This is a genomic window from Candidatus Hinthialibacter antarcticus (assembly GCA_030765645.1).
In the GTDB taxonomy this organism is placed as follows: domain Bacteria; phylum Hinthialibacterota; class Hinthialibacteria; order Hinthialibacterales; family Hinthialibacteraceae; genus Hinthialibacter; species Hinthialibacter antarcticus.
On sequence record JAVCCE010000054.1, the window covers coordinates 1 to 57,671 of the forward strand.

Below are 57,671 nucleotides of genomic sequence, written 5' to 3' on the forward strand. Positions count from 1 at the left end.
TGCACAGGCGCTCCCAGAGTTGCATCCATGCCTGATTTGGTTTGTCAATTTGTGAAATGCCGGAGCCCGTTTCTGAATCTCAAAAATGGCCATCCATCACGGTAGGTACTCACTTACCGGATGAACCTTATTTGAATGGTTCTACGCCAAGATCTTTGCATATCTTCTTGGCTAAAATATCTTTGATTTCTGAATGCCTTGGAATCGCGGAGCGTTTATTCAGGGCGGAGTTGTGCCACCATGAATGCTTGCCGCCTTCCCTCAGGAGATCGCATCCTTGGCTACGTAGATAACGTAGTAACTCACTCCTCTTCATATAGCGATAATTTCTTTTTTAAATCCGCTACCCACGGCGGTTAACGCATCTTGGCGGTTGAATTCGAGTGCTTCCTTTAGCGTTAACTCTAATGTTTCCTTTAAATCATCATACGTTTTTTCTTGACAATTAACGCCAGGAATTTCTTCGATCCATCCTATCCACCAATCGCCATCCTGTTTTATAACGGCGGTATATTCATTTTTCATGGACATTGTCTCCATATATCTTTGGATATCATTTTCTCGATATAGGTTAAGAACGAATTATCAAAACACATTTTTGCGAACGATGCGCTTTCAATCTATAGTCACTATTGTAGCGCCTTTTTGAGGGTCAAACGCAATGTCTCTACCTGCCTTTGCCATCATAATACATCTCGAATTTCAAACTCTGTATTGTGAACGATTTAGACGTAGCCCAAGGTATTAGAGCACTGCTCAAAAGGTTGAAATGATTATTGCAGGAAGGCAGGGGGATTTAATGTTTCATACAGAGCAAATAAGTCTTTCAATTCCGTCCAAACTTGTTCATTATAGAGGACCAAGAGATAAAACAGAAAAAGCGATTCTCTGTTGGGAGATCAACTAGAATTAATTTAAGCAATCAAAAAAGGGGAAAAGTTATGAGAAGTTGTCTCGTTTTTACAGCAATTTTTGTTGCGAGCCTCGCGTATAACGTGCAATCTGGATTCGCTCAAGAGAAAGCCTCTTGGAGATTAACCGGTGCGGCCAAGCATGATGTGAAGATTCCCGATATTTTAGGGTATCAAACGTTGCTTTGCGATCCACATATGCACACAGTTTTTTCTGATGGGGCGGTTTGGCCGACGGTTCGAGTTGATGAAGCCTATCGGGAAGATCTCGATTTCATGGCCATTTCAGACCATATTGAATATCAACCTCACAAAGAAGATATACCCACCAACCACAGTCGCGCCTACGATCTAACGATCGGGCCAGCCAAAATGTTGAATCTGTTGATGCCGCGAGCCTCCGAGATTACCCGTAGTACGCCTCCGGGGCATTTTAATGCGATCTTTTTGAAAGATTCAAACGCTCTGGATACCGATGATTTTCTAACTCAAATAGAAATTGCCAACAAACAAGGCGCCTTTGTGTTTTGGAACCATCAAGCGTGGAAAGGCGAAGAACTCGGTTCGTGGCGCGATGTTCATACGACCATTTTCGAAAAAAAATGGCTGCATGGAATGGAAGTCGCGAACGGTGGTACATATTATCCATCCGCTCATCAATGGTGTCTCGAAAAAGGAATGACCATGCTGGGAAGCAGCGATGTTCACCAGCCGTTTTTACGCACAAAAACTTCACCCGACGAACACCGGTCGATGACGTTCGTCTTCGTGAAAGAGCGTACCTTAGAAGGTGTAAAAGAAGCGCTGTTTGCAGGACGCACAGCAGCATGGAATAAAAATGAAGTGATCGGATTGGAAAAGTATCTAAAAGAGATTTTCGCCCAATCAATCAAAATTGGGGATCCTTTCGTTAAAGAGGACGACGTGATGTACGTCGAAATTTCTAATTCGTCTGACATCCATTTCGATTTAAAACGGACCGGTGGAGAAGGGCCGGCGTCGTTCCAGATTCCTGCGCGTAGTTCCGTTCAGATTCGCCGTCAAGCGAAGGGGCAATCTGGAGCAGCTCATTTGAAATATGAAGTAACGAACTTGTTGGTCGCGCCGGGAAAAGGCTTGCCGGTTGAACTGACGTTTTTCGCTGAATAGTTCGCGTTGCGCTCTATTCAAACCAAGCGGAACCACGATGAAAATAGATGGATTCCGTTGGATATTCGGTGTGGTTCTTGCGTAAATTGGATGCTTTTTTTATTTCGCTGCATGTGGCATGGGTACAACTCTGCTTTCTTCAGTGCGGGCTTTCAGGCCCTGATGCACAGGCGTTCCCAGAGTCGCGCCCATGCCTGAATTGGATTGTCTATTTATGACATGCCGGAATACGTTTTTAGAATCAAAATCATGGCAATCCATCCGGTAAGTATTCAATTCCCGGATGAACATTTTTTTATACTGTGAGTTTGCGTAATTTATATGATTCTCATCGTCAATGTTGCTGAATGGGGTGAAGCCCACCTCAAACAAAACTTTCCGTGTGATTGTGGACAGTGGTTTGTAAGCGCATTCGGTGGAAACCAGGAAAAGTATACGACTTGGCGTCCCCGAATTGGAGACGCGATTCCACAACAAAATTTTGATGGAATTGTCATTAGCGGTTCTGCCGCATCTGTTTATGATGATGAAGAATGGATAACTCAACTTTCCAACTGTATTCTCGAATGGAATCGACAGAAACTCCCAATATTGGGAGTCTGTTTTGGCCACCAGTTGATTGCACAAATATTTGGCGGGAAGGTAGAGAAAAACAAGCGTGGTTGGGAAGTCGGCAGTTGTGATCTAGACCTGACTGAGACCGGAAAGAGTGATCTTTTATTTCATTCGGTTCCACCCGGGTTCAAGGTGATGCAATCCCATCAAGATATTGTCACTCAATTGCCTCCTGGTGCAGAGTGTTTGGCTTCTAGCGCGATTTGTGAATTTCAATCATTTAAAATTGGCAACCGCATCCGAACGGTGCAATTTCATCCTGAATACACGGTCGATCAGATGAAATTCATCATGGCCCCTCGCCGTGAAAAACTGGAATCTTCGGGAATTAATTTCGAGAATGCCCTCGTAGAACTTGCTCCAACATTAAAAAGCAGGACAATTTTAGCAAACTTTGAACAATTCTTTGTTCAACACAGGAATGAAATGTAAGGAGATCAATGCTGGTGAGCGAATTAACAACGTTCTCATTTCCAACCTCAATTGTTTATGGACCGGGTTCGCGCAATCAGTTAGGAGAGATTCTAAAAGAACAGCGCATTCAAAAGCCCTTGTTGGTTACAGACCCCGGATTGGTGAAAACGGAAGCCTATACTCTCATTGAACAAACTCTGCAACGCCAAAATATTGATTTTGTTCTGGCGACGGATGTACACCCAAATCCAATAGAAGAAGACATCGAAACATGCGGAGAAATTTTCAAACAAAACAAATGTGACGGCATCATTGGATTGGGCGGCGGCAGCGCGATGGACGCCGCCAAAGTGATCGCTGTTCGAGTGTCGCATGAGGGAGACATAAAAGAGTATGAGGCGCAGGTTGGCGGATATGCAAAAATCAAAGGCCCTTTAGCGCCGATCATAACAATTCCGACTACGGCGGGCACCGGAAGCGAAGTGGGCAGGGCGGGTGTTATCACTTCCCATGCGTTGGGAAGAAAGGTAATTATATTCAGCCCCTTATTGATGCCGAAAAAAGCCGTCATCGACCCCGAATTGACGGTGAGTTTGCCCCCTCATCTTACCGCTGCGACTGGTATGGATGCATTCACCCACAACTTGGAATCACTCACGTCGCCTGAATTCCATCCCTTATGTGATGCGATTGCGGTGGGGGGCTTGGAATTGTGTATTCGTTTTCTTGAGCGGGCCGTCTGTGATGGAAGCGACCTGGAAGCCAGAGGCAATATGATGATTGCCGCTATAATGGGGGCTGTGGCGTTTCAAAAAGACTTGGGGGCCGCGCATTCATTAGCGCACCCTCTTTCAACAGAATTTGATGTACATCATGGATTAGCCAACGCGATTTGTTTGCCTGCAACCATGCGATTCAACCGCGAAGCGGCAACCGCGCATTACGCGCGCGTCGCAAGCCTGTTTGGAAGGCCTGTTCATGCGATGACCGGGTTAGAGGCGGCGGATGCCGCAGTGGAAGAAGTAGAAGCCCTGATAAAGCGAATAGGGATTACTCAACGGTTACGGGATTTTTCGGTTCCAGAAGAATCTCTTGAGATGCTATCTCATAAAGCGTTTGATGATTCGTGCCACAAGACCAATGCCCGGGCCTGTACTCAACAGGACCTATTACAACTGTATAAGGAAGTTTGGTAAAATGAAAACATATCAATTACTCATAAACGGTGAGTGGGTATCAGCCAATTCGGGCAAAACATTCACAACCTATAATCCAACCATTACCGAACCCATCGCTGAAATCGCCCAAGCGGATGAATCCGATGTCCAAAAAGCCGTTCATGCAGCCCGGCAAGCGTTTGAAGAGGGTAAATGGAGCGGTATGCCAGCGTCTCAGAGAGGGAAGTATTTAAGAAAACTTTCCGAACTGATTTATGAAAACCTTGAAGAAATAGCCCAGCTCGAAACCCAGGATGTCGGTAAACCCATTCGCGATTCCCGGGATGAAGTCGCAGCGGCTGCCTATTGTTTTGAGTATTACGCAGGAGCCGCCACGCGCTTTTTTGGTGAAACCATTCCCGTCAGCAAAAGAGGTCTTGATTTTACCTTACGCGAACCGTGCGGCGTTTGTGCGGTTATTGTTCCCTGGAACTTTCCATTCCCAATGGCCGCATGGAAATGCGCGCCTGCGTTAGCGTCTGGCAATACGGTCATACTGAAACCGGCAAGTTACACTCCTTTAACTGCCTTGTATTTGGGGAAGCTGGCATTGGAAGCAGGCATCCCCAAAGGAGTGTTTAACATCATAACCGGGCCAGGAAGCACCGCCGGGGGAGCGTTGGTCGCTCACCCTGAAGTCGACAAGATTTCGTTCACGGGAGAAACTTCAACCGGAGTCGGAATCATGAAGTCGGCGGCGGATTGCATCAAACGGGTTTCGCTTGAGTTGGGCGGAAAATCTCCCAATGTTGTATTTGCAGACGCGGATGTTGAAAAAGCGGCGCGGTCTTCAGTGTTGGCTGTATTTGGAAATTGCGGCCAGGATTGTTGCGCCCGCAGCAGAGCGTTTGTAGAACAAAGCGTTTATGACCAGTTTGTGGAAGCGTTTATAGATCAAACTCAAAAAACCAAGATCGGCAATCCGATGGATGATCAAACTGAAATCGGTCCTATGGTTTCGATGAAGCAAAGAGAGACTGTATGCAATTATATGAAAGCCGGTTTAGATGAAGGCGCTAAACTCGCTTTTGGTGGAGCGCTTTTAGAAGATGGAGAGTATGCCAAAGGTTCATTCTTGCAGCCAGCCGTTTTCACTGGCGCTTCCAATTCCATGAAAATTGCAAGAGAAGAAATCTTCGGCCCGGTTCTTACCGTAATTCCTTTTACGGATGAGCATGAAATGGTCCGTCAGGTGAATGACTCGCCTTATGGTTTGTCAGGCTCGGTTTGGACCAATAATATAAGTAAAGCGTTGCGCACCGTAAAGAAAATCCGATCTGGAGTGCTAAGCATAAACTGCAACAGCAGCGTTCATACCGAAGCTCCATTCGGCGGTTATAAACAAAGCGGTACTGGAAGAGACTTGGGAATGTATGGGCTGCAAAACTTTACCGAAGTGAAGAATGTATTCATCGATATTGGAGAGTAAGTATGACAAAGTCGTCAAGTCTGAAAGAGATCAAATCAATCATTCAAAAAAATGATATTGATACGGTTAATGTTGTGATGCCCGACCATTACGGACGCTTGATCGGCAAACGCGTAACCGCCCGTTATTTTATAGATCACCTCTTTCATGCGGGGATGCATGCTTGCGAATATCTCTTAACTGTGGATATGGATATGGTCCCATTAAACGGGTTTGACATGACCTCGTGGGATGCCGGCTATGGAGATTTTCACGGGGTTGTTGATGAGAATACATTCCGGCTGATCCCTTGGTTGGATGGAACCGCTTTGGTCATGGTGGATTTGGAATGGGAGAATGGGAGCGAAGTGAAAGAATCGCCCCGCAATATTTTGAGAAATCAAATCAAACGGGCGAACCAAGAAGGAATGTATCCTCTTAGCGCTTCTGAATTGGAGTTCTATTTATTCAACGAAACGGTTGGTGAATTGGCGAAGCGGGGTTTCCAAAATCCCACCCCCACTTCAGATTATATTATGGACTATCACATGCTTGCGACGACCCGCGATGAAGATGTGATTCGCAGTATTCGCAATTTGATGACGGAAGCGGGAATTCCAATTGAATTCAGCAAGGGGGAATGGGGACTTGGACAACACGAAATCAACTTGGAATATTCGGATTCGTTAGAAATGGCGGACCGTCATGTGATTTACAAACAAGGCGTCAAAGAAATCGCATGGCAAAAAGGATATTCCGCCTGTTTTATGGCAAAATATGATACGGTGCAAGCCGGGTCCAGTTGCCATATTCATACCAGCATTATGGACAAAGATAAAAAGAAAAACTTGCTGTGGGACAGCAAAAAGAAAAAAGAATCCAAACTGTTCCGCCAGTTTTTGGGCGGATTGCTGAAATATTCACGCGAACTGTTTTTACTGTATTCATTTACGGTCAATTCCTATAAACGATATCAAGCCGGGTCATTCGCGCCGACGCGCATTGCTTGTAGTCACGACAACCGCACGACAGGTTTTCGAGTCATCGGGCATGATGCTTCATTTCGTATCGAAAACCGTATGCCTGGCGCTGACGCCAATCCGTATTTGGCATTTGCTGCCATTCTGGCTGCCGGACTCGCGGGTATTGATGAAAAATTAGATTGTGGAGATATGTTTTCTGGTGATGCGTATAAAAGCGAAAAATTACCAAGCGTTCCCGGCACTTTATCAGAAGCAGTCGAATTGTTTGAAAACAGTGAAATGGCAAAAAAGGCATTTGGTGAAAACATAGTGAAACATTATGCCTTACATGCGAGATATGAATTGAAATCGTGGAACTCCGCCGTGACGGATTGGGAGCGGGTTCGCTATTTTGACCGCATATAACTTCTGTGAGTTTTAGCGGATATGCAAATGATATATAAAAAATAGAAGAGGCGGCTTAAGCCGCCTCTCTGTTGTGAGATAAGCATAGAACACGCAACCGTGTCTCATTCATTGAATGATCAAAATGAATTGATCCGAATCTCAATTTGATTGACCCCCGGATATAACCTTACATTTCCAAAAGAAAGATTTACCGTTTCTCCATTCAGGGTTATCACGTCTTCGGGCGACGTGGATAAAGCAAACTCCGCCGCCATATTAGCCGGGAGTTCAATCCTGTATTTTTGCAAGCGGTTATTCACTCGCTGATATTCGCCTTTGATTTGACCACGCACCGTCGGAAAGACGATTGAACTGTTGGCTAGGTCTCCCATTTGTGGATGTATGCTCGTGATTTTAAAGCCTGGCGTCTTGGGTTGAATTCCCCAAAGGAAGCGGGGAATGATATTTCCCGGAACGGCGCCCCAAGCATGGTTCCAATCCGAGTTGGGTTTATATTTCATGTCCCATGCTTCCATGGTAATTGTCGAGCCGACTTTAATCATGTTCCACCAGCTGCGGTCGTGTTTGGCCCGCATTAAATCGAGCGCATATTTTTCTTCGCCGGCATTGTATAAACCCTCCATCAGATATTGGGCGCCATACACGCTACATGCCATCCCCCGCGATTTCACAAACGCGGCAACCGGCGCAACATATTTTTCCGGCGTAATACCAAACGCCAATGGCATCATGTTGGCGTGTAATGAAGCGTGTGTTGAACCTTCGCCATCGACATAGACGCCGCGCGTTGCGTCAAATAATTTTGTATTAATGGCTTGTTTTACTTTCGCCGCCATTGCGTTAAAATGGTCGGCCTCTTCTGGCTTGTCCAACACGGCGGCGAATTCCGCCATGATGACCATGTTCTGATAAAAGAAACAATTGACCACGGTGTTGATGGGGACCCTATCATAGCCGTCGCGTTCTCCTGGAGGCCAATCGACAAGATCTTCAAGCGGTCTTGATCCCTCAGGAAAGCCCAGTTTTTTCATATAGGCGTCGGTTACTTTCTCTAATTCTGAACTGATCAAACCATCTTCTCTGGCCAGGTCCATCAGTGATTTTTCTTTCAGGCGTTCATAATAGGCGGTCAGCAATTCCGTATCGCCCGTGTAGTAATAATCTTGATAGACCAGCATGGCGGTGTGAAGCAGCCACTCGGTGGGCCATGTCGAATGGTCCATAAAATACTCGATGGTCTGCTTGCTGATTGCGTATTCACGGTCGACGCAATAGTGGCTGAGCAGGTTAATATATGCGTCTCCCTCATAGGGAATCCGCTCGCGATCTCCATCAACGTATAGCCCGGCGAATGACGTCGCCTTCATGCTGTACTTACAGAGTTCCCAGATTTGGTCCAAGGTGGAATCAGAGCTGGTAAACGAACTCTCATCGTTTTTGAAATAATGGAATAGCGCTTTTTGCCGGACATCGTCAACCGACAAACCCTGCTTAGCATTTTCAATCTCGCAATAGCGGAAGGGCGTCACCACGCCAAGCGACTCAGGAAGCGCAACGGCGATCTGGTTGGTGTTTCGCTTGTCCGGGGGGAGTTGCAACACATAGTGATTTTGTTCAGGGGCAACCTGTAATTCAACTTCTTGATAACGAATGGTCCCGCCTGGCTTCTGATCTATTTTTCCGTCTTTGAGTTTTTCGCCCAATCGAATGATGAGCGTCTCTGGCTTGTTGGCTTTGTAGTTTAATTCCAACGTCCCGAAAGCGTCTTTTCCAAAATCAACAAAATAGCCGCCATCGGATGTTTTTTTGAATTCTGTTGGCGGGATATGTTCAATCTGAAAACGATTTTTTGTTGAAACCGTTTTGCCAAATGTTCCGGTTTTGAATGTTTGCACTTCTGAATAATCGGTTAGCCGATTGTCTTTATCCCAGATACGCACCTTCCAATAATAGGTCGTCTCCGGCTGTAACGGACCGCCCGCATGTTCAACATTGATGGATTGGCTGCTACGCGCTTGGGCGCTGTTCCAAACATCGCCGATGTTGTGATTGCTTTTTTCAAGGCTGGATGAGACCAGTATTTGATAGGCTTTCTGCAACACCGCCTGTTTGGGAACAATCCAACTATATTCTGGTAAAGAGTCGGCGATTGCCGCTTGGTCTGGCTCACGGATAAATTCTACTGTCATGCCTTCTGGAACACCAGCGTCAGCCCCTTTGTGCTGTTCAATCAACTCTTCGCATTGATTTCTCAAAGCGACAAGCGTGTCATGATATTGGCTATCTCGCGCCAGGTTTTTTGTTTCTTGTGGATCATCAACCAGGTTGTAGAGCGCTTCAATCGACTTGTCATTCACATAGCGAAAATATTTCCATTGCGCCGTGCGTACGCCTTCGCTGGGTGGAATATTCTCAAATTCCCACAGGTGTTCGACGAGAACCGCGTCGCGTTGCAACGAACTTTTTTGTCCGGCAACGATTGGAACAAGGCTTTTACCTTGGTAACTCTCGGGGCTTTTGGCCCCGGCATACTCAAGAATGGTCGATGGAATATCGACATTCAACGCCATCGCTTCGATGTCCTGGTGTTTGTCAACGCGCGGGTCAAAGATGATGAGCGGCACACGGATCGAATTGTCATACATCAACCATTTGCCAGCCATTTGGCGTTCGCCAAGAAAATAGCCATTGTCTCCCATGACAATAATTACGGTATTATCATCGACACCTTTTTCTTCGAGTTTCTTTCTGAGTTTCGCGATTTCCAGATCAATGCCGCCGATCATACGGTAATAGCCTTTGACGCTGTGCTGGTATTTTTCGGGGGTATCATAACGCCAGCGCCAGCGCGTCCGGTTGAACCCTTCACGCACCATAAGCGGTAATTCGTTGAAGTATTCGTCACCCGCCAGATTGGGGCCGGGCATGGTCATGTCCTGGTATAAGTGGTTCGTTTCTTTTTGCCAGAAATACTGATCGTCGGCATTATCGTGAGCGTGTGGAGCGCTGAAACTTAACGATAGGCAAAAGGGCTGGTCGGCAGGCGATTCGTCAATAAAATCAAGCGCCTTTTCACCAGTGTAGCGCGTCAAATGGACCACTTCGCCGTCTAGTTTTTTGTAGAAATAACCGCGCTGGTCAGGGTAGCGGCCATTTCGGTCATACGATTCATACACGTCAAAGAGGTTTGCATCATCGTTATAATTCACGCCAAACTTGCCAAAGAAACCCGTGTGGTAACCCGAATCTCTCAGCAATTTCGGATAAGAGGTCTGCATGTACTCATCTTGGATCGGCCCTGTTTGAAAGGTGTAACGATGACACCGTTCATATAAGCCCGTAAAAAGGCTGGCGCGGCTGGCGCAGCAAATAGGCGTTGTGACTATCGTGTGTTTGAAAAAAGTACCCTGCCGGGCGAGTTTGTCCATTTCGGGGGTCTGGATAATCGCATTGCCCGCATAACCAAGAGCGTCCCAGCGCTGGTCATCAGTAAGAATAAAGATAATGTTGGGTTTCTTCGCAGACGCCGCCGCAAGAGAAGTGGAGCATGTGATGGTGATGATAAAAATAACAGCAAAGATATATTGCAAGAAGACAGACTTCGGGTCTGCATTATTCATACGTAGCTCTTGTCGGCGTGTAATCATCTGATTTCCCATCATACATAAGAATTAAACTGGCCCAATCGCGATGCTGGGGCGATCAAGAAGGCGCACCGCTTTTATGAAACGCGATGCGCCTATTGATTGCATACTTATTTTTTCTTGGCTGCGGCTAATTTCGCTTTCGCATCATTAAGCAAACCCGAATCCATTGAGGCTTCGATGTATAACTCATGGATCGACCAATAGAGGCCGTCAACTTTTCCGGTCTGTATGATTTTGATAAAACGTGCAGTGCGGTTTGGAATGTCTAACGCAACAACCGGCGTTTCACCTTTTCCTTCAACAACAGGGCCAGACCACGAAATGCCATCGCTGGATAACAACACTTGATAACCGCGCGGGTAGTCGCCGCCTGAATTTTTAGAATCTAAGACGATTTTTTGGATACTGCGCTGCGAGCCAATATCAACCTGGAGCCACATGCCCGGCACTTGCGTTGCAGCGGTGTCCCAGCGCGATCCTTCGTTTCCATCAATGGCATTTTTTACGGCGCCATTGTTGTGTGAGGCGGACAGCTTCCAATCCGACCGATCAAGTTCCGACGCGCTTAGTTTGTTGATTAACGCTTCACAGGCTGAAATCGCCTCGGCTTTCACTTCTTTATCTGACAAATAAGACTCTATCTGCGTTAACGAATTCATATCGACCGTCTTCGCAAGCGCGCCGATCATCATCTTCTTCTCATTGGCGGTTTTGGCTTTCGCCTTCGCCTTGCCAAACCAGGGGCTATCCGGCGGCGTTAATCCGAGCGAATGAATAACCGCTTTGAAAGCAAGCCCTCGCTGTTCTTCCTCTTTGAACTGCGACATGCGGGAGAGTAATAATTCGATAGGCGTATTGTCTTTCCAACTCCCAAGCGCATACAACGCGGCGTTTTGGACAGAGCGGTTTTTGTCTTGAAGCGAATTCGAGACCAGATTGAACGCCTCCGGCCCGCTATATTCAGTCAAGAGGCGAATGTATGACTGCTTGACTTTTGGCGAGGAGTCGGCGAACAGTGATGCAATTTTATCGGTCGCCGCGCTCTTGTCAGCCAATTGTGACGATAACGATTTCGCGACTTCTTCTAAGCCTCGGATATCTCCTTCGTCATCTTTGCCCTGAATTAATTGAAGTACGGTCGGAACATCATTCGCGCCGCCGAGCGTCATCAATGCGTTATAAGCGGCTTGGCGGATACCGGGGCTTTTGTCGCCAGTCAATTTCACGATTGATGAAAAAGCATCCCGCGCATTGCGGTCGGCCAGCGCGTTAATTGCCGACAAGCGCTTTGCTTCATTGGAGTCGCCAAGAAACGCAATCAGCGCACCGTTGACGCGGTCGCCTTTGAGTCGCGCCAGACTGTTTTGCGCTGCTTGCCCCAGTTGTCCGCCCTTGAGCGCGAACGTAATCAAAGGCGCCGCAACACGCGCATTGCCAATCGCCCCCAACGTTTGAACCGCTGCAATTTGGACGGACGCGTTCGAACTCTTCGCCGCATCCAAGACCTCAGCAATTACATTCCCGTGGCCGCGCCTTGCGAGCGCATTCAACACCACCACTTGTGATTCTTCGGGCAATTGCTTCAACTCTTGCGCCAATGACTTCGACGCATCCTCGCCGGGAAGCATCTTTAAAAATGGGCCGCAAGCCGCTTGTTGCAGTTTGGGCTCATTCTCTTTCAGCAATGAAATAACAAGAGGCAGCGATGAATCAGAATCAATATTGATCAAGCCGCCGTAGGCCGCAACGCGAACCTGTGCGGGGTATTCTGGAGACGATAGTTGCGTGTAAACATTTTTCGATAATGCGGCTGATTTGGTTTGCGCGAGCGAGTCGGCGCATAAAAGCAACGCATCGAGTTTATAGGGTTCGAGATCATCGCTTGCGACGAAGTCGCTCAGTATTTTCAACGCGGCCTTGCCGCCAATTCGACCGAGCGCCCGGGTGGTCACTTGTTGCAAGTACGGATCATCGCTTTTCAGAAATTTCGCCAGTGATTTCGCCGCTTTTGGATTGCGGCGTTCTGCGATGGAGCCAATCACGCCAATGAGTTTGTCGCCAGTCAGCGAGTTTAAAGATTTTTTGAATAACGCATCGACTTTTGGAGATTGGATGCCTTGCAAAGCCAAACGCGCCGGATCATTTAACCGGTCGTCTTGCAAAAACTTCCCTAAGGTTTTAACCGACTTCACTGTGCCGATTCGGCGAAGCATTTGACAGACAAACGCGCAGCCGTCAAACGTCGCGCCTTCTGCGTTTAAAACAGAGAGCATCTGGGCTTCAATTTCGCGCAACTGTTTCGGCGTCGCGATGCGAATATTGGCCTCGACGGCTGCGAGCGTTGTTCGGCTTTGCCCATAGGTATAGTTGGCGATTTCATCAATGTTGACCGGTTCCAGCCAAAGGCTAACCCGATCTTCCGTTGGGAAATTTTCAGGGATTTTGTTTAAAGTGACTTTGCCCGTCGCGGCCCATTCGGTCCCACGTTGAAGCGTAAACGCAAAACCAATGCAACGCATCGCATAAACGTCGTGTCCTAATGCGGTGTGGAAAATTCGCCCTTTGCCATATTCGATGGTGAACAAAAGAGGCTCATTTTCATTGGTGAGTTTTGATTTTCCGTAACCCAACAGGTCTTCGATATTGGCGGGGCCGCGCATTTTTGCATAGAGTTCGTCTTTGGCGTGCAACCAAACTTTAGGCAGCCCTTTTGAGATCGGGTGTTTCAAATCATGCATAACAACGGGGTAATCGCGCCGTGGGCCATGAGCGCCGCCTCTTCCGGGCGAATGATCCAAGACGATTTTACCATCGCGGACGCGAACCATCGGGCCAGACTTTTCGTTGCGACCGCCCCAACCGCCCAACGCGATCATTTTGTTGAACTCCAGCCATTCAGGGAACGCATTATCCGCAGCATGGTACGACACAAGCCCGCCGCCGTTTTTGATGTAGTTCTCAAAATCAGTTTGTGTTTCTTTCGACCACAAGTTGCCGTTGTAATTTGATACGACCACGTCGTATTTAGAAAACTCAGGCCGAAAGTTTTTCAAAGAACTGTCTTGGGGCGGCGACGTGGCAACGTCTACTTCAAACCGTCCACAGTCTTCTAGCATATATTTCAAGACGGGAGTGGTCGCCTTCCAGTCATGATTGTTTTGCCCGTCAATAATTAAGGCTTTCAACGGCGCCGCTGAACTGTCAGCAATGAAAGTCAATCCAACGATAAAAAGCGCGACGAATGTATATCGAAACAAGTTCATGTTTTTTTCCTTTATAATTAAGCTAAGGTCCAGGGCTTGCGATAGGCGCGGCCTAAGAGCGCGTTTGCTTCAGGGTCGTCGATGATGGTTTCCGTATCGGGGTTCCAGCGAATTTTTCGATTGAGCAGCATTGTGATTTCGCCTAAATGCCCGACGCTGATGGAACGGCAGCCGGTTTCGGCGGGGCAGATGGTTTCCTGGCGGCTTTTTACGCAGTCCAGAAAATTCTGGAAATGGTCGCGGCTTTGATACAGGCGCGTATCGTTTGGCCCGATGCAGTCTTTTTTTAACAAGTTTTCGTCTGATGCTTCGATGGCGCCTCGATTGACCCAAACCCAGCCATTCTCGCCGATCCACTTTGTTCCGCCCCGGTTTGAACTCGAGATGTTAATGGTGACGCCGGTTTTATATTTGCAGACAAAACTGTAACTCGTAGCGGTGTCATACAAACCTTCGCGGGGATACTCGGCGCTGCCGCTAATTTCAACCGGCCCGGTTTGGTCGTAGCCCATGCCCCAGTGGGCAATGTCGATATGGTGGCCCGCCCAGTCTGTGAGTTGGCCTCCTGAATAATCCATAATCCAGCGCCAGTCCCAGTGGCAGCGGTCTCTACCAAAGTCACAGTATTCACGCCAGGGCGCAGGGCCGAGCCAGCGGTCCCAATCTAAATCTTCAGGCGCGGGCTTCGTTGGTTTGAGGTCCGTTGAACCACCGCCGGGCAAGCCCACTTCGACTGTGTGGATCGCCCCGATTTTCTCATTGCGCACCAGTTCGCACGCATGTTGAAAATTTCCTTCAGAGCGCTGTTGGCTGCCGGTTTGCCATACCCGTCCGTATCGGCGAACCGCGTCACAAATGGCGCGGCTTTCGCGGATGGAGCGCGACAGCGGCTTTTCGCCATAGACATCAAGGCCTCTTTTCGCCGCAGCGATTGCGGGCAGCGCATGCCAATGGTCGGGGACGGCGATCAAGACCGCGTCGAGGTCGTCGCGCTCAAGCAGTTCGCGAAAATCCACGTAAGCGGCGCAGTCGCTATTATCATTAAATTCGTCCACGCTTTGTTTCGCCCGTTTGCGATGCGAGCCGTCAACGTCGCAAACAGCCCGAATATATGCTTCGTCGCGGCGCATAAAATTGCGCATGTCGCCGGTGCCTTGCGAACCGACGCCGATGCAACCCATCACGATCCGGTTGCTAGGCGCGACGTTTCCAAATGTACCCATGGCGGAAGCCGAAATAAACATCGGCGCCGCGAATGTGGATTTCAAAAAGTTTCTGCGAGAAAAATTTGATTGATTCGGCATGAGGCGTTCTCCCTATATTGACTGAAAATGGCTTGACGAGTTGAAAACAACAGTATTTCTATTTCACAAGTCATTATTCTATTATTACTCACCCAAAACCGTACTTAAGGTTCCAGAGCGTTTATCAATGAATTTATCAGAAGCGCTATAAAACTTCAATTGAAGTCCACCGTTTTACGGACTGTCGTTTTTAAAAAATTAGACATCATGCAAGCGAGAATAGGTGGAGAATCCTAAAATACGCAAAAATGGGGTTCTTCCGTAAATTGGATACTTTATCACAAATTGAACTGCGTTTTTTTTACGCTTTTTCGTAAATCCTTGATCCTTCGCTGCATCAGGCATGGGTACAACTCTGCTCGCTTCAGTGCGGGCTTTCAAGCCCTTATGCACAGGCGCTCCCAGAATTTTGCCCATGCCTGATTGGTTTGTCAGTTTTTGAAATCCCGGGGCCTGTTTCTGAATAAAAATCATGGCCATCCATCAATGTAGGTACTCACTTACCGGATGAACCAAAAATGAAAAGGCAAAAACCACGTTTTCTTGTGATCTTTGCCTTTTATATCTAAAACCGAAACGAACTCTACATCTTAAAAGGTCTGCCTAAAGATTCTCGCAGAATGGTTGTTATTGGCCCGTCGCGTCTCCGAGCATTTCATCATTTGATTTTCTTGGATAGAAATAGAAATGGCCATCTTCTCCGCCGACGAGTAAATCTTGAATCCCATCACCATTCCAATCGACGTTCGTGGGAGATGTTGTGTGTCCTTCCAGGCGATTGGGCGTGATATCGCCCCGGTAACGAAAAGCAAATGTATGCGCTTTTTCGCTCGTGTTTTCGTAATAGGAAATATTTCGCGTTTTCTCTGGAGAAGAGCGCGGGCTATTGATTAAGATATCAAAATCGTTATCTCCATCCCAGTCGACCAAGTTAATTTTTCTGCGACCGCTTTTGCCGGCAATCCCATTATTTAAGTTTAACGCATCTCCGTTTTCATCTAAGAAGATTCTCTTACCGGGCAGGGTGATTAACTGGTTCTCTTGTCTGCTTCTCTCAAAGAAACTGAGATAGCCTTCGTGATCGATCAAGATCAAATCATTCAGTCCGTCATCATTCAGGTCTAACACATTGGGGCGCGTTCGCCATTGGACGACGAGTTCTTTTTCATTCGGGTTCCACCAATTCCAGGCTGGCTTGGGAGGCGCATTTTGCCATTCCACTTCAATTGGTCGGGCCGCAGCCAGTGCAGGATTTGAGCGAGTTCCAATATTGCGGTACCAAATCATTTTCCCCACAATCGTATTCATCACGATGTCAGGCAGGCCGTCCATGTCCCAATCCGCCGCATAAGGAACCGAGTAGCCCCATTTGGCTTCTGCAGGCCCTTGGATCGATAGGTTCTCGCCCGCCAGAATGCGGATCTCTTCGCCATTTACGCTCAGCCGTTTCGGCTCCGCCCATTTTGGATGCGGGTCTCCTCCCAGATTCTCGATCCACTCGATGAATCCCGCAGAGTTGCCGCAGATCAAATCTTCATCGCCGTCGCCATCCCAATCAATGCTGCATGGGGTTGCCAACGCGCCGCATTTGACGTTCTCCGCCTGCTGTTGAAAGAACACCGGAGGCCGGAGTTGGGGCGCGCCGGTGTTGTCCTTGCCGGCATTTTCGATCCAAGCGACCCGCCCGTCTTCCTGGCCGACGACAATATCCATATCAGAATCTTGGTCCCAATCAAAAACGACAACTTGAAGCATTTGTAATTCCATCTTGATCTCTTTGCCATTGGCTTTTAGACGCTGTCCCGCCGAATAAACAGGGGTTTGTCTCGTTCCGGTATTTTCAAAAAAACGGATACCGTCTAAAAATTCGCCACAAATTAAATCCATATCGCCGTCGTTGTCCCAATCGACTAAATTGGGCGAAGGGCAGCCGTAGACTTCTAATGGTTTGTCGCCGATTTGAATTTGGGTTGCCGCGCCATACTTGGGGGCGTCATTCGTCCCATTATTTTTCACCCAATACACATGTCCATGGATGGCGCCATGCGTCCAGTTGCCTTTTGCGTCGTATGCGTTGTCCCAGCCATAGTCACGCCAGTCGCTGGTTCCAATCAGAAGGTCGGTGATTTTGTCGCCGTCATAATCGGCGAATTTCCATTGATTTGCTCTGCCTGAATAGAACTCTTTTTCAAATGGAATTGGTTTGGGGTTTGAAAAAAGATTGTTGCGGAAGTCGTCGTGCATTTTTCCAGGTTCACAAATCACCTCTTTGTTATTGATATATGAAATTGTGAGGTTGTGTTTAGCGGAACCCAATCGCTTTCCAGGCAAAAAAACATCGGAACCGTTATTTTCAAAAAGATAGATTCCCTTGTAAGGAACATCGGCTGTAGACGCGAGCAAGTCATTATCACCATCGTTGTCCCAATCTATCGGAAACGGGACCGCCCACAGCCCGACCCCCAAGTCAACAACTAAGCCAGGGTGGTTGTATGCCATGCGGTTTTGCTCAAGAGGGATTTCTGCTTGAGAAAAAGCGGTCGCTTGTATGCTTAAAACGAAGGCCAGCGCAAAAATATGTATCTTCATTTTATACCTTGTCCTTTTGTTTATATTCAACATCTTCATTTAAGATATAGGTTCGTGTGAACATCCGCAATGTTTAAAACCTCTAACCAGAAAGGCAGCGGTATTGAGGGCAGTGAGTTTTTTCGTCATGCTTTTATCCTTGTTGAATATATGAGGCTAACCGGTTTTGGGTTTTAGATTTGTAATCCAACTAAATAGGTAGGTGATTGAGAACGCAGAAATGATTCCAACCGCTGCATAGGTTTGGGTATGCCAGACGAATTCATATTTGATGATCGCGATGATGGCGGTGCTCAACACTAAGCCTGCGACGACGCCAACCTGATTCGCGGTTTTGGTAAACCGTCCGACGCAGAATATTCCGGTCAAGACGCCGCCCAATAGCCCCTGGACGGCGATAAATAGGTCCCAGGCGCCTTTCTGTTCTGGATTGTTTAATAAACTTTGCGCGACCCCGATGGCTAACCCTGTGGCGAACACCCCGACAACAATTGTAATGACGCGGGCCAATCGGAGCCGCTGTTGATCGCTGCTTTGGGGGTTGCGAAAGCGATAATAGAAGTCCGTCACGCAAACCGTCGCGATAGAATTTAAACTGGAATCCAAACTGGACATAGACCCCGCAAAAATTGCAGCGATTAACAGGCCGGATATCCCAACCGGAATTTCATTGACGATGAAGAACGGAAAAATTCGATCATATTGAATTCCCGTTTCAAGCAACCCCGGATGGGTGGTATAAAACGCAAACAGGGCCGTTCCCAAAAAGAAAAACAGGAGCGATGCGGGCGCCGCCACCAACACGCTGAGCCACAGGCAGTTTCTCGCTTCGCGGTCTGTCTTGACGGTGAAATAGCGCTGGACGACCGTTTGGTCGGAAGCGTAAGGGACGAGGTTCGTAAAAAAAGCCCCCAGCAAAATAAACCAGATTAAATCTTTCGAGACGCTCGCGTCGGTGTGTACCATTGCGAATTTATGGTTGGCCTGGCCGATTTCAATGATGCCGAAAAAACCGCCGTCGACTTTCATGCAAACAATCACGATTGCCATGATTGCGCCCAACACCAAAACAAACGCCTGGACTACGTCCGTCCAAATAACGACTTCGATCCCGCCCATGACGGTATATGCCGTTGCGAGAATCCCCATCAAAATAATCATCCAGTAGACGGAAAAGCCCGTGACTTCTGATAACGCTAGCGCGGGAAGGTATAACACAATTGCAACCCGCCCGACTTGCATGAGGATGTAAGCGAGCGCGCCATACGCGCGCGTCTCCGGCCCAAAGCGCTCTTCTAAAATTTGATAAATGGAGGTGTAGTGTTTTTGGCGATAGACCGGCAGAAAATAATAAATCACAAAGACGCCAACGATGGGGATGCCGAGGTTATACAACAACCAGGCCCAATCATTTTCAAACGCCATGCCGGGGATCGAAATATACGTAATGGCGCTGAGCTGGGTGGCGAAAATCGAAATACCGACAGCCCACCAGGCGATGTTTCGGTTTCCGACAAAAAAACGCTCGGTTGAGCCTTCTTTGCGCGAAAAGTAAAAACCAATCCCCACCATGGCTGCGAGGTATACAATCAATACCAGATAATCTATAAAATGAAATTCATTCGTCATTGTTATTGTTCAATCAAAGCGTGACTTCTTTATAGTTATTAAAGACTCCGCTTGAGACGAAGTCGTTCCTATAGAATGATGTACAATTTACCATAATTTCTGACGTTTTTATGGGGAGACATAATGATACATAGCGCGATTCAAATCATTGCATTGATTTCACTGGTTTGTTTTTGTCACTTGCCTTCCGCTGCGGTGGAAGAAGCCGTCGCGAATGGCAAGGCGGTCACACAGAACGCTGTCGAGCCAAACTCATCTCACACCCAACCCAAGGGCTACAGCCTGCCAGTGATTGATCTCTCATCACAGACAGAACGGCAGGTGATAATCGACCAGGAAGCCGGGCAGTATCTGGGGCACCCGACCACCGTATTGTTAGAAGACAAAAAAACCATGATCGCGGTTTACCCCAAGGGACACGGGCGCGGCGCGATCATCATGAAACGCAGTTTGGACGGCGGATTGACCTGGTCAGAACGGCTGCCGGTTCCAGAGAACTGGGCGACGTCGCTTGAAACGCCGACCATTCATCGCGTGATTGATGCGAAAGAAAATCGCCGCCTGGTTCTCTTTTCTGGATTGCATCCCATTCGCCTATCGGTTTCTGAAGATGACGGGCTGAACTGGACGCCGTTGAAGCCGATTGGAGATTTTGGCGGCATCGTCGCAATGTCAGACCTGATTCAAACCAGCGGCGGGCAATATCAAGCGTATTTTCATGATGACGGACGCTTTCTCCACAACGAAGGAAAACGGGGCGCATTCATTGTATACAAGACGCGCTCCGATGACGGCGGTTTGACGTGGAGCGCACAGGAAGAAGTCGTCAGCCATCCCGTTGCGCATTTATGCGAACCGGGGTTGGTGAAATCGCCGGACGGCTCGCAATGGTTGATGTTGCTGCGTGAAAACAGCCGCCAGTTCAATTCGTTTTATTGCGTCTCGAATGACGAAGGCGAAACGTGGTCAGCGCCGAAACAACTGCCGGGCGCGTTGACTGGAGACCGCCATGTAATCCGCTATGCGCCTGACGGCAGACTGGTGATTACGTTTCGCGACATGGCGCATACCACGTCAACCCATGGTGATTTTGTCGCCTGGGTCGGAACCTATGACGACATTATCAATGACAGAGAAGGCCAATACCGCGTCCGGCTGCTGGACAATAAAGACGGCGCCGATACGGGATACGCAGGATTGGAATTGCTCTCTGATGGCGCCTTTGTTTCGACAACCTATTGCCATTTGTATGAAGGCAAAGAGCCGCTTGTTGTTAGCGTACGTTTTCAGTTAAGCGAATTAGACGCCATCGCCCCTTGATGAAGCCGCGCGCGGCCGGTCGCCCGAAATAAAACACGAATTATGTTCTTCTGTTCATTCTTTTTGATTGGAGTTTGTTATGTTGATCCATCACCTGTTGTCATTCATGGCTGTATGCGCAATTTCAAATCCGATTGAGGTATACGACCTCACGTATGCCTTGCGGTTTGATGCGAACAACCGCGAGCAAGTCGAAGACGCCTGGGACCATTGCCACGCCGTCTCAACGCTTCAGGGAATCGTAAACCGGGACCAACCCCGCTTGTATATTCGTTTTGTTGAAAACCATGGAATGAATATTGACGACTATTGGCTCGACCAAAACTCCAAGCCGGGAGAATGGCTTGAAGACAGGCCGAGAAAAAACATCCCTGACATTCAAGCATTGATTGAGACGTATCGCTCAGATATCAACGGCGTTGTTGTTTATGACCCCGCCGTCCCCGCGACAAGCAACCTCGCTTCCAGCATCGCCGGCGCGGAAGATTTGATCGCGATTCGATATGACGCGAGCCCCAACTCGCTTTATTCGCAAATCGTTTTGCAGGGGCCTCAACTTCCGGTCAAGGCGCGGCTCATCAATGAAGACGGCTCATCTCTGTTTACGGGGAAGGACAAAATCCCCGGGACGGACGCGCCATCAACTGGCAGCGCGAAATGCGACGCCTACCTCTGGCTCAAACACCATTATATGGATACCGGAAAACTCAATTGCGAGTATGCGGGCTTCTATCTCGACGCGTATTGGATAGAGAATCCACGAGCGGCGAACCCCAACCACCACACGCTGACCAACCATGATTATTTTGTTTCAAAACGCGCCTTCTTTTTTGACCTTGGCGTGTGGGAAGACGAAACGCCCGTCGATGACCCGACGCAGAAGTTGGGTGAAGACTTAAAGACGCTGAAGGCGTTATTGTTGAACGCATATCATCACGGCGGCAGGGAGAAGATGCTCCACATCGGCGGGTTTACTCCCTGGGCGAATAAATATACCGATCACGGAAACGCAGGCGGCAAACACGGCGGCGTCCCAACGGAATGGGAATTCAGCCGAATCGTCAGCGCCTACAACGGGTACGTTGATGCGGACGCGATAGGGATGGGAGCGATGGCGAACGCTTCGTTCTGGCAGCATTATCCGCTTGATGAACAATACCCCCAGCCCTGGGTGACGCATGATGATTTAGTGAAACGCGGATATCTGAACCGCGACGGTTCAATCAATTTTGATGGACGCGAATTCATCATTTTTTATGTAGGCGATTATGATTCCGCCGCGTGGCTGTATCAGATGGCGCCCAAGTTTTGGGATGATCCGGCCCGTGGAGAGGTCCCGATGATGTGGTCGATCAGCCCGGTGTTGGAGCGCCGGGCGGGAATGGTGATGGCCCGCATGAGAAAGACGGCGACGCCCAATGATTATTTCGTCGCGGCTGATAATGGGGCGGGATATTTGAATCCGGGCATGTTACAAGAGCCGCGCCCGATTTCGGGGCTTCCATCAGGGCTGGACGCATGGGCAGCGCATTGCCTGCCGATTTATCAACGCTGGGGAATGTCGATTACCGGGTTCGTCATTGATGGATATGCGCCCGGGTTAAACGAAGACGGTTTGAGTTGCTATGAGACGTTTAGTCCGAACGGAATCGTCCCGCAGAAGATTCCACCGTTTATGCTTCATCATCAAATGCCAGTGTTACGCGCCGATCATGACGTCAACGAAGGCAACATTAACGCGGCGGCCAATCATATTCTTGCGCGGGTAAAGGACCGCGATTTACCGTTCCATTGGTTCCGCAACATTCTCAAATCACCGCAATGGTATGCAGATGTAGTAACGGCGCTCAAAGAGAAAAACCCGGCGATCGAACTGCTCGACGCTCCGACATTTTTTGAACTACTGCGAATTTATGGAACGGCGCAGGAGAACAAACCCGAGTAATGCACCGCACATGCCTCACACCAGAATAGGCGATTTTCTCGCCTATTCTGGTTGTCTAACGAAACACTCAAACGTCCCAGCGCTTGTCGCCATTGTGGATACGGCTCTCTCAAAACTCGCGAGATTCTTGCGCCGGGTCGATGGAAAACCACTTATATAGAGACGGAATCACAAGAAGCGTGAGGATGGTGGATGTAACCAGTCCGCCGACGACAACGGTCGCGAGAGGGCGTTGTACTTCACTGCCTGCGCCTTCGGAAAAGAGCAGGGGAATAAGCCCCAACGCGGTCGTGAGCGCGGTCATTAACACCGGACGAAGCCTGAGGGCGGCGCCTTCGACAGACGCTTCGTCAACAGAGACGCCCTTTCGAAGCAATTCGTTCAGGTAGGTCACCAACACCATTCCGTTTTCAAGCGCGATGCCAAATAACGCGATAAAACCAACGGATGACGGCACGGACAGATTTTCACCGGTAATCCATAGCGCGACAACGCCCCCAACCAATGCAAGTGGAATATTGAGCAAAATTAGAAATGAGTTTTTCAAAGAGTTGAAACTTGAATACAGCATGAGAAAAATGAGCAAGAGAGTGATTGGGACCACAATCGCTAAGCGTTTGTTCGCTTCTTGTTGCAAGCGAAATTGTCCGCCCCATGTTGCTAGATAGCCGGGAGGAAGGTTGACTTGCTCATCAATGGCTTGTTGCGCTTCTTCGACAAAAGAACCGATATCTCTGCCAACGACGTTGCACTGAACGGTGATGAACCTCTGGTTGTCTTCCCGCGTGATCTGTCGGGGGCCGATGATCTCCTCAATGGTTGCCAGCTCCCCCAGGGGAACTTTGCTCCCATTGGGGGAAGTGATTAGAATCGTACCAATGTCTTCGGGCGTGCTGCGTCTGTCTTTTTGATAGCGGACGTAAATGTCAAACCGCCGAATGCCTTCGAAGATTTGTCCAACGGTCTCGCCGCCGACCGCAGTGCGAATGACCTCCTGCACGTCAGCCATGTTGATCCCATAGCGGGCTATGGCCTGGCGGTTCGGGCGAATCAATAGTTGTGGTTTCCCGGCGATCTGGTCGGGTTGAACATCCGCCGCGCCCCGCACGTTCTGTACGACGATCGCGATTTCATCCGCTTTTTCTTTCAAGGTATCCAGGTCGTCGCCAAAGAGTTTAATCGCCAACTCAGCGCGAACGCCCTCAAGCAATTCATCAATCGTCATCGCGATGGGCTGTGTAAAGTTAGTCGCCACTCCAGGAATCTCACCGAGTTCTTCTCGAATCACGAGGCTCAAATCTTCTTGATGCCAGTTTGGGTCGCGCCATTCTTTTTGCGGTTTGAGAACGATGTACATTTCCGCGCTATTGATGGGGTCGGTATGCGCTCCCACCTCTCCACGGCCAATTCGGGATATGACGGTTGTGATTTCGGGGATGCGCATCAAGCGGCGTTCGACGCGAAACGTCACATCTTTGCTTTCTTCCAAGGAGATCGAGGGGGCCATGGTTAAGCGGACAATCATCGTGCCTTCTTGGAGTTTGGGGGTAAATTCAGAACCAAGTTGAGGGAAAATATAAACACCGATTCCAAGAAAAACAGCAACAAGGATCAAAGAGAAAGATCGATGCCGGACAAAAAGCCGCACAAGCGGAAGATAAGGCGCTTTAAGCCATCGAACCAGAAGGATATCGGTGTTCTGTTTGACTGTTGACCGTGTATTTGGCTTTCGCATAAACACGAATGCAAGCGCTGGGGCGACCGCAATCGCGAAGATCAGCGAACCGAGCATGGCCATTGCCACCGTGTAGGCTAAGGGGCGAAACGTCATCCCTTCTACGCCTTGAAGGGTAAACAGCGGGATGAACACAATAATGATAATGGCAATCGAGAACGCAATTGGACGCCCGACTTCCGCGCACGCGCGTGCAATGATATGGATTTTGGACTCTGAAGGCCCCGATTGGCGAAGAAGGCGGTCAACGTTTTCGACCATAACAATGGTCCCGTCCACCATCATGCCGATGGCAATCGCCAAGCCTCCAAGGGACATTAAGTTTGCCGAGAGGCCAAAGTAACTCATGCCTAAAGTGGCGAATAACACCGAGAATGGAATGGAGAGAGAAACGACGATGCTAGGCCGAAAGCCGCCCATAAAAATAATCAAAATCAAAACAACAAATGCAATCCCTTGCGCTAAAGCGTTTGTGACCGTCGCAACGCAGGACTCAACCAAATCCCGTTGCTGATAATAGGGAACAATTTTTACGCCTTCGGGGAGGATTTTGTTGATCTCTTCGATCTTGTTCTCAACGTGTTCGATTACCGTTGACGAATTCGTCCCGTAGAGTTTAACAACCATCCCCGCGACAACTTCCTGTTTACCGTTTAAGGTCTGAACGCCTCGACGGACTGCGCCTCCGATGCGTATATCGGCGATGTCTCTTAAGTAAACAGGGCGTCCGCTTTCACTCTTGATAACGATGCTTTCCAGGTCATCAATTCCATAGGCCAAGCCGACGGAACGCACCAGATATTCTTCCGCGTTCTTTTCAATAAACTGTGCGCCAACGTTGAGGTTGTTGGCCCGGATTTTTTCGGTCGTTTCGTTTATCGTGATGTCATACTGAAGCAAGGCATCGGGATTGATCACAACGTGATACTGCTTTTCGTGGCCTCCGATTCCTAACACCTCCGTGACGCCTGAGACCGTTTGGAGGTTAAATTTGATAATCCAGTCTTGGATGGTTCGCATTTCTTCCAATGAACGCAAACCCGTCTCATCCTCCAAATAATAGAACAACACTAGTCCCATGCCCGTGGAGATCGGCCCCATCGAGGGTTCGCCGAACCCTTCGGGGATTTGCTCGCGGGCCTCTTGCAAACGCTCATTCACCAGTTGCCGGGCGAAGTAGATATCGGTTCCTTCTTTGAAGTAAATGTTGACGACAGAAAGCCCAAAATTCGACACCGAGCGGATTTTTTGTAAGTCGGGCAAACCGTTCATGACAACCTCGACGGGGTATGTCACATAGCGCTCCACTTCCTCAGGAGCGAGACCTTCGGTAATGGTGAAAACCTGTACCAATGAGGGTGAGATATCAGGGAACGCATCGACGGGCAGGCGGGTATAGGAATAGTACCCGGCCACCATCACGAGAACCGCCATAACAAAAACCAGCAATCGGCTGGAAAGAGACGACTTAATCATTTTTTCAATCATAGTAAACCTCGATACCCGTTCGGGCCGTTCTTAATGAGAATGCCCGCCAGAGGCGAACGCCTCTTTTTCCATTTCCGCTTTCAAGGCGAAGCCGCCTTCTGAGACATAGACCTGGCCGGGCTTAAGGCCGGAGACGATTTCTACTCCAACTTTATTGGTCCGACCGATCTCGACGAATTGCGGCTCGAACAAGTCTTCATGCTGAACAAAAACGGCCGGTTTGTTTTCGATGGTTTGAATGGCTGTTTTGGGTACGTAGACAGAGACGGGGAATGTGTCGGCGGCAATCAAGCCATTAACGAATGACCCGGGCCGCAAGACGCCAGTCGGATTATCAACCACAACGCGGGCGGTGGCCGTGCGCGTGTGCGTATCCAAAACAGCGCTGATGTATGAAATGGTTCCCTTCGTTTGAAAATCCCCAAAATTAAAAAAGATTTCGGCAGTTTGCCCATTGCGGACAGAAGAAAGATTGGCTTGATAGAGCGTGAAATTCACCCAAACTTTCTTTAAATCAGCGATGGTAAACACGGAGGTCTCGTCTTTGACGAACTCTCCGTGTGTGAGGTGTTTTTCTATCACTTGACCTTCAAAAGGCGCGCGGATTTCATAACGCGTTAAGAGGTCATCCGGTTGAGTGGGAATCTGCTTAATCGCCTCTTCTGAAAACCCTACTGCATGAAGTTGTTGTTCCGCGGCGGTGACGTTGATCCGCGCTTCGGCCAATGTTTGTTTTGATGAAAGATAATCTTGCTCGGCGGATATCTTTTTCTCCCACAACGCTTTTTCCCGGTTAAAATTGGTTTGGGCTAACTTATACCGTTCCAACGTAGCCAGGTAACTTGATTTGAGCGTCGCGAGTTCCCGGCTCTCAAGCACGGCGAGGAGTTCATTTTTTGCCACAGCAGCCCCCAACGATTTGTGGACTTCTTTCACGACTCCGGGAATGCGCGGGATAATGTGACTGACTGAATCGGGGTTAATAACCACTTCTCCAGAGACTTCGATATGCTTCGTCAGCATCCCCGGCGACGCGATCGCCGTCTTAATATTGAATTCTTCCAAAGTTGCAGTTGAAAAACGGATAGCGTGTTCCTCATGGTCATCCTCACCGGCGTGAGAATCGCTTTCTTCGTGCCCGTCTTCATCCGAGTGAACGTCTACATCTGAATGCTCATGGCCTTCGTGCTCTTCTTCATCCGCATGAACGTCTACATCTGAATGCTCATGGCCTTCGTGCCCTTCTTCATCCGCATGCTCAAGTTCAAGTGGCGCCTTTGAGAAAGCAGCATAGGAATAGCCATTCGTTGGATTAAACAAAACGATTGCGACGGAGAGAAAAATCCCCAGGAAAACGGTCATTGCTGAAATAAAGATCATTTTCTTATTCATTGTTTTTCACCTCAGGCATTGTCATTTGATCTGCTGGTATTACGTTTTGAAGCGGTTTGCCGAGCAAGCGCTCAAGGGCGACCCAATGCGCATGAAAATCGGCGGTGGTTTCGATCAACTTGGTCCGTGATTCAAAGAGAGTTCGTTGCGCATCGAGAACCTCCAGATAGGCGAATTTCCCTTGTTCGTAGCCTTCCCGAACGGCTTCATACGCGCTGTTTGCGCCGGGGAGTATTTCTTTTTTTAACCGGTCGATTTGGGTACGGGAGGACAACAACGACTGGTAGACAGTTGAGAGAGCGCTAAGCGCTTCAACTGTCACGGCGCGTTTTTCTTCCTCGCCTTTTTGGATCCGTTCTCTGGACGCCTGTATTGCGCCCTGGTTGCGGTTGAAAATGTTGAGCGGAAAAGAAACTGCCGCGATGAAGGCTACATCGTCCGATTCATTTATATATCGAAGTCCGCCGCTCAGGGTTATATCGGGAACGGCTTGTGAAACCTCGAGGTTGAGCGCTGCTTCGCGCTTTTTCATTTCGGCGCTCCAGCGCTGTACGTCGGGATTCGCTTCAACTTCAGTAGAAAGTGATTCCAACGAAGGAAGTTCGTGGATATCCCCCAGCGTCCCCGTTGCGAGTTCAAATTGTGGAACAGCGCTTCCCCAGGCAGCGGCAAGTTGTATCTTTGCCGCTTCGAGTTCACCCTTCGCTTGGTCGAGAAGATTTTGTTCGGCAGCGAGTTCGACGCGTGCGCGCGTTTCCTCCATGGGAGCGACTCGGCCTGTTTTCACTCGCTCAGAAATAGCAAAAACAGATTCTTCGGCGAGTTGGAGCAGCTCATTAAGAATCTCAATTCGCTGCTGAGCGGTCAAAACATCAAAATAGCGCTGGGCGACCTGAGCGAGGACATCCGCGACAGCAACCCGGTAGTCCCATCTTGCGCTTTCAGTTTCCCACTGAGCAACGACTTGGCGGTTTTCGCGCTTCCCGCCGAATTCAATGAGCTGGCTATAGAGAGCGGTTGCCTCTGCCTGGTTGAAGAGATCAATCGGGCCGGTTCCAGCAAAATTTTCAAGTTCCGTTTCGAGTTCCGGGTTGGGATAGAAGCCTTCTTGAATCTCAAGCGATTCACGGGCTCGTATCTCCCATGAGAAAGCGGAAAGCGAAGGATTGTGCAAAAGGGCTAGAGACGCCGCTTGCTGTAGCGTCAAAGGGCCGATGGGTTCAGTGATGCTCGCCATCGGCGAATGATTGTTAGTTTCATCGTTAAAATATTGGGAATTACTCGTGGTCAAAGTGGCCGGGCTATCATTTGGGGGCGTCGTGGTGACGCACCCCGATGCGATAAATACCAGCGTGAGAACAATAAGAAATGGACGCATTTTTGCCTCCTCGTATTTCAGACAGAACAAGATCACGCAAAAGAGAGACAACGCGGAATGACATTCAAGCGGCGTTGTACTTGCGTAAGGCGCACAATGAAGCGCGTGAGGAAAAACAGAAAAGGCGGTGGATCAAATCAGAAGAATCGTCGAACGAATTTGAGAGGAAAGCAGGCTTTGATAATGGAACGGGGCGACTTGAGTCAATTGAGATTTTTGGTAGACGGGCGAAACTCGCACAAAAGAATCGAATCTCAGCGATGGAAGATTGAGCGAGGGCGGTTCGCATTTGGCGGAACCGAGAACAATGGTTTCGTTTTGGAGTAGAGGGATATCAATACAAGCGCCGCAATTATCTTCTTCCTCTTCTTCTTGAGAAACGAGACTGACAGAGCGTTGGCTATTTGTTGAAGCGCAACATACTTTCTCCTGCGAATTTTCGAAAGAGAAATGTCCGTCGCTTCCAACACACAGAACGGCCCCCGAAAATGGAAACTGTAATAGCGTCGAGACGACAAATACCCAATAGAAGAAACGTTTCATTTTATATCCAGAAGAAAACAAGCGCCGTTCTCGCCTTTGAAAACGGCTTATTATTTTACAGTGTACACGATTATTTCTGTCACCTTTATCATATACCACCTAATTTCTCATCCACAAGTGTCTGGCATTAGAAGCGAGGTCATTATTCCGAAACGATTTCTTTAACAAAACGAACCAAGATATCATGCGCAGGCTTGGCCATACCGCCGTGATCGAAACCTTGCAGTTCATACAGCGTCGTCGCCTTATGCCCGGCGCCTTTCATCATCCGCGCCATGTAGGCGTTTTCTTCATACCGCCCCAACATCTCCATCTCGCGGTCGCCGGTAATAAACACAATCGGCGGCGCGTCAGACCGGACGTGATATAACGGCGCAAATTTATCAACAATCGGTCGCTCGCGCGGGATGCCGCGTTCATCACGCACAGTAAAATGGGTGATGGTGTGTCCGCTGAATGGAATCAATCCAGCGATGCGGTCGGCGTCAACGCCGTGCTTCGCCAGCCAGCGTTTATCGAGGCCAACCATGCTGGTGAGATAACCGCCTGCGGAATGGCCCGAAACAAACACCCGCTGCGGGCTGCCGCCGAATTCGTCGATGCGCTTCATCACCCACGCAACAGAGGCCGCCGCGTCTTCGATATAAGCGGGGCATTTCACCTTGGGATTCAGCCGATAGTTTACCGCCGCAACGGCGAAACCCTGTTCTTTCAGCGCTTGCGGAACAGAACGATTGCCCGCCTGCAAACCGCCGCCGTGAAACCAGACGATGGTGGGGAAATCTTTAAGACCGGTTGGATAGTAGAGATCAAGGCGGCATCGCTCATTGATATACGCATCCTCCAAACTCGCCGCATTTTCATAATAAAGAATGTCCGTCTTGGTTGTGTATTCGACCTTGGCGTCTTGCGCAACGCACAATTGCGCGACCGCTATCATCAAACAAACTGAAATCGTGAATGGGTAGTATTTTTTCATTTTTCACCTATCAAATTTTAGGTTCATCCGGCAAGTGAGTACTTACATTGATGGATGGCCATAATTTTTATTGAGAAACAGGCTCCGGCATTTCATAAATTGACAAACCAATCAGGCATGAGTGGAACTCTGGGAGCGCCTGTGCATAAGGGCTTGAAAGCCCGCACTGAAGCGAGCAGAGTTGTACCCATGCCTGATACAGCGAAAGATCAAGCATTTACGAAAAAACGTCAAAAAAACGCAATTCAATTTGTGATAAAGTATCCAAATACCGGAAGAACCGAATTTTATTTGATTACTTTAAACGAATATTCGCCGGACGGCGTAAAGAAAACCAGTTTCTCATTTTCTGTCCGAACCAATATAACATCTCTCTGTCTGCTGAGTTCTTTTCCATTTAACTGAACTTGATCCAAGTTCGCAGCCGGAACATAAACATGAGCGGTGGTATTCGCTGGTATCCTGACGCTTAACTCAAACATCGCTTCCGAATTTTTCCATTCGCTGCCAATCGCGCCATGAATACTTTCAACCGACGCCTTCACCCAATGGATGGGTTCCTGTTCGGGGTTCGAGCCATATTCAGGCGGATGAGGATCAATGATGATTTCCTTGTAGCCGGGCGACGCGCAGTCGATCCCCGCCAGCGACTGGAACATCCATTCACACACCGCGCCGAAGGCGTAATGGCTGAATGAGTTCATCGACACGCTGGCGAAACCGTCTTCTTTGGTATAGCTGTTCCAGCGCTCCCAAATGGTGGTGGCGCCGTTTTCAACTTCATACCCCCATGATGGATATCGGCGGCTTTGCAACAACCGGGCGGCCAAATCGTTATTGCCGTGACGGGTCAGCACCGTCAACAGTGGACGCGTCCCCAAAAACCCGGTGCTCATGCGAACGTCGTTTTCATTGATGAGTTCCACAAGGCGGTCGCTCGCGGCTTGCGTCTGTTCTTCCGAAACCAATCCGGCGAACAGCGCCAATGAATAGGAGGTTTGATAATCATGCTTGATGCGCCCGTCATCACTTAGGTACTTTGCGGCAAATGCGTTTTTGATTGATGAATACAATTCACGATACTGTTTTGCGTCATCGCTTTCACCAATCGCGTCCGCCATTTCGGCCATCATTCGCGCGGATAGCGCAAAATAAACCGTATCGACATACTCAACCGGCGCAGTGTCGCCCAGCGCCAGCCAATCGCCCCAACCGTTGCCGATATTCACGCCCAAAAAGTCAGGGCTGTTGGTTTGGCGAAACTGCATGAAGCGCGTCATCGACTCGTAATGCCGTTCGATAACGCGCACGTCGCCGTACACCTTATATATTGTCCAGGGACAAATGATCCCCGCATCCATCCAGGCGGTCGCGAAGCCGCGATGGGGTTTGCCGTGCATCATCGGATAGGGCGCATAATCGGGATACGCCCCATTGGGCAATTGGGCTTCTTCTAAATCATCCAGCCATTTAGTAAAGAAGGCGGCGACGTCAGCGTTATAGCTCGCCGTTCGGATATAGGTTTGCGCATCACCCGTCCAGCCAAAGCGCTCGTCGCGTTGCGGGCAATCAGTGGGGACTTCAAAAAAGTTCGACCGCTGCGTCCAGACGATATTTTTAAACAATTGATTGACCATCGGATCAGAACACGCAAACGAACTGGTCAGCGGCGTGTCGGAATGAATGGCGATTCCCGTGACGGTATTCAGGCTGGGCTTTTCCGTCAGGCCCGTTAATTCAACATATTGGAATCCATGATAGGTAAAACGCGGCTCCCAGATTTCGGGCTGGCTGTCGCCGCGCAAGATGTAAGTATCCGTCGCTTGCGCCCGGCGCAGGTTTTCGGTCATCAAGCGCCCGTCAGGGTGCAGCATCTCACCGTGGCGAATCACAATCGTATCGCCGCGCTTGCCTTTCACCTTGATCTGTACAACGCCGGAAAAGTTTTGCCCCATATTAAAGATAAAGGTTCCCGGAGAAGGCTCGGTGATCTCAATCGGTTTTATCTTCTCCGTCGGACGGATGGGGACTGACGGATAGGCAGTGATTTGCTTTGGTTCAATAAAACCAAACTCCATTTCGCGCTTACCTGCTTGGTCCGTAAACACGGCCTTGGTCGAACCATTATCTTTCGCGGGGATAGCACTCTCCCACTGCGCGTCGTCAAAGCCAGGCTGGTTCCAACCAGGTTGTTCCAGCCGCGCGTCATAGGTTTCACCCATGAGCATGTCGGCCTTAACAATCGGCCCGGTGCGAGTTTTCCAGCTGGCGTCGGTTGCGATGATTTCGCTGGTTCCGTCTGTATATTCGATCTCAAGTTGCGCCAAGAGCGCCGGGGTCTTTCCATAAATATTGCGCCCGCTTTGGTTGGGGCCATAACCGACCAGCAAGCCATAGCCGAGATAACCGCTATACCAGCCGTCAGCGACGATGGCGCCAATCGCGTTTTGTTTAGACTGGACCAGGCTTGTCACGTCAAATGCGTTGTAGTAAACCCGTTCGCGATAATCTGACCAGCCGGGGGTAAACATTTGGTCGCTAACGCGTTTTCCGTTGATGCTCAGTTCATAGATTCCCAACGCAGACGCATAGGCCATGGCGCGTTTGATTGGCTTGTTCGCGACAAACGTCTTTCGGTAATATCGCGCTGGCGGAAGAACCATATTCTCTCTTGACGCCGACATGGGCGCATCATCTTTAAAACTGGTCCACTCCGCTTTCCAGTCTTCATTCGACAACAACCCCATTGACCAATGCGCGGCGCTGCTCCAATGAGACGCGCGACCATCCTGCCCCCAGACGCGCACTTTCCAGAAACAATGTTGACGCGATTGTAGTGGAGCGCCTTGGTAGGCAATGTTGACGCTTTGGCTGCTTTCGGTTTTTCCTGAATCCCAAAGATCAAACTGGTTTCGATGCAACAATTCATCGCTCGAAGCAACGCAAATTTGATAGGCGGTTTGCAGGGCGCCATTTTCGTCAGAGTCCAACTTCCAACTTAAGCGCGGCTGGGTTTCATCAATGCCAATTGGGTTTACCAGATACTCGGTGCGCATGTCTTGCGCCGTGAGCGCGTCCGCCGCTGCCATCGCTCCTAGATAACCGAGAAAAATAAAAAAAACGGCTGCTGTTTTTTGAAGAGAAAAATTCATCGTTCGCCCCATTGTTCTATATTTCATTTCCTCATATAAGCATCTAATAATTCGCCATCGACCGCAAGTTCCTTCGTGATTTCAGGCGAAAAATTTCAGCGAGATTGATATCCATGCGTGATGCATTATGCAAAAGCGCTTGGGTTTGTCCTGTATCAAATAGAATGCGCACGGAATCGATTTCAATAAACAAAGATAAGCTATGCTCCGCAATCAAATCGTCCGGGCGGGCTGTGTTGTTGATTAAGACAGAGACCGTACTTTGTTGAACTTTAACCATTTTAATGTGTACAGAGGTTTTCACCCGTTTGCAAAGAGCCTTCCAAAAATTGTTTTGCGAGCGCTTCAGGAAGTTCCTCCGGCGCGCCGATCACAACCCGGATGGAGTATTGATCAAACAATTGTTTGGCTTTGATGCCCATGCCGCCGCAAATAATGACGTCTGCGCCTTGCTGGTGCAACCACAAGGGCAAGACGCCAGGTTCATGAGGCGGAGGCGTGACGAGCGTCTTGCTCGTTACCTGTCCTGCTGAAGAGTCGACTTCAAGCAGAGCAAAATGTTCACAATGGCCAAAATGGGCTGCGAGTTTTTCGTTGATGACGGGGACGGCGATTTTCATTAGTTGGCTCCTTTTTTTGAGACTTCACTTGATAAAGTTAGTCGTTGTTTTATGGTTCGCCATAGTTCTCGAATGGCGATTGCCGACGGACCATTTGAAAATTCTGTTAATGACATTTGATTGATTTGCGCCTCGACGAAAGAACTGTCATACGGAATTCGCCCAACAACTGGCGTCCCCAGTTCGATTCCGCGCATGGTGATGCTGTGGGTGATATCCCGGTTGATATCATATTTGTTCACACAAATAACGGCTGGAATATCGAAGTGATGAGACAATTCAACCACTCGTTCCATATCATGAAAACCGGATAACGTTGGCTCGGTGACGATAAGAACTAAATCAACGCCTGAAATTGCAGCAATGACGGGACATCCAATCCCGGGCGGGCCGTCGATCAATATCCAATCGCAGCCAAGTGATTGGCCCCATTCAAACGCATGTCTCCGAACCAACGTTGATAGTTTTCCTGAATTCTCTTTCGCGACTTGCAAGGTTGCGTGAGTCATTGGCCCTAAACGTGAGTGAGAGCGAAACCATTCTCCATTTTCTTCTTCCCGAAGTTCGATGGCGCCGACGGGACAATACCGGACGCAGACCCCGCATCCTTCACAGGCCAGTGAATCAACTTGATAGACGGTTCCAGCCATTGTCTCTACGGGCTGCACCGCCTCAAATGCGCAAAGGTCAAAACAAACCCGGCAATCAATGCACTTGTCTTTTGATATATAGGCTTTTTTTCCACAACGAAACGCTCCGCGTTCAATTACTTGTGGATTTAATACGAGGTGCAAATCAGACGCGTCGACGTCGCAATCCGCAACCATCGCATTTTGGGCGAGAGACGCGAGACATGCCGTCAAACTAGTTTTTCCGGCGCCGCCTTTTCCACTGATTATGCTAATTTGCTTCATCATGGGCGGCTCTCGCTTCCGACCAATGAAGACGCAACGCTAAAATATATTTCCACCATTGGTTTTTGCACGCTTGGAACGCTCTTGACAATCAATTCTCCGCGAGAACAGGCCTCAGCGGCGATACGATCATCCGGCACCGAAGCGATAATCGGAATCGCTTCTCTCGCACAGTAATCATGCGCACAAGAATCGCCGATTCCATCCCGGTTAATGACCACGCCAAACGGAACCTCTAATAATCGCAAAAGTTCAACAATTAAATGAAGATCGTGGACGCCGAACGGCGTCGGTTCACAGACAAGAATCACAAAATCACAATCTCGAACCGCTTCAATGGTTGGGCAGGAACAACCCGGCGGGCAATCAACGATGACAAACGAATTATCATCTGCATACGACTTTACCGTTCGGATCACAGGAACAGCAGACGGTTCTCCGATATTTAGTTTCCCCTGAACAAATGCAAAGCCGTCCGCCCATCCCCGCTCAATATCACCAACCGTTCGCTGGCCTTTTGTGATTGCTTTTTCGGGGCATCCACGCCAACAGCCGCCGCATCCATGACAGAGATCAGGAAACACCAAAATGTTCTTGCCCACATAAACAATTGCCTGAAACTGACAGATGTCTGCACACTGACCACATTGAGTACATAGGCTGGGATCATAACTCGGGCAGTTCACATAAACCGGCAATTTTTGATCGAGTATAGGTTTAACAAAGATATGGCAGTTCGGCTCTTCAACGTCGCAGTCAAGCAAGCAAACTGGAGCGGATGAATAACGAGATGCGATATACGCAAGATTGGCGGCGACGGTCGTTTTCCCGACGCCGCCCTTACCGCTAGCGATTGCAACTTTCATGTAGATAAACCGTCACGCAGCATCGGAGATTGACATTTGGGACAGATCAGCGTCTTGCATGGAACGCCGGGCTGATGAGGCGCGGTTTCGCCACAGTTAGGACAAACGCAATTTCCGTCCTGGCTCATAGCGCTTCGCCCTTTGCCCTGGCCGCGTCCCTGCCCCTGACCGCCCTTTCGTCCACCTCCGCCGGAACTTGGTCCTCGACTACCTTGTCCTGATTGGCCTTTTGGCATTTCACTTGGCTCTCTTCCGATTGGGCCTGTTATGGTTCCAATGATGATGGTTCGTTGCTGGGCGGCGCTTCCAATTTCTCAATGCGTTGGTTGATGTTATCCAACAACAATTGAACTTGCTCCGCCTGTTCTTTTAGCGCGGCCAAATCCTGATTGCGGTCGAATGCAGCAACATCTAGAGAGAAGTTTCCCTGTCGGCGTCCTCTTCCAAATGAGTTGGAGGCCCTGCTCCCTCGTCTTCGTCCAACACTGCGACCAACTCGAAATGGAACGCCTCCTCTCCCTGTAGAAACATTGCTTACGGTTCCAGTACACAATCCAAAACCGCGTCCTGTGGCGGGCCCCATTCCAGAGGGGCCGCTTCGATCTTTTCCTGGCATGATGACGACCTCCTTATGCACGGTTGGTTGCAACCGGTGCATCGTAATTTCCGGTGAGAATAAAATCGCCGGTCTTGCATCCGATGTCCCGTGCGATCACGGGACATTTGGCTTGTAAGAGAAAGAAAATCGGCTTTCGAATATGGCTAAGCGTTTCGTAATTGGCCTGGCCTTTTGCAATAATTAAATCGGCGGAAGCAAACCGTTCGCGAAAAATCGGCGAGCAATCATCCAAAATACAGCCAGGCGCATCAGAGCCATTGCCAACAACACGCACCATCTGGGTCAGCCCTGTTTCCAATGCGTCTTCCATGGTTGCGTCATTAATGATTGGCTTGCCTTTCACTACATAGACAACCTTGTCGAGCGGCATTTGCGAAAGCAACAATTGGTCAAAAACGATCTCTCCCGCATTGTCGCCAAGAAATAAAATCGTCTTGGCTTCGTTGATCGCCTGTTTAAACAATTCAATCGCTGCGTTTGAGATATCTGCTGACAAACTCTTTTCAATTGATGCATGGACCGATTCATCTTCAACCGTTGCCGCAGCGCCAAAATCGATAATGTTTCCAGCGATCGCCAAGCGGACGGCGCACTCCAGTGGGTCCGCCGCGTCATCGACGTAGCGCTTCAGCCGGGGCAACAGTCTCAGCGCAAACTGGTTGAAATATTGTTTGCGTTCGTAATACGGATCGCTCTGGGTGGTTAATTCACGAATCAAACGGTGTATGCGCTGCCCCATGATCGGCGGAGGCATCGTCAGGTCCATTTCACTCACTTCTCGTAGCATGTTTCGCAACATCCCTTCGTGAATGCGCTCATCGCTCGATACAAAACGGGCAGTTGCCAGCGCCTGTTTTAAAAAACAAGGGATGCAATCAAAGTACGTTTTCATTTGCTCTGGCTCCAACGCCGTCTTGGTCTTCGGCGCTTTTTTCTTTTAACTTTCCGGCTTTGAATTGTTTGAGGGCCTGTACGACCGATTCCTCTGAAGAGAGATACCCCTTGATGTTCGCCGCCGACAGCGTTGTCAGGGCTTTAGGGCCGATGTTTCCGGCTATCACCACTTTGACTCCATGAGTAGCAAGCATTTTCACTGTCCCAATGCCGGCCCCGTGATCCATTTCATTATTCTCGTCATTTTCAAGCGCGTTAAATTCTTCGCTATCCGAATCGAAAATAATAAAATACGCAGACCGGCCTAAACGTGAATTAACCCGGCTAAAGATATCCATGCCTTGTGAAGCGATTGCAATTTTCATAATGATTCTCCATTGGGATATGCGGCTTACGCTCCGAAACGGGCGTGGTGAATTGAACCGGTAAGAAGTGTGGAGACGGCTCTCCACGATTTGAAGATGGATCACAGCGCTCTTCTAAGCACAGTGGATTAATCAGCCGGGCTGGAATTCCCACTACGATTTCGTCGTTTTGAATAAAACCCATCTCGCGAGACGTTGGACACCCCATCGAAAGACAAATCGTATTTCGCTGATAGGATTTTGATAACACATTGCCGCAGGTGGCCAGGAAAGTGGAAATTTGAACGCTCAACTCGTTTTGAAACATCCGCTGCCAGAGCCGAACCAACTTCATTGCTGTTCTGGGAGAGCAATATGACATGACAACATCGGGTTGCGACACGGCGCCCATTTCAAGCGCATATACACGGTCCAATCGTGGCGTAATTTCAAGAATTGAGCGAACCGAGATCCGCGTCATTCCAGTTTCTTCAGCAATGTGCTCAATCAGCGCGTTCTCGTCGACGTTCGGGTCTCCCAAACTTCGTCTTCCACCCATGCAACTAACTTGAGAAACAGGCAGAATAAATGATTCGTTTTTTGCATTCCAAATGGCTTCGCAAACTCTCAAATTTTTCTGTGTATGCAAGGTTTTTGAATCATCGGATGGATTAATTTTCACGCCAATCCATTCGCCGCCAAATTGTTTTTTGAGTAAATCGAATAATTGTAAATGAGTCTGCGGCATAGTTACCCCTGTTTGTGTAAGCACGGCTTGTTGTCTGTCTCGAATGAACGTTGTTTTGCGCAGCCCGGCATCAAAAATTGTTCTTGCATCAGCTGGTTTGACAGATAGGCTTCGACAACTTCATCAATCAATCCACAAATATGTTCTGTGACTTCGATTTCTCTCAGTTGAAGCATTTTTTCTAATGGTCGAGAAATCGCCCCGCAAATCAGTTGGTCTACTTTAAATTCATCAATTCGCGCGGCCCGATTGATTCCAATACACCCTTCCAGGTCATGTTCTTTTCGCCCATGTTCTTTGCCATCAATCAGCTCAATGACCAGCAAGCGATTGGCGGTATCAAATACAGGAGCGATTCGTGAAAAGAGAACTGGAAGAGCAATCTTCATAACACTCATACAAAGTGCAGGAAACATTCCAAAACACAAAAATTCTCTAAGTCGTTATCAACCGGTGTGTTATGATAGGAATTGGCTTGAGGGGGGAGGAGAGATATCTGCAATTTGCAATGGTAAAGCGAGACGAACTACTGCATTTTGCTAGTGTTGATGTGTTGCCGACCATCTGTTTCAGGGAGTAGAATCCCGAGCGATTTAATCTTTCGAAACAGCGTCGTCGGGTGGATGCCCAGCGCTTTGGCTGCTGCCGTGCGGTTGCCGTGATACTGATTGAGCGTGTTGGTGATGTGAATGGTTTCGAGTTTTTGCAAGGACAAACTCTTTTGATCATTCCATTCATACGCCTTGTTGCTGTCGGTGAGGTACGGAGGCAAATGGGTCGCTTCGATCAAGGGGCCTCTACAAAGAACGAAGGCGTGTTCGATGATGTTTTCTAATTCTCGAATATTGCCCGGGAACGGATACGTCATAAGAGCAGCCATGACTCTATCTGATACATGAGAAATTGCTTTTTCGTGCACCCGGTTAAACGACGAGATGAAGTGTTGAACTAACAAGGGGATGTCTTCACGACGCTCTCGAAGAGGCGGAATTTCAATGCGAATCACATTGACGCGATAAAACAAATCTTCACGGAATTTACCCCGGCGCACTAATTGGTGCAAGTCTTTGTTCGATGCAGCAATGACCCGAACGTCAACCGTCTGTGACTTGGTTGCGCCAAGAGGCTCAAACGTTTTTTCTTGCAAAAAGCGCAAGAGACGGACTTGCATGGCAGGCGAGACATCACCAATTTCATCGAGAAAAATCGTCCCGTGGTCCGCTAGAGCAAACCGCCCGGGCTTATCGCGTTTCGCGTCGGTAAACGCCCCCGCTTTATAACCAAACAATTCTGATTCAAGCAACGTATCCGGCAGGGCGCCGCAATTGATGGCAATAAACGCCTTGTTGTTTCGGGAGGATAAATGATGAATCGCGCGCGCAAATAATTCTTTCCCGGTACCGCTTTCACCTATTAGTACAGACGTTGCATCGCTGGCGGCAACTTGTGGGAGCACATCGAAGATTCGCTTCATGCCGGCGCTGTGTCCGACAATATCTTCAAAGGAGTATTTCTCGTACAACTTCTTCCGCAGTTCTTCTACTTGGCTTAAATCGCGAAACGTCTCCACCCCGCCGACAACAGCGCCCCGGGAATTTTTGAGCAAAGCCGTTGAGATACTGATCGGAATCTGGTTGCCTTTCAGGTCGATAATATAGATTGTTCTATTGATGATGGGGGCGCCTGTTTTAAGGGTATGTTTGAGGGCGCAATGGCTTTCGCAGATACTCGAGCGAAATACCTCACAACAGGGCTTGCCGACAGCGTCTTGGCGTGAAATCCCAATGATTTTTTCTGCTGCGCGGTTGAATGACGTTACATTCCAGTTGCGATCAACGGTAAATACGCCATCAGCGATAGAATCAAGAATGATGTCGGTTGCGCTGTTTTCTGGTTGTTCAAACACTTTTCTCTCGACAAAAATGTTAAGTGCGATTCAGCATTATATAAATGATGCAACGAATCGAAGGCCGATTCTACTGCTACATCCACACATCATTCTGGTAAAACACAAAACGAATCGATATAAGCGATGAAACGCTCCGCTCGACATGAACGGGGCGCTTTCTATTGCACGTCTTTCTCCCAGAAACTGACAGTAAATGACAAACCAAATTTGGCATGGATGCGACTCTGGGAGCGCCTGTGCATGAGGGCCTGAAAGCCCGCACTGAAGCGAGCAGAGTGGCGCCCATGCCTGATACAGCGAAGGATCAAGGATTTACAAAAAAGTGTCAAAAAAACGAAATCCAATTTGTGATAAAGTATCCAAATACCGGAAGAACCATTAAAGTGTATATAGAGAATCAAGACTTAGAAAAGGAAGATGACTTTCGAATAAGTGAATCGTAAGGCGGAGAAATTGATTGACGTTACTGAAAATCATACTGCATCAGGGCTTTTGGCTCGCAAGGCTTCTCAATGGCGTACCCTGGAGGATATTTAGAATGAAAACATTCTGCTGGCTTGTAATTGTTGCGTCTCTGAATTTATTTGGCCTAATAACAATTGCCGATGAATTAGAAATTAAACTATTCGATGGCGAGAAATTCTGGGGCGGATGCGTCACCGATGGCCGTGCGATGCCTTATGGCGAGTCGAAATTTGATCGAGACTTATACGGAGATACTCAAGGCAACCAGGCGCAACCGTTGTTGATATCAAACAAAGGCCGCTATGTTTGGTGCGAAGAGCCTTTTGAATTTGAATTCGATAATAATCGCCTTACAGTGAAATCAATTGCGGGAAAAATCGAGTCGGGCAAGTCTGGCGATACGCTGCGAGACGCATTCCTGCATGTAAGCAAAACATACTTTCCAAGCACAGGCGAATTGCCTGATGAACTGCTCTTCATTAAACCCCAATACAACACCTGGATTGAATTAATTTACGATCAACGCGAAGGCCGAATTCGCAAATACGCAAACGACATCATCGACAATGGATTTCCGGCAGGGGTGTTGATGATCGACGACAATTGGCAGGAAGACTATGGCGTGTGGGATTTTCACCCGGGACGTTTTCAAGACCCAAAAGGGATGATGGAGCATTTGCACGGTCTTGGGTTTAAAGTGATGTTGTGGATTTGTCCGTACTTCAGCCCGGACAGCGAAACATTTCGTTTGCTAAACAGAAAACGCTATTTCCTACTGGATGAACGCACGGGCGCCTACTTATGCCGCTGGTGGAACGGCTATAGCGCCTCGCTTGATCTTACAAACCCGGAAGCGGTGGAGTATTTTCAAAGCCGTCTCAAATATCTGGTCGATGAATATGGCGCCGATGGTTTCAAACTCGATGCGGGTGACGCGAGAGCCTATACCGACCCCAATATCATTGCCAATGAAACGATTAACCCAAACGAATTTTCTGAGCGCTGGGCTAAATTGGGATTGCCCTTCAAACTGAATGAGTACCGCGCTTGTTGGAAGATGGCGGGACAACCGCTGGCGCAACGGCTTCGGGATAAAGGCCACAACTGGCGCGACCTTGGTCAACTTGTTCCCGACGCCTTGGCGTTAAGCATAATGGGCTACGCGTTTATATGCCCTGATATGATAGGAGGCGGCGAGTATAGCTACTTCTATAACAACCCCGACAAACCACTCGATCAGGAACTGATCGTTCGTTCCGCTCAATGTTCTGCATTGATGCCGATGATGCAATTCTCCGTCGCGCCGTGGCGCGTGTTAAACGAAGAAAACATGGCCATCTGTCGCGACATGGCTTTGCTGCATGAGAAGATGGGGCCGGAAATTCTCGCCATCGCCAAAGCATCCGCTGAGTCGGGCGAACCCATGGTGCGCCACATGGAATATCAGTATCCCCATCAAGGCTATGCGGAGATTAAGGACCAATTTCTTCTTGGAGAAAACCTACTCATTGCGCCCGTTCTTGAGAAAGGCGCCCGGACGCGAACCATCGTTTTCCCTGAAGGCAAGTGGCAAGGAGACGACGGAATGGTCGTGCAAGGGCCTAGTACAACAACCGTTGATGCGCCGCTCACGCGGCTGCCCTGGTTTAGAAAAATCAACTAATCATTCGAGCCGGTTTTCTTAAGATATTTGAGTGTATCATTGTGGATTTTGGTTACACTTTTTCCATCGAAAAAAGCAATATATAGCGGTCATCGTTGTGGCGGACTCCAATCATGTTTATCTGGCCGAATGTCGTGAGTAATGATGTAGACAGATGAAGATATTTTTTATCAAATTTCTCCGACCCTTCATCTCCATTGTTGTATACATGAATTTCAACCCGAAACGTTTCGTCTTCAGCGACGCCCGACTTACATTGCACCTCCACAGCGTAATTATCCCCAAGAATTGTACGAAAGAAGCCGGGTATCGAACTCTCTGCGGCGAGCATTGCTTCCGTTTCAACTTGGTACACTTCGGTTTTTTGCAATGAGCGAATTATCGAATCGAGTTTTGTTTTTGGAAAAATTTGGCTTAATTCACTGTTTAAATTTTCGATACTTTCTTTCATAAAATGATGTTCTTTAATTTTTGAGTCAGAATCAGTATTTTTTGAGGTTCTCACATATTCCGTAATTCGTTCTGCTTCTTGCCGCGTTCTCGCGAACCCATGTACTTCAAATTTTGTGATCTTGTCTTCGCGGTCTGTTTCAACCTCACGGAATAATAAATTTTCAAAATTTTCTCTATGATTGATTAGCCAGCGAGGGTATTTGTTTCTTGTTCGGCCTTCGTCCCAACATTTACCCCAGATCGAAAATTCAAAGGGATAGTTCTTTAATTTTGGATGGATATCACGCTCAACAAACGCCAGGCGATATAGAACAGGCGCGTCTTCTTTGATTGGGTTTTGAAGTTTCGATAAGAAGTTTTGGATCTGTTTGTGTTCAGCGTCAGTCGCTAAAACAACAATGAAATTGTTTTCAACGTCATATTGCACGGGTGAGGTGGGCGAGGGCTGCTCGCTGGTCGTCTCTTTTGTGATTGATGCGCTAGCAATTAATTCATCGTTGATCGCAGAATCGGGATAGCGAATGGTATGATTGAATGAAATGAATTGAGAAAGAATTTCGACATAACCGGGTTGAAATGTTGAAGGCGCTGTATAGATTCGGATCAGTAATTCTTCGGGAACGGAGTCTTCTGGTTTACTGTCTTGCGCAACAGCGTCATTGAATGAAACAATCGGCGCATCATTCATCGTAAAAACGACGAAACACAAAAGAAGAACAACGGCAGCGAGAAGCGTCTTCATCAATATTTCCAGACGACTTGAATATCATCTTCTAAATAGCCATGAATCATAAAACTGCTTTTCTCTGGCTGATCTGACGATTGATTCGAGATTAAGGTTGGGTGTTCTATTTTGGGAAACAAAGCAACGAGGCCGGGGTCATCGACGATATGTTGCCCCGGCATCAAGACCGGGCCAGCATATAAGCCTGTCTCTTGTGAGTTTTTATTTAGCATCAAAGAATAACTTGTTCCGATCCCAACGAAGACAATGACGGCTCCCAACAAAAAAACATTCAATGGTTTGCCAGCGATGCGCCCCCAAAAAGTTCGGCGCGACCAGGATTGTTCGAACAGTCTGCGAAATTGGTTCACTTCGTCAGAAGAGACGCTTTCATCCAAGGCGGAATCAAACCGTTTCTTCATCTCAAGATTGATTTGATTTTGTATGTCTTTCATTGCGATTCCCCAGTAGCTAAACAGAAAATTGTTCGCGTAATGACTCCGTGACGCGAAAGACGCGTGTGCGCGCGGTTTTTACCTGGCAATTCATAATTTCTGCAATTTCCTGATATTTCATATCTTCAAGGTAACGTAGAGAAAAAGCCGTCCGAAAGGCTTCGGGCATGTCTTGGATATGTTGAATGATTTTTTCAAGCCATTCATTTTGCTCGGCATAATGGATCGGGATGAGTTGGGCGGGGTATAACAATTGGGTTAACAGGTTTACATCCAAATTTTTCTGTCTTTGTGATCGGCGAATATGGTCGACGCACAGATTATAACAAATTGAAGCCGACCATGATTTAAATGAACTGCCTTCTTGATATCTGTTCAAATTCTGAAAAATTTTAAGCCATACTTCCTGGCTTATTTCTTCTGATGTGGTTTTGCACAATGTCGTTCGATAGGCAAGGCGGTATAGAAACAACGCATATCGAACAAACAGCTCTTTTCCGGCTGCGGCGTTATTTGTCTTACACAGTATTACGAGTTGATCGTCAGTCAGATTGTTCACATTTCACCCTGTAATCGCATCTTCCTATCTATAACGATTCAAGCAAAAAAACGTTCCTAAAAACAATAGGTTATAGGAATTTCACATATTTGGGAACGTTTTTCTCTCACCAGCGTTTAAGGTAAAGAAATCAAATAGCTGGATTGCGATCTAAATGAATTTTAAATTGTGTAACCAATTTTCCGCTTATTTTATTGTTATCTGTTTGTTTGCCGGGTGTTCTACACAACATCACCGTGAATCAGTAGACCGCGCTGCTTACGAAGCAATACAAGAGTATCAACGAGCCAATCTGGGTGAATCGGAACCGTTTACGGTTGAAAAACCGTCAATCGAATTGCGGCAACGAATCATGCAATCCCAACCGATTCAATTTTCTCACCCGGCGTCAATCAACGTGAATCATCTAGAACCGATTGAACACTGGCCCAGCGATGGATATATAACCCCGGCAACGGTTTCTGAAATCTTAACCGCAGCAACTTCACCCATTTCACTCAACTTAGTTGACGCGCTACAGATTGCTGCGAAAAATAGCCGTGAATACCAAGGCCAAAAAGAGCAAGTGTTTCAAGAAGCGCTCAATCTTGATCTGCAAGAAGAACAATTTCGCGCCAGTTTTTTTAATGGCATTGACGCGCAGTATGAGAACGACCGGACAGATACTGATTCGCCCGATGGAATTGTGACCGAAAATTTTGGCGCGGGTTTCAATCCATCAATTAGCAAGACGTTCTTATCCGGCGCGCAACTCTCCGCCCAATTGGGTTGGGACCTGGCGATGCTTCTCAGCCCGGGCAGCGTCTCATCAAAATCGTTATTCGGCGACGCTTCGATTACGGTCCCGTTGCTTCGCGGCGCTGGCCGCCATATTGTTGCAGAGCCTTTGACCCAAGCGCAACGGAATATGGTGTATGCCATTTATGAATTCGAACGCTTCAAGCGGTCATTTGCGGTTTCGATTGCGGACGAATATTTATCCGTTCTTCAACGCATCGACGAAGTAAAAAATGCTGAGCAAAATTATAAAAGTTTAATTACGTCCGCGCGCCGCGCGCAAATGAATTTACGGACAGGAAAAATATCACCTGTTGAAGTCGATCAGGCCTATCAGAACGAATTGTCTGCGCGAAACCGCTGGGTCAGTTCACGCCAAGCGTATGCAAACGCAATCGACTCGTTTAAGTATGAATTGGGCCTGCCGATTGATGCCTCGATTGAATTAAACCGGGATGAGTTTGTTCGGTTGGCGCAGTCATCTGAAACCATTATTGCAGGCGCCACCTCGTTACAACGAGATGAAGAAGTGCCTCCTGCGGACGCGCCGATTGTGTTGCAGGAGCCGACGAGCCGTAACGCAGGTAAGATGGAGATCGAACCAATCGAAGCGATCCGGTTGGCATTTGAAAACCGCTTGGATTTAAGGACGGTGCAGGGCCGCGTATATGACGCTCAACGAAAAGTTGTCGTTGCAGCGGACGGGCTCAGACCGGAGATCACATTGTTTGGAAGCGTATCAACCGGACAAAGCCGCGGCATCGGTTCTGCTGACCGCGCTGATTCACAAGTGTTAGATTTGGGCCGCGGCCTTTATTCCGCGCTACTCACCGTAGACTTGCCCACAGAGCGAACTCGCGAGGCCATCGAGTTTAGACGAAGTTACATTGACCTAGAGCGCTCGGTGCGCGACCTGCAAGAACTCGAGGGGCGCATCAAACTTGATATTCGAAATCAGTTACGAATTTTGGTCGATGCTCGAGAGAGTCTGCGTATTCAAGTTCTCTCCGTTAACCTCGCTGAGCAACGCGTTCAAAGCACCGAATTATTTATGGAAGCCGGGCGGATCGAAATTCGAGATCTATTAGACGCGCAAGAAGACCTTTTGTCCGCTCAAAATGCTTTAACATCAGCAATGGTGAACTACCGGATTACCGAACTCGAATTGCAACGCGACCTAGGCGTGTTAAAAGTCAACCACGAAGGAATCTGGCAAGAATACAACCCGGAGATGAATTCCAATGAGTCAAGTTAAATCAAATAAAGCGGGAATCCTGATCGTGCTGGCGGTATTATGCGTTGCTGCAGGTTTTGGTTATACCTCAATGCAATCGAATGGTTCGATCAATCCTGATTTGATTAATGTCCCTGTGTTTCAAGTGAAGCAAGGGCCGCTAAAAATTAGCGTAGTCGAATCAGGAACGATTCGACCGCGCGATGAAGTCATCCTACGGAACGATACAGATGACGACACCACAATTGTTTCGATTATTGCTGAAGGGGCTGAAGTCAAAAAAGGCGACCTGATCGCTGTGCTTGACGCTTCTGCAAAAGAAGAACGCCTCGTTGCTCAACAACTTGATCTTCAGAACGATGAGGCCGAATTAATTAGTTCCCGCGAGAACCTCGATATTGTGAGAAATCAGGCGCAATCGGATATTGAAAAAGCAGAATTGTTGTTTAAGTTTTCAAAGCAGGACCTGAAAAAATATTTGAAAGGCGAATATCCAAAACAAATTAAAGAAGCGGAAGTCGCAATTACTCTCGCGTCTCAAGAATATGCGTTGGCAAAAGACGATTTGAAGTGGTCAGAAGTATTATTTAAAAAGAAATATCTCGCCGAATCGGAGCTCCAACAAGATGAATTGTCCGCAAAACGGGCGGAATTAGATTTGGATTTGGCGAGAGAAGATTTTGAGTTGCTTAAAAATTACACGCACATTCGACAACTCGACCAATTGAATAGCGATGTAAAACAGAATGAGATGGAATCCGAACGGACTAAGAGCCGGGCGTCGGCGAATATTGTTGAGGCGTCCGCCCGCTATTTTTGGAGACAAGAGCGCGTCCAGCGTCAAAGCCGATATGTGCGCGAATTAGAGACAGAAATCAAAGCAGCAAAAATATACGCCCCCATTGACGGCTTGGCGTTATACGCATCGAGCGTCATTGAAGATTGGGAGGACGACGAAGACCGCATTCGGGTTGGCGCTCTGGTCGATGAAGAGCGTGAGATTATCTTTTTGACGGCGGCGAAAGATTACAACATTGATATTCTGATTCAAGAAACGGATTTAAATAAAATTAAACAAGGCCAGCCGGCCAAGATCACGGTCGACGCCTTGCCCGGCGCGAATTTCGTAGGCGTCGTTAACAAAGTATCTCACTTGCCCAATCAACGACAGCAATACTTAAACCCCAATTTGAAAGTCTATAGCACTGACATCGAAATTCAGGGCGAATCAGAGTCGCTGCGTAATGGGATGAGCTGCATGGTTGAGATTGTTGTCGAAGAATATGAAAACGCAGTCTATGCGCCGATTCAAGCGGTCGTGAAAGTGAATGGCGTAAGCACTGTTTTTGTTAGAAACGACAACACGGTCGAGGCGCGTCCAGTAACAATCGGCCTCGATAACAACAGCATGGTCCATATTAAAGAAGGGCTAAGCGAAGGCGAGTATGTTTTATTAAAACCGCCGCTAAATTTTCAAAACGAAGATGAGTCAAACGCAACCGCCGAAACGATTGCAAGTTTAACCAATGAATAAAGAGAGACGCAACACATCTGAAATCGAAGCAGAACTTCAAGCGATCTCAAAAACGTATGCCATGGGCGACCAAGAAGTTCATGCATTGAACCAGGTTGATCTTTCTTTCTATCAAGGAGATTTTTGGGCCATCCTGGGGGCGAGTGGTTCGGGAAAAAGCACGTTATTAAATCTATTGGGCTGCCTTGATCGCCCGACAGCAGGCAACTATGTCCTGGGTGGGGCGGCTGTTCAGGATATGGCGGATGATGAACTCAGTGAAATTCGTCTTCGTAAAATAGGCTTCATCTTTCAGAGTTTTAATTTGATCCAACAATTAACGGTCGAAGAAAACATTCAACTTCCATTGTATTACCAGGAAATGGACGAAGAACAAAGCCGCGAAAAAGCGAGGAGCCTCGCTGAATCGGTCGGATTGGGAGGCCGGATTCAACATATTCCATCTGAACTTTCAGGCGGCCAGCAACAACGCGTGGCGGTCGCCCGCTCGCTGGCCAATGACCCCCAAATTATTTTAGCCGATGAACCCACCGGCAACCTCGATTCTGCAACCAGTAAAGAAATTATGAACTTGTTGTGCAGCCTGAATGAGCAAGGCAAGACCATTATCATGGTGACTCACGAACATGACATCGCCTCCTATACCAAACAACAGTTATACATGAAAGACGGAAAAGTCGAACGAACCGAAGGGGCGCTTGAATGAAAAGCAGCCGTATCTTTGTAGAAGTTCAAATGGGCGTCAAGAATTTGATGAACCACAAATTACGTTCACTGCTAACCATGCTGGGGATCGTGTTCGGCGTGTGCAGCGTAATATCCATGCTGGCGGTAGGGGAGGGGGCCAACCAGGATGTGATGCAGCAGATACAAAAACTGGGCAGCAACAACATCATTATTAATACAATCAAACCTATCGAGAGTGAAACATCAAAAGAAGTATTGGCGCGGATGAATGTGTATGGATTAAAGTACGCCGATCATACCCGGATCAAAGATAGTTTTGTTCATATTACTCAGGCAGTCCCCGTGAAAATTGTGCGCAATGAAGCCCAGTTGGGTTCGCGTACGCTGGATATCCGAGTGTTAGGCGTAACACCGGATTGGTTTGATCTGGTCAAGCGAAATCTCATCGCAGGCCGCACATTAACCGGGAGTGATTTAGAAACGCATTCGAAAATCGTTGTTTTGACTGAATACGGCGCCCGCAGATTGCTTGCGGCCGAAGAAAGCATCGGCGCCCACTTGCGTATTGGCGGCGTTGTATTTGAAGTGGCGGGCATCGTGCAAAGCGAAGGCAGCCAAGGCAGTAATGTTCAAACCCCAGATCAACAGATCGACGCTTACATGCCCATCAATGTTGCTCGAAACCGTTTCGGCGATGTCACCCTTAAGCGAACGGCTGGCGCGGAAATCCGTGAAAAAGTTGAACTCCATCAAATTATTGTCCAAGTTGACCGCTTAGAAAATGTCGAGAGTGCAGCTGCTGGAATTGAATATGTATTAGATCGGTTTCACAAACAGTCTGATTATCAAATTAATGTACCTCTTGCTTTGCTCAATCAAGCGCGTCAAACCAAGCGAACATTTAATATCGTCTTAGGAACCATCGCAGGCATCAGTTTGTTGGTCGGCGGCATCGGCATCATGAACATTATGCTGGCGGCGGTGACAGAACGCACCCGGGAGATCGGCGTCAGACGGGCCATCGGCGCGAAACGAAAACAAATTATCCGGCAGTTTCTGATTGAAACAATTACGTTATCTGTCAGCGGAGGACTCGTGGGGGCGATGGTCGGAGTTTTGATTCCAAAAGCCATTACCCATTTCGCCAATATGCCGACCGTGATAACGATTGAGAGCCTCATTCTTTCAATTGGGATCAGCCTGAGCGTTGGGATCATCTTTGGGCTGTATCCCGCGATTCGCGCCGCCAATTTAGACCCAATCATCGCGCTGAGACATGAATAATTCCTGCGAAAAATGAGATTCTTCGTAGCCGATTCGACTTTAAAAGAATGATTACGCTGCAAGATCGCGCCATAGAACGCCTCCACCAAACTAAAAATAACCGGTGATTTAATTAGCAATCAAAAAAAAGTATACAGAAAGTCTTCTAGCGTTGTATGATAGTGGAAATCGATTTTATTTGTGCTTGCTAATAAAATCAAAACATTGATGCCTAATCCTTCTTTGTCAACACATCAAACTGATCTACAGGAGAAATTAACAAATGATTCGCTATTTCAGTATGATAGTTATCGCATTGTTACTTGCGGCGCCTCAACTATCGAATTCTGCAACCAACAACACTGGCAATAACCCTTGTTTTCTCGTTTTACAGGTCGCGTCTAACGCAAATGTGTTTTGGGCGCAAGATGGAATTGATATCGGCGTCGATGTTGGCGCTGACGGCAGCTATGAATATTGGCTTTCTGAAGATACATCCGTCACCGGGTTGTGGACCACGACCAAAGGCGTCAGCGATTTTGACGCTGAATCCCCTTCGGCCGACAACTGGCGCACCATCATCATTAACCTGGAACAATACGCTGGAGAAGAAGCGCGCATTCAAATTCGTGACAATAATACGCAAGACTACATCGCTATCAACGCGATCCGCTTGAACAACGCAGACGGCGTCACCATTCCCAACGGCGTTCCTAACGGTTTTTTTGAAGACGCGTCTTTGGCTGGTTGGTCGGTTGCCAGCGGTGATATGACTGCCGCTGATTTAATCACTGAAAACGCTGGCGCGGCGCCTTATGGCAGCGGTTATCTCAGCACCAGCAACGCAGGTACGGTTGTGTTGGAGTCGGATGTTTTCGCTCTCGAACCAGTTAACAGTTTCATCTATGGAACCTACGCTGGGCCGGTTTCGTCCCGATGGGATATCGAAGGTCTCAACGGCAGCGATAATGGCGCCTATGTCTACGTTGACGTCGGAACCGACTCGGCTGATCCTGACGGTGAATTTACTGCGGGAACCGATGTTCCTTTGTATGGCTACTTTTGGCAAAACGCTGACGGCGCTCATGAAGTTTTTGTGATCAATACCTCCGGCCTCGAAGGCCGCCGCGCTCAATTTGTCGCAGTCGATAATTCCGAATCACATGCGATTTCATTGGATGCGATCCGCATGAATTATGATCACAGTGTGATTGTTAACGGCGGTTTTGAAGACGGCTTCGAAGGCGGCGTTGTCCCGGAAGGATTTGACGGAACCAGCGTTCGTCCGTTAACCACTCATCCCAGCGGTGGATTGCCCGGCTGGACGATAAACAACTTCGGCGATGATCCAGAGGCAGTGTTCACATATTTCGCCGGTCCCGGCGGTGATTTTTCCCGCTCTGATTTTGTTTGGGTCGGTTCTGGAAATTTCGTTGATGGAGCGAACGACCAAGGGCTTCAATTTGGAATCGAATTACGTTCGGATGTTTTTGTGATTCAACCGGTTCCTGCGGCGGACAGCAGCGTGTTTTTGTCTTTTAATTCAGCCCAGGTCAGCAACCGAATTGATTCGGCCCCCGATCCCGCCGACCCTGACGATATGGGTGTGTTCAGCACGATCCAAATGCAAGTCGATGTCGACAGCAACGGCGCGTTTGAAGACGCCGACGATTTTGTTTATCGCAATCAAAACCAAGGGATGTCATGGAACCGCGAACAACGCGGCGAGTTGGATGAATGGCATTTCCCTGAATATCGCATGTACATTGATGAGGCGCACCAGGGCTTGACCGCCCGCCTCTATATCGCCGACTTACAAACCGGCGGCTGGGGTTGGATGGGCGTTGACGATTTTTATTTCTGGGACGGAGACAGCGCAGACTTGGCGTTCCCCAACTCTGACTTCGAAGAAGGCACTTTAAACAACTGGGTCGAAGACAGTGAGATTATGAATTTCGACAGTTGGCTGTCGGCGACGCCGGACAATGTCGGCGGCGATGCGTTACATAACGTGCTCAATGATGTGATCTCATGGGTTGACGGAAACTATGCCGTTGATTCAAACCAATCCGGCGATGGTAATGTCGGCGAGTTAACATCTGAGCCATTCACCATCCCGAGCTTGCAGACGTCGCCTGTTCCAAACTGGTCTGTGTATTAATGCGCCTGATTGTGAACGGATGCGATACCAAGCGGGGCCTTTGCAGGCCCCGCTTTTCATTATGCTAAAATAGGTTGAGAGATTTTATAGTGGTTGCCAGAAAACTGTGCGGATTGAGTTTTCATCACTGTATCTATCGCTGAGCCCCTGCCTGCGGCAGGCAGGCTGCGGGCGCGCTTAACGCACAGTATTTTGTCAATCGCTCTAGATTGAATGAAAGTGGACGGAATGAAACAGTTTGCATTGTCGGCTCTGGTTTCTTTTTTTTACCTGTACATTGCCATCGCTGTGACAGCGCAAACTGTTGATATCCAATCAGTCATTGATTCGATTCAGAAACATGAGTTGGCCGAAGCAGAAGAAATCCTACGCCAGTCTCAAGGCCCACTGGCCGGCCCTGAACAAAAACAACTGCACACTTTCATCAGTCAACATTCCCCGCAAGGCGATTGGATTTCTCTATTGCGTTTGATCGCTGAAAAGGCGGAGGGCAACCCGGAGTTTTTATTTTTCTTATCGCAGGCGTTATGGCGAACGGGGGATGAAAGCGGAGCGCTCAAAGTCAGCGGCGAAGCGATGGCCGCCGCGCCCATCGATTTGAATTTGCAATACAAGTGCGCCGCCATCGCGCGAACCCTAGGCCGCTTAGATGTAGCCAAACAACGCATTGGACATATTCTTGAACAAGACGCCAATCACCCTGATACATTGTTTCTGCAAGGCAGTATCTGGGCGGAAGAAGGCGAAAATGAAAAAGCGAAGAACGCGCTGCTGCAAGTTATTCAATCGAACCCCAAGCATTTTCGGTCGCTGTTCGAGTTAGGAAAACTCGAAACCCGGCTGGGCAATGATGAGCAGGCGGTTCAATATTTGAGCGAAGCCATCAATGCGTATCCGTTCTTTCGAGAAGCGTATGCTGCGTTGCGTACGCCATTATCGCGCTTGGGCCGCAAGGACGAGTTCTCGCGCTTGCAAGAGATTATTCAGACAATGAGAGCGTGGAACCCCGATCAATATCGTCAATTGCGCTACATGTATGAAAACGCATTCACGATTCCAATCGAACAACGCACGGTTCTTGCGCAAGAGTTGCTGTCGATTCGCCAGTTTGAAAAAGCCATGCAGTATTTAACGAACCTGAATAAAAATAATTTGCTGAACGACCCGCTGCGAATGGCGCTGGCGCAATTGCATTACCAAAAAAAAGAGTTCCCGGATTGTCTTTCAATTCTTGGCGAAATTACAGATTCAACCATCACGCAAACAGAGCGCTTTGTTGGAATAAAAGGGTGGTCGCTTTTGGGGACAGGAGATACTGAGAGCAGCCTGGATTTATACAATCAATACAAAGAGAAATTTCCAGGCTCGCCAAACTTCGCTGCTTTAGGCGCCGCATTAAGCAAGATAGATAAGAAAGAAAATACCGGGCAATCGACTTTAAATGTTCAAGCAAAAAAGACATTTCAATTTAGGGATGCGTCTAATGAATCCGGCCTGGACGCCTTTCAACACCGGATGGGGCACAAAGATAAACGCTGGATCATTGACGCAATGGGGTCTGGCGTTGCGGTCGGCGATTATGACAACGACGGCGACGACGATGTCTATTTTGTGAATGGCAGGCCCGACTTGAATGAAGATGATGGTCAATGGCGCAACGGTTTGTTTCGCAATGACGGCGGGCGTTTTGTTGATGTGACAGAGCGAGCGCATGTCGGCGACACGGGCTGGGGCATGTGCGCTGTGTTTGGCGATGTCAACAACGACGGCTGGCTTGATTTGTTTGTTGGCAACTTCGGCGCTGATGTTCTATACATGAACAACGGCGACGGCTCATTTACCGAACGTACCCAAGACGCGGGGGTGAGCCATAACGGCTACGCAGCGGCGGCGGTATTCGGTGACGTCGACCTCGACGGCGACCTCGACCTCTATGTCGGCAACTATGTTGAATTCGATCCCAAACAACACGGCAGCCTGCGCGACCGCTATCATGGCATAGACGTCATGCGAGGGCCGATGGGGCTTAATTATCAGAATGACCTTTTGTACTTCAACAAAGGCGATGGAACATTTGAAGACGTTTCTCAGCAAAGCCAAATCAATATTTCGGAAGGCCGCGCGATGGGCGCGTCAATGGCTGACTTTGATCTCGACGGCGACCTCGACCTCTATGTGGCGAACGACTCAACCTATAACCATGTGTTGCTCAATAACGGTAAAGGGCGCTTTGAAGATTCCAGTTTCGTTTCCGGCGCTGCTGTGAACGAATCAGGCCGCGAAGGCGCCAGCATGGGCGTCGCAACCGGCGATTACAATAACGATGGGCTGATTGATATTTTTGTGACGGCTTACGAACAAGAGCCTGATACGCTTTTTCAAAACAAAGACGGCGTACTTTTCACTGATGTAACCGGCCCGTCGAAACTCACATCGCCATCCCATTGGTTGACCACGTGGGGAACAGGCTTTTGTGATTTTGATTCGGACGGTTTTTTAGATATTTATACAGTCAACGGGCATACCTACCCCCAGGTTGCCCAGCTCAACAACGACCGGAGTTATACCCAAGGCGTTTCGTTTTATCAAAATATAGATGGCGAACATTTTCGTTCTGAGAAGTTAGAATTTGACGCGGCAAGAACCATCGCCGGCCGCGGAAGCGCCTTGCTCGATTATGACAACGACGGCGATATGGATATCGTCATCAATTGCATCGACGATTCGCCCCGGTTATTGGAGAACCAATCAAGCCAAGGCAATTGGTTGAAAGTGAAATTAAACGGAACATCCGCCCAGACATTCGGAGTTCGCGTCTTTATCGAACACAAAGGCCAACAGTGGACGCGTACCGTCGATGGCGGCTCAAGTTATTTATCTCAAAACTCTCAAACGCTTCACTTCGGTCTTGGCGAAATAGACCAAGTTGAAAAAATTACAATCCACTGGCTTACCCGGCCTCCGCAAACGTATTCGGATGTTTCAACCAATCAAACTTTGATCGTAACCACACGGTCCTAACGTCACTATGTGGCATGGGTGCAACTCTGCAAGAACTCTGCTCGCGTTAGGGCTTTTACTTTCTGGATGCTTTTTTTATACATTGAATTGAGATTTCGCTGCATGTGGCATGGGCACATCTCTGCTCGCTTCGGTGCGGGCTTTCAGGCCCTTTTGCACAGGCGCTCCCAGAGTTGCACCCATGCCTGAATTGGTTTGTCAATTATTGATACGCCGGGATATGTTTTCGTAATCAAAATCATGACCATCCATCAATGGAGGCACTCGCTTACCGGATGAACCTTTTTTCATATATCGGAAAGTTATTCTCAACAAAAAACCTGCTTTGGTTTCCTTTTATGATTTATCACCTGTATATTGTTTGGAATCTCAACTGTTTTTTGGTAGATTCATTGTCAACAAAGAAGAATGAAGTAAGCGAGGGTTTTGATGCAGCGTGATCAAATCGTAACAATATCCCACAGCGCAGGTTGACAATTTAGTGAGGAATAAAATGTATCGTGTATTTCAATTGTTGTTTTTATTTTTTGCTGTAATTCACTTAGGAGCGAGCAGCGATTTCACTCCAATACAAATGCCTGAGCGTGGAATTTGCGCTCACCGGGGAGCAATGAATACTCACCCGGAGAATACATTGCCTGCCTTTCGTGAAGCAATAAGACTCGGCGTGCAGATGATCGAATTCGATGTGCAGGCGTCGAAAGATGGTCATTTAGTTGTTATGCATGACTCTACGGTTGATCGCACGACAGATGGAAACGGCGAAGTCTCTGAACTTACATTAAGTGAACTTCGTAAATTAGACGCCGGAATAAAGAAGGGAGAACAGTTCAAAGGAACGCGAATTCCGACTCTCAGAGAAACCTTGCAGATTATGCCAGAGAATATTTGGCTGAATATCCATTTGAAAGATGGAGAGAAAATAGTTGCAAGTGTTGCCAAAATGATTTTGAAAGAAAAACGTCAGCGCCAGTCATTTCTTGCATGCAGTATAATGGCGGCGCAAAGCGCTCGAGAGATTAGTCCTGGTATACAAATTTGCAACATGGACAGGCAACGGAATACCATGGATTATGCAAATGAAACGATTCATCATAAGGCGCAGTTCATTCAGCTTCTTGGAGACGGCGCCGTTTTCTCTGAAGTCATATCCAAATTAAGAAAACATAAAATTCGCATAAACTATTATCGCGCAGACACTCCCGAAATCTGTTGTGAATTACTGTCCGCAGGAATTGATTTCCCGCTTGTAAACGACCCTGGAGCAATGATGACCAAAATTCAAACCGAGTTAGGAATCAAGCCATTGGTTCCCATTTATCGATAGCATGTTTCAGAATTAATTTGGTTCAGGTTTTTGGAACCGCACAAGAACGATCAGGCATGGGTACATCTCTGCTCGCTTCGGTGCGGGCTATCATGCCCTTATGCACAGGCGCTCCCAGAGTTGCGCCCATGCCTGAATTGGTTGGTCGATTTTTGATATGCCGAAATACGTTTTCGGAATCAAAATTATGATTATCCAGCAATATAATTACTCACTTGCCAGATGGACCATAAAAGTGATTTTTGAATTTGCGCGGCGCCATCCTTATGTTAACGGGCCGTAGCGCGTCCCCAGATCAGGCGCAATTTGTTTGCCCGTTTCGACTAACGCTGTGTGTTGTTGGGGCGTCAGAGGTTGATATTGCTTGGCGATTTCTGTGTTTTGAATGGCCTGCTCAACAGTATAAGGCCCGACAACGGCGACTTCGACTCGTTCTAGATCAAGAGCGTACGCCATCGCTTGCGGCATGCGCTCCTGAGGAGTCACGCATCCGACATATCCTTTACGGTGATTGGGGAAACCGCCCTTGATCCCGACATAAACCTTCATCGCCGCCAGCGCCACATTGTGCTTCTGGGCGGCGGGCAATATCTTCTTGTGGAAATCATAGGTAAACGCATCGGCGTAATTGATTACAGTCATGGCCACATCGATCTGACCGGTCTCGATCATGCGGACAACCCGGTCGGGCCGACAGTGTGACGTCACTCCAATAAAGCGGATCTTGCCTGCTTCTTTTTGTTTGAGGAGATAGGCGAGTATCCCGTCATTGGCCAACACCTTATCGATGTCTTTGCCGCCGACATGATGAATGTGAACCAGGTCAATATAATCGGTTTTGAGTTGCCGCAGCGATTCACTCAATAGCGACTCGGCTTTTGATCCGCTATCGGTCCATGCCTTGGTCACGAGAAAGAGTTTGTCGCGCTGTTGGGGAACAATATGGCTCAATATTTCTTCTGCAT

Annotated in this window: 41 protein-coding genes (1 of these 41 running past the window's edge); 15 read left to right on the plus strand and 26 right to left on the minus strand. The window is 48.3% G+C overall.

The window, feature by feature from the left end; all coding sequences use genetic code 11:
- Positions 1–312: 312 nt before the first annotated feature.
- Complete coding sequence (locus P9L94_12255) at positions 313–525, minus strand: type II toxin-antitoxin system HicB family antitoxin (GenBank protein ID MDP8244849.1); 213 nt, start codon at positions 523–525, stop codon at positions 313–315.
- Between the two features lie 584 nt (positions 526–1,109).
- On the opposite strand from P9L94_12255, the gene P9L94_12260 reads away from it, so the two are divergent.
- The 5 genes from P9L94_12260 to P9L94_12280 all read left to right on the plus strand — a co-directional run bounded on the left by P9L94_12260 (position 1,110) and on the right by P9L94_12280 (position 7,102).
- Positions 1,110–2,060 carry an Sb-PDE family phosphodiesterase gene (locus P9L94_12260; GenBank protein ID MDP8244850.1) on the plus strand — a complete coding sequence of 317 codons (951 nt, stop codon included), beginning with the start codon at positions 1,110–1,112 and terminating at the stop codon, positions 2,058–2,060.
- Positions 2,061–2,381: 321 nt separating this feature from the next.
- A complete protein-coding gene (locus P9L94_12265; protein MDP8244851.1) occupies positions 2,382–3,107 on the plus strand; it encodes a type 1 glutamine amidotransferase in 726 nt (241 codons plus the stop codon).
- A 14-nt stretch (positions 3,108–3,121) separates the two neighbouring features.
- Positions 3,122–4,285 carry an iron-containing alcohol dehydrogenase gene (locus tag P9L94_12270; GenBank protein ID MDP8244852.1) on the plus strand — a complete coding sequence of 388 codons (1,164 nt, stop codon included), beginning with the start codon at positions 3,122–3,124 and terminating at the stop codon, positions 4,283–4,285.
- A gap of 1 nt (position 4,286) precedes the next feature.
- Positions 4,287–5,735 carry an aldehyde dehydrogenase family protein gene (locus P9L94_12275; protein ID MDP8244853.1) on the plus strand — a complete coding sequence of 483 codons (1,449 nt, stop codon included), beginning with the start codon at positions 4,287–4,289 and terminating at the stop codon, positions 5,733–5,735.
- A gap of 2 nt (positions 5,736–5,737) precedes the next feature.
- Positions 5,738–7,102, plus strand: a complete 1,365-nt coding sequence (locus P9L94_12280) for a glutamine synthetase family protein (GenBank protein ID MDP8244854.1) — start codon at positions 5,738–5,740, stop codon at positions 7,100–7,102.
- Between the two features lie 119 nt (positions 7,103–7,221).
- Here the strand turns inward: P9L94_12280 and P9L94_12285 are convergent, their stop codons facing one another.
- From P9L94_12285 to P9L94_12310, 6 genes are all read right to left on the minus strand, one after another.
- Positions 7,222–10,725, minus strand: a complete 3,504-nt coding sequence (locus P9L94_12285; protein MDP8244855.1) for a family 78 glycoside hydrolase catalytic domain — start codon at positions 10,723–10,725, stop codon at positions 7,222–7,224.
- Between the two features lie 134 nt (positions 10,726–10,859).
- Positions 10,860–14,015 (minus strand): HEAT repeat domain-containing protein, encoded by a 3,156-nt coding sequence (locus P9L94_12290; GenBank protein ID MDP8244856.1) that lies wholly within the window; start codon positions 14,013–14,015, stop codon positions 10,860–10,862.
- 17 nt (positions 14,016–14,032) lie between these two features.
- Positions 14,033–15,319: a Gfo/Idh/MocA family oxidoreductase gene (locus tag P9L94_12295; protein MDP8244857.1), complete on the minus strand. Its 1,287-nt coding sequence runs from the start codon at positions 15,317–15,319 to the stop codon at positions 14,033–14,035.
- Between the two features lie 198 nt (positions 15,320–15,517).
- On the minus strand, positions 15,518–15,799 hold the full coding sequence (locus tag P9L94_12300; GenBank protein MDP8244858.1) for a hypothetical protein: 282 nt from the start codon (positions 15,797–15,799) through the stop codon (positions 15,518–15,520).
- 147 nt (positions 15,800–15,946) lie between these two features.
- Positions 15,947–17,908: a VCBS repeat-containing protein gene (locus tag P9L94_12305; GenBank protein ID MDP8244859.1), complete on the minus strand. Its 1,962-nt coding sequence runs from the start codon at positions 17,906–17,908 to the stop codon at positions 15,947–15,949.
- 156 nt (positions 17,909–18,064) lie between these two features.
- Complete coding sequence (locus tag P9L94_12310) at positions 18,065–19,537, minus strand: sodium:solute symporter (protein MDP8244860.1); 1,473 nt, start codon at positions 19,535–19,537, stop codon at positions 18,065–18,067.
- 123 nt (positions 19,538–19,660) lie between these two features.
- On the opposite strand from P9L94_12310, the gene P9L94_12315 reads away from it, so the two are divergent.
- Both P9L94_12315 and P9L94_12320 read left to right on the plus strand, forming a co-directional pair.
- On the plus strand, positions 19,661–20,857 hold the full coding sequence (locus P9L94_12315; GenBank protein MDP8244861.1) for a sialidase family protein: 1,197 nt from the start codon (positions 19,661–19,663) through the stop codon (positions 20,855–20,857).
- A gap of 79 nt (positions 20,858–20,936) precedes the next feature.
- On the plus strand, positions 20,937–22,802 hold the full coding sequence (locus P9L94_12320) for a GxGYxYP family putative glycoside hydrolase (protein MDP8244862.1): 1,866 nt from the start codon (positions 20,937–20,939) through the stop codon (positions 22,800–22,802).
- Between the two features lie 109 nt (positions 22,803–22,911).
- Here P9L94_12320 and P9L94_12325 read toward each other — a convergent pair whose 3' ends face one another.
- The 15 genes from P9L94_12325 to P9L94_12395 form a co-directional block, all read right to left on the minus strand.
- Positions 22,912–26,025 (minus strand): CusA/CzcA family heavy metal efflux RND transporter, encoded by a 3,114-nt coding sequence (locus P9L94_12325; protein ID MDP8244863.1) that lies wholly within the window; start codon positions 26,023–26,025, stop codon positions 22,912–22,914.
- 30 nt (positions 26,026–26,055) lie between these two features.
- Positions 26,056–27,417 (minus strand): efflux RND transporter periplasmic adaptor subunit, encoded by a 1,362-nt coding sequence (locus P9L94_12330; GenBank protein ID MDP8244864.1) that lies wholly within the window; start codon positions 27,415–27,417, stop codon positions 26,056–26,058.
- Entirely contained in the window at positions 27,410–28,795 is a 1,386-nt protein-coding gene (locus tag P9L94_12335) for a TolC family protein (GenBank protein ID MDP8244865.1), read from the minus strand. Before P9L94_12335 ends, P9L94_12330 begins: the two co-directional genes overlap by 8 nt.
- A gap of 132 nt (positions 28,796–28,927) precedes the next feature.
- Complete coding sequence (locus P9L94_12340; protein ID MDP8244866.1) at positions 28,928–29,437, minus strand: hypothetical protein; 510 nt, start codon at positions 29,435–29,437, stop codon at positions 28,928–28,930.
- A 43-nt stretch (positions 29,438–29,480) separates the two neighbouring features.
- Positions 29,481–30,317, minus strand: coding sequence for an alpha/beta hydrolase (locus P9L94_12345; protein ID MDP8244867.1), 837 nt, complete (start codon positions 30,315–30,317; stop codon positions 29,481–29,483).
- Between the two features lie 287 nt (positions 30,318–30,604).
- Positions 30,605–33,469 (minus strand): family 78 glycoside hydrolase catalytic domain, encoded by a 2,865-nt coding sequence (locus P9L94_12350; GenBank protein MDP8244868.1) that lies wholly within the window; start codon positions 33,467–33,469, stop codon positions 30,605–30,607.
- Between the two features lie 281 nt (positions 33,470–33,750).
- Entirely contained in the window at positions 33,751–34,089 is a 339-nt protein-coding gene (locus tag P9L94_12355) for a NifB/NifX family molybdenum-iron cluster-binding protein (protein ID MDP8244869.1), read from the minus strand.
- Positions 34,089–35,006, minus strand: a complete 918-nt coding sequence (locus P9L94_12360) for an ATP-binding protein (GenBank protein MDP8244870.1) — start codon at positions 35,004–35,006, stop codon at positions 34,089–34,091. The genes P9L94_12355 and P9L94_12360 overlap by 1 nt, the downstream gene beginning before the upstream one ends.
- Complete coding sequence (locus tag P9L94_12365) at positions 35,003–35,869, minus strand: ATP-binding protein (GenBank protein ID MDP8244871.1); 867 nt, start codon at positions 35,867–35,869, stop codon at positions 35,003–35,005. The genes P9L94_12360 and P9L94_12365 overlap by 4 nt, the downstream gene beginning before the upstream one ends.
- 265 nt (positions 35,870–36,134) lie before the next feature.
- On the minus strand, positions 36,135–36,485 hold the full coding sequence (locus tag P9L94_12370; protein ID MDP8244872.1) for a DUF5320 domain-containing protein: 351 nt from the start codon (positions 36,483–36,485) through the stop codon (positions 36,135–36,137).
- Positions 36,486–36,498: 13 nt separating this feature from the next.
- Positions 36,499–37,380 (minus strand): ARMT1-like domain-containing protein, encoded by an 882-nt coding sequence (locus P9L94_12375; GenBank protein MDP8244873.1) that lies wholly within the window; start codon positions 37,378–37,380, stop codon positions 36,499–36,501.
- The gene (locus P9L94_12380; GenBank protein ID MDP8244874.1) at positions 37,364–37,747 is read right to left on the minus strand and encodes a NifB/NifX family molybdenum-iron cluster-binding protein; all 384 of its coding nucleotides are present in this window, start codon (positions 37,745–37,747) and stop codon (positions 37,364–37,366) included. The genes P9L94_12375 and P9L94_12380 overlap by 17 nt, the downstream gene beginning before the upstream one ends.
- Positions 37,707–38,474, minus strand: coding sequence for a DUF169 domain-containing protein (locus P9L94_12385; protein MDP8244875.1), 768 nt, complete (start codon positions 38,472–38,474; stop codon positions 37,707–37,709). The genes P9L94_12380 and P9L94_12385 overlap by 41 nt, the downstream gene beginning before the upstream one ends.
- Positions 38,475–38,476: 2 nt before the next feature.
- Positions 38,477–38,863, minus strand: coding sequence for a NifB/NifX family molybdenum-iron cluster-binding protein (locus P9L94_12390; protein ID MDP8244876.1), 387 nt, complete (start codon positions 38,861–38,863; stop codon positions 38,477–38,479).
- 137 nt (positions 38,864–39,000) lie between these two features.
- Entirely contained in the window at positions 39,001–40,380 is a 1,380-nt protein-coding gene (locus P9L94_12395) for a sigma 54-interacting transcriptional regulator (GenBank protein ID MDP8244877.1), read from the minus strand.
- 541 nt (positions 40,381–40,921) lie between these two features.
- Here P9L94_12395 and P9L94_12400 point away from each other — a divergent pair.
- Entirely contained in the window at positions 40,922–42,511 is a 1,590-nt protein-coding gene (locus P9L94_12400) for a glycoside hydrolase family 31 protein (protein ID MDP8244878.1), read from the plus strand.
- A 52-nt stretch (positions 42,512–42,563) separates the two neighbouring features.
- Here the strand turns inward: P9L94_12400 and P9L94_12405 are convergent, their stop codons facing one another.
- Genes P9L94_12405 through P9L94_12415 form a run of 3 tightly spaced genes read right to left on the minus strand, consistent with a single transcriptional unit; the run spans position 42,564 to position 44,702 of the window.
- On the minus strand, positions 42,564–43,706 hold the full coding sequence (locus tag P9L94_12405) for a hypothetical protein (GenBank protein ID MDP8244879.1): 1,143 nt from the start codon (positions 43,704–43,706) through the stop codon (positions 42,564–42,566).
- Positions 43,706–44,143 (minus strand): hypothetical protein, encoded by a 438-nt coding sequence (locus P9L94_12410; GenBank protein ID MDP8244880.1) that lies wholly within the window; start codon positions 44,141–44,143, stop codon positions 43,706–43,708. The genes P9L94_12405 and P9L94_12410 overlap by 1 nt, the downstream gene beginning before the upstream one ends.
- A gap of 16 nt (positions 44,144–44,159) precedes the next feature.
- On the minus strand, positions 44,160–44,702 hold the full coding sequence (locus P9L94_12415) for an RNA polymerase sigma factor (GenBank protein MDP8244881.1): 543 nt from the start codon (positions 44,700–44,702) through the stop codon (positions 44,160–44,162).
- 154 nt (positions 44,703–44,856) lie between these two features.
- Between P9L94_12415 and P9L94_12420 the strand changes: the two genes are divergently transcribed.
- The 7 genes from P9L94_12420 to P9L94_12450 all read left to right on the plus strand — a co-directional run bounded on the left by P9L94_12420 (position 44,857) and on the right by P9L94_12450 (position 56,706).
- Positions 44,857–46,734, plus strand: coding sequence for a TolC family protein (locus P9L94_12420; GenBank protein ID MDP8244882.1), 1,878 nt, complete (start codon positions 44,857–44,859; stop codon positions 46,732–46,734).
- Complete coding sequence (locus tag P9L94_12425; protein ID MDP8244883.1) at positions 46,721–48,247, plus strand: HlyD family efflux transporter periplasmic adaptor subunit; 1,527 nt, start codon at positions 46,721–46,723, stop codon at positions 48,245–48,247. The genes P9L94_12420 and P9L94_12425 overlap by 14 nt, the downstream gene beginning before the upstream one ends.
- Positions 48,240–48,953 carry an ABC transporter ATP-binding protein gene (locus tag P9L94_12430; GenBank protein MDP8244884.1) on the plus strand — a complete coding sequence of 238 codons (714 nt, stop codon included), beginning with the start codon at positions 48,240–48,242 and terminating at the stop codon, positions 48,951–48,953. The genes P9L94_12425 and P9L94_12430 overlap by 8 nt, the downstream gene beginning before the upstream one ends.
- The gene (locus tag P9L94_12435; GenBank protein MDP8244885.1) at positions 48,950–50,218 is read left to right on the plus strand and encodes an ABC transporter permease; all 1,269 of its coding nucleotides are present in this window, start codon (positions 48,950–48,952) and stop codon (positions 50,216–50,218) included. Before P9L94_12430 ends, P9L94_12435 begins: the two co-directional genes overlap by 4 nt.
- Before the next feature lie 262 nt (positions 50,219–50,480).
- Positions 50,481–52,358: a hypothetical protein gene (locus P9L94_12440; GenBank protein ID MDP8244886.1), complete on the plus strand. Its 1,878-nt coding sequence runs from the start codon at positions 50,481–50,483 to the stop codon at positions 52,356–52,358.
- Between the two features lie 228 nt (positions 52,359–52,586).
- On the plus strand, positions 52,587–55,379 hold the full coding sequence (locus tag P9L94_12445; GenBank protein ID MDP8244887.1) for an FG-GAP-like repeat-containing protein: 2,793 nt from the start codon (positions 52,587–52,589) through the stop codon (positions 55,377–55,379).
- Positions 55,380–55,872: 493 nt separating this feature from the next.
- Complete coding sequence (locus tag P9L94_12450; GenBank protein ID MDP8244888.1) at positions 55,873–56,706, plus strand: glycerophosphodiester phosphodiesterase family protein; 834 nt, start codon at positions 55,873–55,875, stop codon at positions 56,704–56,706.
- A 264-nt stretch (positions 56,707–56,970) separates the two neighbouring features.
- Here the strand turns inward: P9L94_12450 and P9L94_12455 are convergent, their stop codons facing one another.
- Positions 56,971–57,671 carry the 3' portion of an aldo/keto reductase gene (locus tag P9L94_12455; GenBank protein MDP8244889.1) on the minus strand. Its footprint extends 301 nt past the window's final position, so only the last 701 of its 1,002 coding nucleotides appear in the window; the start codon falls outside the window, past its right edge — the gene reads right to left on this strand; it ends in the stop codon at positions 56,971–56,973.

Coding starts and splice junctions, on each gene's coding strand:
- P9L94_12285 (MDP8244855.1), bottom strand. CDS start 10,725: ATGAATAATGCAGACCCGAAGTCTGTCTTCTTGCAATATATCTTTGCT.
- P9L94_12350 (MDP8244868.1), bottom strand. CDS start 33,469: ATGAATTTTTCTCTTCAAAAAACAGCAGCCGTTTTTTTTATTTTTCTC.
- P9L94_12450 (MDP8244888.1), top strand. CDS start 55,873: ATGTATCGTGTATTTCAATTGTTGTTTTTATTTTTTGCTGTAATTCAC.
- P9L94_12335 (MDP8244865.1), bottom strand. CDS start 28,795: ATGCGTCCATTTCTTATTGTTCTCACGCTGGTATTTATCGCATCGGGG.
- P9L94_12345 (MDP8244867.1), bottom strand. CDS start 30,317: ATGAAAAAATACTACCCATTCACGATTTCAGTTTGTTTGATGATAGCG.
- P9L94_12405 (MDP8244879.1), bottom strand. CDS start 43,706: ATGAAGACGCTTCTCGCTGCCGTTGTTCTTCTTTTGTGTTTCGTCGTT.
- P9L94_12300 (MDP8244858.1), bottom strand. CDS start 15,799: ATGGCCATGATTTTTATTCAGAAACAGGCCCCGGGATTTCAAAAACTG.
- P9L94_12290 (MDP8244856.1), bottom strand. CDS start 14,015: ATGAACTTGTTTCGATATACATTCGTCGCGCTTTTTATCGTTGGATTG.
- P9L94_12355 (MDP8244869.1), bottom strand. CDS start 34,089: ATGAAAATCGCCGTCCCCGTCATCAACGAAAAACTCGCAGCCCATTTT.
- P9L94_12330 (MDP8244864.1), bottom strand. CDS start 27,417: ATGAATAAGAAAATGATCTTTATTTCAGCAATGACCGTTTTCCTGGGG.
- P9L94_12310 (MDP8244860.1), bottom strand. CDS start 19,537: ATGACGAATGAATTTCATTTTATAGATTATCTGGTATTGATTGTATAC.
- P9L94_12390 (MDP8244876.1), bottom strand. CDS start 38,863: ATGAAGATTGCTCTTCCAGTTCTCTTTTCACGAATCGCTCCTGTATTT.
- P9L94_12410 (MDP8244880.1), bottom strand. CDS start 44,143: ATGAAAGACATACAAAATCAAATCAATCTTGAGATGAAGAAACGGTTT.
- P9L94_12425 (MDP8244883.1), top strand. CDS start 46,721: ATGAGTCAAGTTAAATCAAATAAAGCGGGAATCCTGATCGTGCTGGCG.
- P9L94_12445 (MDP8244887.1), top strand. CDS start 52,587: ATGAAACAGTTTGCATTGTCGGCTCTGGTTTCTTTTTTTTACCTGTAC.
- P9L94_12275 (MDP8244853.1), top strand. CDS start 4,287: ATGAAAACATATCAATTACTCATAAACGGTGAGTGGGTATCAGCCAAT.
- P9L94_12320 (MDP8244862.1), top strand. CDS start 20,937: ATGTTGATCCATCACCTGTTGTCATTCATGGCTGTATGCGCAATTTCA.
- P9L94_12255 (MDP8244849.1), bottom strand. CDS start 525: ATGAAAAATGAATATACCGCCGTTATAAAACAGGATGGCGATTGGTGG.
- P9L94_12260 (MDP8244850.1), top strand. CDS start 1,110: ATGCACACAGTTTTTTCTGATGGGGCGGTTTGGCCGACGGTTCGAGTT.
- P9L94_12440 (MDP8244886.1), top strand. CDS start 50,481: ATGATTCGCTATTTCAGTATGATAGTTATCGCATTGTTACTTGCGGCG.
- P9L94_12370 (MDP8244872.1), bottom strand. CDS start 36,485: ATGCCAGGAAAAGATCGAAGCGGCCCCTCTGGAATGGGGCCCGCCACA.
- P9L94_12375 (MDP8244873.1), bottom strand. CDS start 37,380: ATGAAAACGTACTTTGATTGCATCCCTTGTTTTTTAAAACAGGCGCTG.
- P9L94_12280 (MDP8244854.1), top strand. CDS start 5,738: ATGACAAAGTCGTCAAGTCTGAAAGAGATCAAATCAATCATTCAAAAA.
- P9L94_12360 (MDP8244870.1), bottom strand. CDS start 35,006: ATGATGAAGCAAATTAGCATAATCAGTGGAAAAGGCGGCGCCGGAAAA.
- P9L94_12315 (MDP8244861.1), top strand. CDS start 19,661: ATGATACATAGCGCGATTCAAATCATTGCATTGATTTCACTGGTTTGT.
- P9L94_12365 (MDP8244871.1), bottom strand. CDS start 35,869: ATGAAAGTTGCAATCGCTAGCGGTAAGGGCGGCGTCGGGAAAACGACC.
- P9L94_12435 (MDP8244885.1), top strand. CDS start 48,950: ATGAAAAGCAGCCGTATCTTTGTAGAAGTTCAAATGGGCGTCAAGAAT.
- P9L94_12380 (MDP8244874.1), bottom strand. CDS start 37,747: ATGAAAATTGCAATCGCTTCACAAGGCATGGATATCTTTAGCCGGGTT.
- P9L94_12400 (MDP8244878.1), top strand. CDS start 40,922: ATGAAAACATTCTGCTGGCTTGTAATTGTTGCGTCTCTGAATTTATTT.
- P9L94_12265 (MDP8244851.1), top strand. CDS start 2,382: ATGATTCTCATCGTCAATGTTGCTGAATGGGGTGAAGCCCACCTCAAA.
- P9L94_12295 (MDP8244857.1), bottom strand. CDS start 15,319: ATGCCGAATCAATCAAATTTTTCTCGCAGAAACTTTTTGAAATCCACA.
- P9L94_12325 (MDP8244863.1), bottom strand. CDS start 26,025: ATGATTGAAAAAATGATTAAGTCGTCTCTTTCCAGCCGATTGCTGGTT.
- P9L94_12305 (MDP8244859.1), bottom strand. CDS start 17,908: ATGAAGATACATATTTTTGCGCTGGCCTTCGTTTTAAGCATACAAGCG.
- P9L94_12420 (MDP8244882.1), top strand. CDS start 44,857: ATGAATTTTAAATTGTGTAACCAATTTTCCGCTTATTTTATTGTTATC.
- P9L94_12385 (MDP8244875.1), bottom strand. CDS start 38,474: ATGCCGCAGACTCATTTACAATTATTCGATTTACTCAAAAAACAATTT.
- P9L94_12430 (MDP8244884.1), top strand. CDS start 48,240: ATGAATAAAGAGAGACGCAACACATCTGAAATCGAAGCAGAACTTCAA.